The organism is Coprococcus sp. AF99-45, from assembly GCF_027663865.1.
In the GTDB taxonomy this organism is placed as follows: Bacteria; Bacillota; Clostridia; order Lachnospirales; family Lachnospiraceae; genus Allocoprococcus; species Allocoprococcus comes.
Genome location: NZ_JAQDGZ010000006.1, coordinates 77529 through 135199 on the forward strand (window position 1 = coordinate 77529; position 57671 = coordinate 135199).

The window sequence follows — 57671 nt, forward strand, 5'->3', positions numbered from 1 at the left end:
CCTTAATTGAATAAGGACTTAACCGGACAGTTAGTTGTCCGGTACGGTTATCGGAGTGTGGCTCAGTTTGGTAGAGCGCTACGTTCGGGACGTAGAGGTCGCAGGTTCAAATCCTGTCACTCCGATTTGGTTTTCTGAAAATTTATAATGTTTTGTTCATTTCGATGGACAGATATTAACAGATGATTGATGCGGATTGGTGTAATGGCAGCACAGCAGACTCTGACTCTGTTAGTAGAGGTTCGAGTCCTCTATCCGTAGTTTTTAATTGAATAAGGATTTAAGTTGGATATTCCGTTTGGAATATCCAATATATTTATTATCGGAGTGTGGCTCAGTTTGGTAGAGCGCTACGTTCGGGACGTAGAGGTCGCAGGTTCAAATCCTGTCACTCCGATTTTTGTATGTCTGAAGATAAGAATCTCTTTTGATGCAGATGTGGATTGAAGAATCCGGCTGTGTCAGAAGAGATTTTTGTTCTTTCGTAACATTGTACGAAAAGGTGATGGAATCACAGGATGAGTTGTGATAAAATCGGGATAGAGCTGCTTTTGGGGAAAAGAATATGATTCTGACAGGCAGAGGAAAAAGATTGGAAAGAAGGAAAAGATGATGGAAAAATTTTCAGAGATGAAATATGTACGTCCAGATGGGGAAGCGTATATCCGGACCATCCAGAAAGAAACAAAGAACTTTAACGAGGCTGCAGATTTTGAAGGCGCGCATCAGGCATTTGTCGCAATCCTGAATGCAAACAGCCACTTTAATACGACACGCGTCATGGCAAGTATCCGCAACAGCCAGGATACCAATGATGAATTTTATCGAAAAGAGATGGAATATATTTTCGAGATCGAGCCACAGATTGATGTCGAAATGAAAAAGTTCTATGAGAGTTATCTGAAGTCTTCTTACAGAACAGAGCTTGAAAAAGAGTTTGGAGAAGTTTATTCCAGACAGGCAGAGAACAAAGTCCGGCTTACCGATCCGTGTAATGCCGATCTGCAGATCCAGGAGAACAAACTGATCCAGAAATATTTCCAGGTCGCAGCAGCACCGGTTACAGATTTCCACGGAGAACAGCTAGGATTCTATGGTCTGTTAAAGATGATGGAAGATACCGATAGAAGCATCCGTAAAGAAGCTTTTGAAAAGTGGGCAGAGCTGTATAAAGCGATTTCGGATGAACTGGATTCCCTTTATACGGAACTGATCGGAATCCGTCAGCAGATGGCAAAGAACCTTGGATTTAATGGATATGCCGAGATGATGTATCAGAAGATGGAAAGATTTGAATACACGCCGGAAGATGTAGCAATATTCCGTAAGCAGATCCGGGAACATATCGTACCGCTTTGTCAGAAACTTTATGAGGAACAGAAAGATAGACTCGGTATCGAAGAATTAAAATATTATGACGAAAGTCTTACCTATCCGGATGGAAATGCAGTTCCGGAGGGAACGGAAGAAGAACTTCTGGAAAAGGCGAGAACCATGTATCATGAACTTTCCAAAGAGACAGGAGAATTCTTTGATTTTATGATGGAATACTGTCTGTTTGATCTGGAAGGAAGGCAGGGAAAACAGCAGGGTGGCTACTGTGACTTTATGGAAGAATATAAGGCACCGTTCATTTTTGCAAACTTTAATGGAACCAATGCAGATGTCAATGTCCTTACCCACGAAGCAGGACATGCCTTTGAAGCATACACAGCGTCACGCAATATTCCGGTATTATCGCAGACATTCAGTACCGCAGAGATTAATGAGATCCATTCAATGGCGATGGAATATTTCACACTGCCGTGGATGCATCTGTTCTTCGGAGAAAATGCAGAAAAACAGAAAAAAGCATACCTGTGGGATTCGCTGGAAGCAATGCCATACATGGCATGCGTAGATGAATTCCAGCACCGTGTATACGCTGAAAATCTGACCGATGCAATGGAAAGAAGAAAAGTATGGCACGAACTGGAAAAAATCTATCTCCCATGGAGAGATTATGATGGCAATGAATTCCTGGGACAGGGCGGATTCTGGATGCAGAAACAGCACCTATTCATGTGCCCGTTCTATTATATTGATTACGCCGTATCCCGTGTAGGAGCCCTCGAATACTACGGAAAAATGCAGGAAGACCTGGAAGGCGCATGGAAAGATTACTACGCCCTCTGCAGTCAGGGCGGAAGCAAAGGCTACCACGAACTCCTCAGAATCGGAAACTTAAGCGACCCATTCAAAGAAGGAACCATCTACAACGTTCTGAAAAAATTGAACCTGATTTAAGTGAAAGAAAACTGAAAAAACATGATATCGATTACATAATCTTATTGCATGTATTGGAGGGACAAGGTATAATTTGCTTATAAGAGTATGGGATCGAAGATTATTATCGATAACCTTGATGGACGAATTGCGCAAAAGAACTGTTTCAAATTCTAATTTTGTGCAATGGAGATGAAACTCAAAAATCGTGGAAGCCTCTGCTGAACACGATTTTCGTCCTAAGAGGTTTATCGGAATGGTTTGCACAACTGAATTTGAAACAGTTCTTTTGTGTAATTCGTCTTCGCAGCCTATAACTTTGCATCCAAGAGGATTATAAAGAGAGGAATCGAATATGGAAAAGATCTATGACGTAACCGCCTTAGGCGAACTGCTAATTGATTTTACAGAAAATGGAACAAGTGCACAGGGCAATCCGCTTCTGGAAGCCAATCCGGGAGGCGCACCATGCAACGTACTCGCCATGCTTGAAAAGCTTGGGAAAAAGACCGCATTTATCGGAAAAGTCGGAAAAGATATGTTCGGAGAACAGCTGAAAACTGCAGTCGAAGAAGTTGGAATTGATACACGGAATCTGGTAATGGATGAAGAAGTACATACCACACTTGCGTTCGTACATACTTATCCGGACGGTGACAGAGATTTCTCTTTCTACCGGAATCCGGGAGCAGATATGATGCTGAAAAAAGAAGAAGTGGACGAAGATCTGATCCGCGGGGCAAAGATTTTCCATTTCGGAACACTTTCCTCTACCCATGAAGGCGTGCGAGAAGCAACCAGATATGCGATTGATGTGGCAAAAGAAGCAGGATGTATCGTAAGTTTTGACCCGAACCTCCGCCCGCCACTCTGGAAATCACTGGATGAGGCGAAAGCCGAGATCGAATACGGACTTTCCAAATGTGACATCCTGAAAATTTCAGATAATGAAGTGGAATTTTTGTTCGGAACTACGGATTATGATGAGGGAGCAAGACTGATCCGTGAAAAATATCAGATTCCGTTGGTACTCATTACCCTCGGAAAAGACGGAAGCCGTGCATATTATAAAGATCTCCGGGTAGAAGTTCCGGGCTTTGTCCAGGAGCATACGATCGAGACAACCGGCGCCGGAGATACGTTCTGTGCCAATTCCCTGAATTATATTCTGGAGCATGGAATGGAAGAGCTGACCGAAGAAAATTTAAAAGAGCTTCTCACATTTGCAAATGCGGCAGCATCCCTGATCACAACAAGAAAAGGGGCACTTCGGGTTATGCCGACCAGAGAAGAAATCAAGAACTTTATCCAGAATGTATAAAAAAGGAATCTGTTGTAAGACAGAAGAGAAGAACCTCTGCTTGACATCTTGTCCGGCAGAGGTTCTTATGTGCATGTTATAATATTTATTTTTTCTTATTCCAGACATGGATGCCTGCAAGGATTCCACCAATATACAGGATACTGATGAGTACCGTCGGATTCTCATGCAGACTGTATACTACAGCTACAATTGCAGCAAGGATCACTGTCAGCATAAAGGCATTCATAATCCGTTTTTCGCGGATGTTGCGTTCCTGCACCTGGAGCTCATGACGCTTTTCTTCAAGCTTCAGATACTCAAGAAGCTGGTCATCCGGAATTTTTTCCAGGATATATTTTTCACGCAGATAGTTCAGTTCTTTTGCTGTATGGAAAATGTGGTGGTGGAAACTTTTCTTTTCTCCGGTAAACGGATCTTTTTCGGAATCGTCAGAAGATTTGAAATCTTCCGATGAAAAATCCGTGTAAGTATTCTTTTTTTCCTCAGATGAAATGGTTTCTGCTTCAGGGGAATCTGGTTCCGGAGCTGGAGTTTCTTTGGGTGGTACATCAGTGGCTGTATGGATGTCTCCGGATTCGGAAACCGGTTCTGTAGAAAGCTTTGGATCAGAATCGGCAGATTCTGAGAAAGCTAAAATTTCAGACATATCTTAACCTCCTTCGATCATGAAAATGATCGATTTTCTTTTCTTATAGAATACCAGTTTCGTATAAAAATTTCAATCGACAGCGAGAAAGAAATGTCTGCTGAGGATTATAAGAAAATCTCATTTGGCTTTCGTCCAGATAACAGATCTTTCATTTTCAGAGATGCGGCAGCCAAAAAGACAGGGTTTAGCTTCCGGATACCTTTTGGACAGGCGGCGATACATCCCATACAACTGATACATTTGCTGCTATCGCCGGTTCGGATATTATTTTTATTGATTGCACCTGTTGGGCAGGCATCGGCACATTTTCCACAGCCAGTGCAGGAAGCGTTTGCTTTTGGAACAACACTCAGGTTGCCAAGGCGTTTATACTCATGACTGCCAGGCACGAAATAATCAGTAGACAATTCTTTGTCAGAGGAAAGTTTTTCGAGTATTTCTTCTGCAAATTTCTTTAACTCTTTGCTATCTTCTTCGTCTGGTCGTCCACTGCTGAATTGGCGCATGATAGAATGTTCTGCAACAGCTGCAACGGAGGCGATAACATTGAAACCGCATAACTCGGCGGTATCTTTTAACTGGATCAGACCGTCATCATATGCACGGTTTCCGTAAACAGCGATAACTACGCAATTTGCATGGTTCCCTTGTATCTCTTTCATCCTTTCAATGGCGATATCAGGAATAACGCCTTCGAATACAGGAGCTGCGATGACAGCAAGTGAATCAGAAGGGACTGTTACATCTGAAAAGCTGACATCGTGCCGGATAAGATTCACGGTATTTGTAATATTTCCCAGATAGCAGCTGATCTGGTCTGCAACTTTTTTGGTCCCTCCGGTAGGACTAAATGTAATTTCTACAACTGGATATGTTTTCATTTTTTCTCCTTTGGTGTAATTTTTGAATTTACAACAAGACTATCATTTCATAGATGTAATGTCAATATTTACACCTATAGAAAAATATGATAAGCTAAAATGAAATCAAAGGAGGAAGTCAGAGTATGCAGTTATCAATAAGGGCATCGCTTGCAATCCATTGTCTGATACTGGTCAGCGAATTTGGAGAGACGGATAAGATCACAAGTGAAAAGATTGCTTTATCAACGGGAACGAATCCGGTAGCGATACGCAGTATCATGAGTGCTTTAAAAAAAGATGGAATCCTTAATGTGAAAAACGGTACCGGTGGAACGACTTTAAATATGCCGCCGGAAGAAATTACAGTATACAGAATCTGCAATGCCGTGAAACCGCAGTTCTGTAAAAATATATTTCACGTACATACCAAAGCTTCTAAATTGTGTCCAGTTGGACGTAACATCCGGGCAGTTTTGCAACACTCCTATTCTAAATTTGAATCTGCATTGGAAGACAGCCTGAAGACAGTTACGCTTGCAGATATGATCTGGGATTATCATATGCAGCTAGAAAAAGAGAAATAATCTTTGTCAGTTGGAATTGTCAAAAAAAGAAAAATTTTCTATAATAAAAAGTGGAATAAGGATGTGTATACAGCATTTTTTATTTAACAGGAAATTCTGAAGGAACTTCCTGTTAAATAATAGGCACCGTGTGCTGGGGATGCGCACTCGCGGGAAGATGAAGGATGTCGCAGGCGGTCTACGCTCCGCGTCGGTCGTTGCTTAACGAGCGCCACTGGCGCTCAGCAACGCACTCGGTGCGAGAATGTGCCAAGGTACATTCTTTTTTTAAGAAAATAAGAGTACGAGGAACAAAGGATGAATGAAAAATTAAAAGAAATGAGAGAAGCATGGAAAAATCTGTATGGTTCATTGTTCAAATGGATCGTTTTGTCCGGGGTGATCGGAAGTTTCATCGGACTGATCGCCAGCGGATTTTCCTATGCGATTGTATGGGTGACTTCGTTTAGACAGGCAAATCCGATGATCATTCTTGGGCTACCGCTAGGAGGTCTTTTGATCGTCTGGCTGTACAAAATTACCGGGCAGGAGAAGAACTCCGGAACGAACCTGGTTCTGACAGTAGTCCGGTCGGATGAGGAAGAGGTTCCGGGATGGGTGACACCACTGATCCTGATATCGACAGCGATCACACATCTGTTTGGAGGATCTTCCGGACGAGAGGGTGCAGCGCTTCAGTTTGGAGCAAGTGTAGGAAATGTATGTGCGAAATATCTGCATTTGAATGAGAGTGACAAGAAGATCATCATTCTGGCAAGTATGAGTGCCGCATTTTCAGCACTTTTCGGGACACCGATGGCGGCGGTTGTATTTCCAATGGAAGTAATCAGTGTTGGTGTGATGTATTATGCCGCGCTGGTGCCATGTGTATTTTCTGCATTTGCCGCACAAGGGATTGCGCTGCTTCTGAAAGTGAGGACCGTTACTCCGCCGTATTTGGTAGAATCGGTTCCGAATTTTTACAGTGTGGATTCGATCAAAGCGATCATTCTGGCAATTGCGTGTGCGCTTGCCGGAGCACTGTTCTGTATTGTGCTGCATAATGGGGAACATTATCTGAAGAAATGGTTTCCGAATCCGTATGTGCGTGTGGTTGCAGGAGCAGCAGGAGTGATCATTTTGTATTTTGCACTCAGAACGGATGCCTATCTGGGGCTTGGAACAGGTGTGATCCAGGCAAGCTTTAAAGAAACGGCAGGGCCACAGATGTTCCTTCTGAAAATGCTGTTTACGGCACTGACGCTCTGCGCCGGATTCAAGGGTGGGGAGATCGTACCGTCACTGTTTATCGGGGCGACACTTGGTTCTTTTATGTCTACGATCCTTGCAGCACCGACAGATATCTGTGCGGCATGTGGAATGGTTGGTGTCTTTTGTGCAGTTACAAACAGTCCAATCACATCTCTTTTGATTGCAGCAGAGTTGTTTGGATTTAACGGGATGCCGTTTTACTGTATTGTGGTTGCGGTAAGCTATCTGCTTTCCGGATATTACAGCTTATATAAGGAACAGAAAATTGTTTATTCCAAAACAGAGAATAAATACGTGGATAAACATACGAAATAATCAAAAAACAAAAAGAAACAAAGTGAATTGATGATTTTAAAGCAAAAAAGCTGACAATTAACGAGAAAAAATTAAAAAATAGAAGAAAATACTTGAAAAAGTAAAGAACGTGTGCTAGTATCTAAAAATAATTTAGTAAAGCAAAGCGATGAAAGAGACTCTTGCTTCTGGAACTTGACAGGAATACGGCGTCACCGACTGAGAGCGCTGTTTGAGGAATGAGGCGAAGGGAACACTCTGGAGCAGATTATCTGAATGGAAAGCACAGGTGCTTTAGTAGGGTAATACGGTTCATGCACGTTACGTATGTAAGAGAGGAATCCCAAAGGATTCAATGCGGGTGGTACCGCGGATCATCAGATTATCCGTCCCGGAATACGAAAAAGTATTCCGGGGCTTTTTTATTGCCATGTACATCAAAAAACAATCCGGAATACGAAGTTGACAAAAGCAAAACATATTTTAGGAGGATTGTGACATGGAATTTATGACAGGTGTAAAAGAAAAAGAAACGCTGGAACTTAGTGAATTACTGGAAGAGGGAAGACTTGGAGAAGAAGTGAAGGTAAATGGAGCCGTTCATACAATTCGTGACATGGGAACAGTCGCTTTCGTGATTCTGAGAAAACGGGAAGGTCTGGTCCAGTGTGTATACGAAGAAGGCGTTACAAAATTTAACTTGAAAGATTTAAGAGAAGCCGCTACAGTAGAAGTAACAGGAAAACTGACCGAATCAGAGAAGGCACCGAACGGAATTGAAATCCGTCTGAGTGAGATAAAAGTACTCAGTATGCCAAAAGACAGCCTTCCACTTGCTGTTTCAAAGTGGAAACTGAACACTTCCCTGGAAGCGAAGCTGAACTATCGTTCCATTTCTCTTCGGAACGTAAGGGAAAGAGCGAAGTTTAAAATTCAGGAAGGAATCGTAAGAGGATTCAGAGAGTTCCTGTATAAAGAAGGTTTTACAGAAATTCATACCCCGAAGATCGGAGCAAAAGGAGCAGAAGGAGGATCTAACCTCTTCCGACTGGATTATTTCCATCGTCCGGCAGTGCTGGAACAGAGTCCACAGCTGTACAAACAGATGATGGTTGGTGTTTTTGACAGAGTATTTGAGACAGGACCGGTATTCAGAGCAGAAAAACACAACACCAAGCGTCATCTGAACGAATATACCAGTCTGGATTTTGAAATGGGTTATATCGACAGTTTTGAAGATATCATGGCGATGGAAACGGGCTTCCTTCAGTATACGATGGAGCTTCTGAAAAAGGATTATGCGAAGGAACTTAAAATCCTGGATGTGACACTTCCGGATGTCTCTAAAATTCCGGCAATCCGTTTTGATGAGGCAAAGCAGAAGGTTTCAGAAAAGTACGGACGTAAGATCCGCAATCCATTTGATCTGGAACCAGAGGAAGAGCATCTGATCGGACAGTACGCAAAAGAGGAATGGGATTCTGATTTTGTATTTGTAACCTACTATCCGTCAAAGAAGCGTCCGTTCTATGCAATGGACGATCCACAGGATGAGAAATTCACACTCAGCTTTGACCTTTTGTTCCGTGGACTTGAGATCACGACCGGAGGACAGAGAATCCATGACTACGATATGCTGATGGAAAAGCTTGCAAAGCGGGGAATGACGGAAGAAGGACTGGAGACCTATCTGGATACATTCAAACATGGTATGCCGCCGCATGGAGGTCTTGGAATCGGAATGGAACGTCTGACAATGCAGCTTCTTGGTGAAGATAACGTCCGTGAGACAACCCTCTTCCCGAGAGATTTAAGCAGACTTACTCCGTAGAGACGAAGATCCCTGGCTGGCAGGTAAAAAAGGAAGCTGACAAGAGGCAGCGGGGGAGGTCAAAATGAGACGAAGATGTTCCTTATGTGGAGGAAAATTAAACGGAAATATCTGCACAGAGTGTGGGCTTGACAATTCAAAGAATGACGATCAGTATGTGACACTTGGAAATTCCGGTCATGAAGAATCGCTGACACATATACATACGGAAGCGGAAAAGCCGTATGAAGGAAAGACCATGACTCGGGAAAATGTGCGTAAGGCGAAGAATGCAGATAAAAATGCAAAGAAAGCAGCTGCAAAAAAGGCGTCAAAGAATGCGGCAGCAGGAAAAGTAAATCCGGCGGGGAATGGATATTCTGCAGCAAATGCGAGCTACAATACCGCAGGCACAAGCTACAGCCAGACAGGAAAACAGAGTTACAGTTATACATCATCTTCAATGCAACAAAGCAGCAGACCGGTAAAAAAGAAAAGGAAGCTTGGAAAGTTTCTGATCGGCTTTGTGATCATTGCAGCATTTGCAGGTGAGCTTGGCGGAACGATCAGCGATGAAGTTCAGCATTATTTTGATGACTATACTTATGATGACAGTGACAGCTACACCGAGGAAGATCCATATAGTGATTTGCAGGAAGTGATGCCGGAAGAAGGAGAACTTTATGAAGCAGACCTGACAGCCGGAATTTATAAAGGTGGTGTACATTTTCCGCAGGGAACCTATACACTGACCTGCAAAAGTGGAAGTGGTCAGGTAGAGCTGACAGACAGCAAAAATAATATCTGGGTGCAGTACAATTTTGGTGATGACTACGATAATACGGAAGAAGAAGTCAGTGACTTTGAAGTATTTCCGGGATGTTATGTGATAGTAGAGGATACACTGGAGCTTCACATGACAGCAGAGAATGCACAGATGAATCTGACAGCAATTGCAAATCCGCTTACAGAATCGAAAACCGTATCGGATAAATTTACAGTAGGAAAAGACGTACCTGCAGGTGTCTATGATGTGAAATGTGTGGAAGGTTTTGGGATTTTTGATTATGACGTGACAGTAAGCGCCGGATACGAAAATTATATGGGAATGCTGATCGGTAATGAAGAGTCGGGATTTCCACAGGAGCTGAAAAATATTGTCCTGATCGATGGAACAGAAGTTGATCTGGAAGGACTTACAGTAGAACTTACACCGAGTGAGTGGATTGAATCGGAGGAGTACGAAAGCTTTTACGATAATTATTATTAGAAAGGACGAGTACAATGGCAAACAAGATTTCGGATGAAACAATCGAATACGTTGGAATCCTGGCAAAGCTGGAGCTTTCTGACGAAGAAAAAGAGCAGGCAAAGAAAGATATGGAAACCATGCTTGATTATATTGATACCCTGAATGAACTGGATACAGAAGGAATTGAACCGATGTCACATGTATTTCCGGTAAATAATGTATTCCGTGAGGATGTAGTGACAAATGGAGACAATCACGAAGCAATGCTGGCAAATGCGCCGCAGCAGAAAGAACAGAGCTACAAAGTACCTAGAACATTCGCATAGGAGGAAATCGAAAGATGGATTTGAAAGGTCTTACTGCCGTTGAACTTGGAAAAAAGATTCAGGCAAAAGAAGTTACAGTAAAAGAAGCAGTGGAAGCCTGCTTCACACAGATTGATAAAGTAGAAAAAGAAGTCAACAGTTTTGTATCACTTCAAAAAGAAACCGCCTTAAAAAGAGCGGAAGAAGTGCAGAAGCTGATCGATGACGGAACACTGACCGGACCGCTTGCAGGAGTACCGGTTGCGATCAAGGATAACATGTGTACGGAAGGTGTGACGACCACCTGCAGTTCAAAAATTCTGAGTAATTTTGTACCGACATTTTCAGCAGAAGCAGTTCTGAACCTAGAAAAAGCAGGTGCAGTTGTGATCGGAAAGACTAATATGGATGAATTCGCGATGGGAAGCACGACTGAGACTTCTTATTATGGAGAGACAAAGAATCCGTGGAATCTGGAGCATGTACCGGGTGGATCTTCCGGTGGCTCCTGTGCGGCAGTTGCGGCTCTGGAAGTACCATATGCTCTTGGATCTGACACCGGCGGATCGATCCGTCAGCCAAGTTCTTACTGCGGAATCGTTGGAATCAAGCCAACCTACGGAACGGTATCCCGTTATGGACTGATCGCTTACGGATCATCTCTTGACCAGATCGGACCGGTTGCAAGGGACGTAACCGACTGTGCGACGGTTCTTGAGACTATCGCATCCCATGATGTAAAAGACAGCACTTCGGTAGAACGCCAGGACACGGATTTTACAAGTGCGTTGGTAAACGATGTAAAAGGGATGAAGATCGGTATTCCAAAAGATTATTTTGGAGAAGGTCTGGACGAAGAAGTGAAAAAACCGATTCTGGAAGCCGCAGAGGTTCTGAAAAATGCAGGAGCTGAGATTGAAGAATTTGATCTTGGACTTGTAAAATATGCGATTCCGGCTTATTATGTCATCGCATCAGCAGAGGCAAGCTCCAACCTGTCCCGATTTGACGGTGTGAAATACGGATACCGCACAAAGGATTATGAAGAGCTTCACCAGATGTACAAAAAGACCCGCTCCGAGGGCTTCGGACCGGAAGTAAAGCGCCGTATTATGCTTGGGTCTTTCGTACTCAGTTCCGGATATTATGATGCTTATTATCTGAAAGCACTTCGTACAAAAGCATTGATTAAAAAGGCATTTGACAGTGCATTTGCAAAATATGATATGATCCTGGCGCCGGCAGCACCGACGACAGCACCGAAGCTTGGAGCTTCCTTAAGTGATCCGATCAAAATGTATCTGGGCGACATTTATACGATTTCCGTCAACCTGGCAGGACTTCCGGGGATCAGTATTCCGGTTGGACGGGATGCGAAAGGACTTCCGGTTGGAATGCAGCTCATCGGAGACTGCTTCCAGGAGAAGAAGCTTTTTCAGGCAGCTTATACCTATGAGTGCCTGACAGAGAAAAAATGGGTATCTATGTACGACAAAACAGAAGCAGCCGGAAAGGGGGAAGCATAGATGTCAAAGCAGTATGAAACCGTAATCGGTCTGGAGGTTCACGTAGAACTTGCAACAAAGACAAAAATTTTCTGTGGATGCAGTACCGCATTCGGGGGCGCACCGAATACACATACTTGCCCGGTATGTACCGGTATGCCGGGCTCCCTTCCGGTATTAAATAAAAAAGTAGTAGAATATGCGATGGCAGTAGGACTTGCGACAAACTGTAAGATCACACAGGTGTGCAAATTCGATCGTAAGAATTATTTCTATCCGGATAACCCGCAGAACTATCAGATTTCACAGCTCTATCTGCCAATTGCGAGAGACGGTTATGTAGAGATTGAAGTCGGAGAACAGAAGAAAAAAGTCCGGATCCATGAGATGCATATGGAAGAGGATGCCGGAAAGCTGATCCATGATGAGTGGGAGGACTGCTCTTTAGTCGATTATAACCGAAGTGGGGTTCCGCTGATCGAGATTGTATCGGAGCCGGATATGCGTTCGGCAGATGAAGTCATTGCTTATCTGGAAAAATTGCGTATGATCTGCCAGTATCTGGGAGCATCGGACTGTAAGCTTCAGGAAGGATCCATGCGAGCAGACGTCAATCTTTCGGTTCGTGAAGTAGGTGCTTCTGAGTTTGGAACACGTACTGAGATGAAGAACCTGAACTCCTTTAAAGCGATTACACATGCGATCGAGGGAGAGAGACAGAGACAGATCGAACTCATCGAAGAAGGAAAGAAAGTTATTCAGGAAACCAGAAGATGGGATGATAATAAAGAATATTCTTATGCGATGCGTTCCAAAGAGGATGCGCAGGACTATCGCTATTTCCCGGAACCGGATCTGGTGCCGATCGTGATCAGTGATGAATGGATCCAGAAGATCAAAGACCAACAGCCGGAGCTGAGAAATGAAAAACTTGCACGTTATGAGAAAGATTATGATATTCCACGTTATGATGCGGAGCTCATTACCGGAACGAAGAAGATGGCAGATCTCTTTGAGGCGACCTGTGCAATCTGCAACAAGCCGAAAAAAGTGTCCAACTGGCTGATGGTAGAAACCATGCGTCTGTTAAATGAAAACGGACAGGAGCCGGCAGATATTAAATTTTCACCGGAGAACCTTGCAAAACTGATCGAACTTGCAGACGCGGGAACTATCAACAGTTCTGTAGCAAAAGAGGTATTTGAAAAGGTATTTGCAGAGGATGTGGATCCGGAAAAATATGTAGAGGATCACGGACTGAAGACCGTCAACGATGAAGGTGCACTCCGCACACTTGCGGAAGAAGTGATTGCAAAGAATCCAAAGGCAGTGGAAGATTTCAAGGGTGGAAAAGAAAAAGCACTTGGCGCACTGGTTGGACAGATCATGAAGGCAATGAAAGGAAAAGCAAATCCGGGTATGGTTAATGAACTGCTCAGAGAGATGCTGAAATAAAAATCAGACTGACAGAAATCCTTTGCGGAATAAATAAAAAAAACGAGTAAATGTCATGTGAAAAGACATTTGCCCGTTTTTTATTACATATACTGTATCTGCTCTTTCGCCGGTTCCGATGCCGGATTTTCAAAGAATTTCTCTTTTTCCGTCACTTCCAGTACTTCTCCATGATCCATGAAGATCACCTGATCGGCAATTCGCTTTGCCTGAGCCAGATTATGTGTGACGATGACGAAAGTATACTGGTCTTTCAACTCCAAAAGCGTTTCTTCGATTGCAATTGTATTCTTCATATCCAGTGCGGAGCACGGCTCGTCAAGGAGCAGGATCTCCGGACCGGCACAGAGGCTTCGTGCGATAGCAAGACGCTGCTTCTGACCGCCGGATAATTTGAGGGCGGATTTTTTCAGTTGATCTTTGACCTCATCGTAGAGTTTTGCTTTCTGCAGAGACTCTGTAATTTTCTCAGCAATCTCTTTCTTATTACGGACACCGTGGTATTTCAGTACATAAGACAAATTCTTTTCGATACTGTGCGGGAAAGCGATCGGCTGTTGGAAAACCATGCCAACACGCCTTCTGAGTTTTTCTTTCGGAAGAGATTTGATGTCGGTTCCTTCTAAAGTAATTGTTCCTGAGAGATAGCCGCCTTCTTCTTCTACCATCCGGTTCAGGGTTTTCAGAAAAGTTGTTTTTCCGCAGCCGGACTGACCAACGATGGCTGTAATCTGTCCTTTCGGGATCGTCAGGCTGATTCCGTGAAGAATTTCGTGTTTTCCAAATCCACATTTTAGATTTTCTATATTCAGCATATCAGTTGTCCTTTCGTAGATAGGTGATAAATTTACATATTAACTGGATGATGAGCAGGAAGAGCATCAGTACAAATGCGGTTCCATAAGCATAATCCAGAGAAAATCCGTTGTTCACAAGGATATACAGGTGATATGGAAGTGACATGAACGGATCGGAGAGAGAATGCGGAACATCTGCCTGCATGACAGCTCCGGTGTATAAAATCGGTGCAACGGCACCCATGCCGTATGCCATTCCAAGCGCAACGGTTCCGAGAAGCTCTACAGAGCAGACCGGAAGGATCACTTTCCGGAGGGCATACTCACGGGAAAGTCCGAGACTTAGGGAGTTCTTCATATATTCACGCCCCTTCTCTTCCAGAATCTTTTCTGCTCGGATTGCAACAAAAGGAATGATCATTGCTGCAACACACAGTGCCGAACAAAGAAGGCTGCGGTTAAGTCCAAAACGGTAGATCAGAAGAGTATATCCAACCAGCCCGAACAGGATCGAAGGGATTCCGGAAAGCCCGGTGATCGCCATATTTACAAGGACGGAAAATCGTTTTCCGGTGCTGTAAAATACAAGATAAATGGCAGCGCCGATACCAAGGACACCGCCGATCAGTGCGGAAAGTGCGCCAAGGTAAATGGAACCCATCAGTGCCGGATAGATACCGCCTGCAGTTCCAAGTGGAACACCGGCAGGCTTGTCAAGAAGGAAGGACAGGCTAAATACTTTTTTCCCTTTCCAGAAGACATAAAGGAAAAGGAAGAGTGTAACAACGATCACGCAAAGTCCGAGTATACTGAGAATCAGGCGTGTGAAAAATTTCTGCAGTTTAGTTCTCATGGGTGGCAAGCCTCCTTTTCAGAAGATAGCTGATACCGAGTACGATGAAAAGAATCACAAGCAGCGCAGCGTTTGCAACGTAAAGTACGGAGAGGTGAAGGCTTCCGTATTCAATACTTCCCATTTCCAGTGCGGTGAGGGCAGGAAGTGTTTGACCACGTCCAAGGAGTTTGGGATAAATCGGGGAATTACCGATTACCATCATGACTGCCATTGTCTCGCCAAGTGCGCGGCCGAATGCCATCATTGCACCTGCAATGATTCCCGGCCGGATTGCCGGAAGAATAAAATGCAGCAGGGTAAATTCTCTGGAGAATCCAAGTGTGATCGCACTGAACTCGTAAGTCTTTCGTGCAGTCTGTAAAGATTCATGACAGGTGGAAATAACGAATGGTAAAAGCATGATCCCCAGCACGATCCCGGCTGCCAGGATACATTGACCGGCTGCCATATGGAGGTGGGTGGCAAAGGCTTTTACAAGAACCGTAAGTCCGATAAATCCGAAGATGACGGACGGGATTCCTGCAACCAGATCGATGAACGCAAGGAATAAGGATGCCACCTTTTTCGGAAGGTAATAGTCCAGAAAGCAGGCACAGGCAACGCCGAAGATGAGTGCGAGGACAACTGCGATCGCTGAGACATAAAGGGTACCGGCAATCGCAGGTAAAAGTCCGTACTGCGGTTTCTGACTGACAGGGCGCCATTCGGTGGTAGGCAGGAACATTTTGATTCCAAGCTGTGAAATGGCAGGAATACTTTCCTTCACAATATGGATCATCATGACTGCCATCAGTGCCGTTACGAGAAAGGCAGCCAGATAAATGATTCCTTTGCTGAATTTATCTGAAAGTTTCTTAAACATAGTAAATCCTTTCTAGGTATGATGCAGGACAGACAGCGCTGTCCGGATACAAATCAAAATTGACCCCTGGGATTAACCAGCGACATATAGCAAGAAAAAGGGGTGTGTCTTTGCACACCCCTTCAATATCGGAAGATTATTTCATAGGAATGAATCCCATATCTTCTACAGTTTTCTGTCCTTCATCACCAAGAACGTAATCAAGGAAAGCCTGCTGTACATCTGTCGGATCACCAGAACCTACAAGAAGAAGTGGTCTCTGGATGATGTAAGATCCATCAAGAATGTTTTCTTTTGTTGCAGCAACACCGTTTACTTTCAGTGGAGTTACTTTTCCTTCATTCTGGTTAGCAACACCAAATGAAGCATATCCGATTGCGTATTGGTTATCAATGATATCCTGAACAAGTTCACCCATAGAAGAAGCCTGGATCGCATCCGCTTTTACTTCTGTGTCACCCATGATATTCTTCTGGAATACTTCGTGAGCTCCACCGTTGATATCACGTGTAATAACAACAACTTCTTCGTCAGGAAGAGATGAGTCAAGATCTTTCCATGTAGCATATTCGCCGGAGAAAAGTCCTACGATCTGTTCCGTTGTAAGGTTATCAAGAACATCATTTACCGGATTAGCCGGGTTTACTGCGATCGTCAGAGCATCGATACCAACCTGGTATTCTTTTTCATCTTTGATTGCTTCTTTTTCTTCATCCTTTACGCTTCTTGCAACCATACCAAATGTTGCAGTTCCATCGATAACGGCTTTGGTTCCCTGTCCGGATCCGCCTGCTGAAACGTAGATTGCGATATCTTCTTTTGGAAGAGATGAATCATATGCATCCCATGTTCCATAAGTATCAAAGAAAGTAGTAGCCATAGAAGTGATAACCGGTGCTAAAGTAGAAGATCCGTTAAATAAGATCTGGTTACTTTCTGTATCGGCAGAAGCTTCTGTCTTTGCACCCTCTTCTTTTTTGCTGTCAGCAGAATCTGACTTGCTGCTTCCGCATCCTACTGCCATAGATGATACCATAGCAAGTGTAAGAGCGATTGATAAAAATCTCTTTTTCATTGTATGTATTCCTCCCTGAATAAAATTTACATATCCAAAATATAAATTTAACATTCTTTTAATAAAATGTATGTTGCATGGACAACATTTTTTATAGATAATTTACATGAATGATATAGAATATATCTATACACTAAATATCTATGGAAGGAATGGGAAAGCCATGCTATACTGTACATACGAATATGTGTTTGGTTTTTATTCTACGGGAACTTCCTGTGAAATAAAAGGTATTGCGTGCCATAGGTGCACATTTTTTAAATTATGGAGGAATTCATGACGGAAGAAATTAAAAAGCTGATCATTTATACAAGAAAAATGAAGAAAAGGGAGCCGTTGTACCGGGACTACCCGGAGGAGTTCCGGGAAGAAATCCGGGGATATCTGGAAAGCAACCATATTTCCAGACTCTATGCACATCAGGTTGAGATGTTTGAGAAGGTCAGAGCCGGAGAAAATGTGGTTATTACGACTTCGACGGCAAGTGGAAAGACGCTTGCCTTTCTGCTCCCGGTATTGCAGGAAATTCTGGAAGACCCGCTGACACGTGCGATTTTTATTTACCCGACCAAGGCACTGGCAAGTGACCAGTACCGCGCGATGCAGTCGATTTTGAAATTTTTCGGAGAGGGAAGAGTTTCAGCAGGCGTGTACGATGGAGATACCAAACCTGCCGAGCGGACAAGGATCCGCAAGAGTGCAAATATTATCCTGACCAATCCGGAGATGCTGAACTCGGCATTCCTTCCGAATCACAGCAATTACGGGTTTGACGCGATTTTTGCAAATTTACGATATGTAGTGATCGATGAGCTTCATTCTTACCGCGGTGCTTTCGGAGCACATCTGGCAAATATTTTCCGGAGAATGCACCGGATTTGCCGGTATTACCATTCGAATCCGCATTTTCTGTGCAGTTCCGCGACGATCGCCAATCCGGTAGAGCTTGCCGAAAAGATCTGTGGAAGCGGATTTACGCTGATTGATCGGGATGGATCGCCGGCACCGGAGAAGGAATACTGTATTATCCAGCCGCCGGAGATCAAGGGGAATAATGACAAAGTATACGGAAGGATTGCGGCGTCAACCGTGGCAGCCGGACTGATACCGGAGCTGGTGGAAGAGGATCATCATTTTATCACCTTTGGACGATCCAGAAGAAATGTAGAAGTTATTCTAAAAGAAGCAAAGGATAAATTAGATGCTGCCGGATTTCTTGGAATGGCGCGGGTGGGCGGCAAGAATCCGGCAGATCTGATCGCAGGATACCGTGGCGGTTATACCCCGCTGGAGCGAAAAGAGATTGAGCGGAAGATGACGGAGGGAGAACTGACCGGGCTGGTATCGACGAATGCACTGGAGCTTGGAATCGACATCGGAAAGCTGGATGCAACTGTGATCGTTGGTTATCCGGGGACAAGGGCGTCCTTCTGGCAACAGAGTGGACGTGCCGGACGAAGCGGCAGTGCCTGTGTCAATTATCTGATCCTGGAAAATGAACCGTTTGACCAGTACATTGCCATCGATCCGGAATGGCTGTTCTCAAGAGAAAGTGAAAATGCGATCGTGGATCCGGACAATCTTCTGATCGAGCTTGCACATCTGCGCGCAGCGGCTGCTGAGATGCCACTTTCACTGGATGATATTGCGCTTTTTCCGGATCTTGGAGAAATGATCCCGGTGCTTTTAAGCGCCGGAGAAGTAAAAAGCCTTGCCGGAAGATTTGCCTGGGCGGGACCTGCATTTCCGGCAGGGGATTACAGCCTGCGTAATATGGACAAGACCAGGTTCAAGCTGCTCGCGCAGGAGGACGGACATGAGATCACGGAGATGGACGAATCCCAGGCATACCATGAGATCCATCCGGGTGCTGTATATATGCATGATGGTGCATCCTATGAGATCACGAAGATGGATCTGGTCAGCCGGACAGCTTACGCCATTCCGTTTACAGGGGATTATTATACGGTACCGGCAGGACAGGAAGAGACGCGTATCCTGCATGTATTTCAGGAGGACGCGTATCAGAGGACGGAAATCCGTTTTGGAGATATCAATGTAAACGAAATCATTGCTATGTACAAGAAACTGCAGTTCCATAACCATCAGAATCTGGGCTATGTGACGCTGACACAGCCGCTTCAGAAGGATTATGGCACGGAAAGCACCTGGCTTACGATGCCGGAGAATGTTGTCAGAGTCTACCGGAGTCTTCTTTTGCCAAATCGGATGGGAGAGCTGGTGCTGAACAATCATTTTGACGGAATGCAGTATGCGATCAAGAATGCGGTAATGATGGTGACGATGACGGAACGGGATGATATCGATGTGACCATGTCCAACAATGCGACCATTCCGGATGAGTTCCGGGAGGAAAAGGTGTCCCTCTTCATTTATGACAAATATGAGGGCGGACTTGGTTATTCGGAGAAGATCTATGATCTGATTCCGGAAATTCTGGAAAGTGCGATTAAAATGGTCAGCGGCTGTCCGTGTGAGGATGGCTGTCCGGCATGCGTAGGTGACTACAATCTGGATAAGAAGACGGTTCTGTGGGGACTTGATAATCTTCTGGAAGAGAGCGAACCGCCGGTTTATCTGAAGAAAAATATCAAAGAGCCACAGCCTGTGATCCGGAAAGAATTTTCTTTCTTCAATCTGCCGGATGAGTGGGAGAAGGTCTGTTATGCCGTGGTCAAAAATGGCGAGGCAGGCGGGCAGTTCCTGAAGACCATTAAAAAAGTCAGTACAGAAGGACACAAGCTGATCCTGACGATGGAAAATGAATTTTATGCAAAATGGCTGATGGAGCCGGATAACCTACAAAGTCTGACCAATACCTTGCGGTATCATGTGATCTGTCCGGCGGATATGCAGATCCGGGTACGGTATGAAGCGAAAATGGATGAGCAGGAGAAAAAAGAACGACAGAAGAAGAGAGACCGTTTGCAAAGGCGATATGATGAACAGCTTGGAAATGAATAATATAGAAGAAATAAAAACTTTAAATCCTTACCAGCAGGAGGCGGTGCTGGATGAAAGCCTGGCATGTCTGGTAAATGCAAATGTAGGGAGCGGAAAGACAACAGTGCTGATCGAGAAAGTGCGGCATCTGCATGAGAAAAAGCAGGTTTCGTATGAGAAAATGGCAGTGCTTACCTTTACCAACAAGGCGGCAGATGAGATCGCAGAACGTCTATCCAGAAAAGAAGCAGAGCTTACGGAAGAAGAACTGTGGGGATTTGGAACCTTTCACAGTGTTGCCTTAAGGATTCTGCGAAGATTTCTTCCGGAAAAGGCAGAAGACGGAACAAAATTGGAAGAATGGAACCGGAAATTTACCGTTATCACACCGGAAGATGAAATGGAAATGGTGCTTGCCATTGCAAAAGAAGGCGGTTATAAGATCAAATACCAGAACCGTCTGAAAAAGCGGATGGAAGAGGATTACGCGGCATATCGGAAAGGAAGAACACAGGGAAAATACAAAGATGATCTGTTTCAGATCTTTCCGCTTCTTGAGAAGGCAAAAAGACAGCAGAATAAAATGTCCTTTGCAGATCTTCTGGAAGAAGGAACGCAGGTGGCAAAAGAGCAGGAAGAGGTGCTGGATCTTAAGTGGATCATTGTCGATGAGGTACAGGACAGTGACGAAAAACAGCTGAAATTTCTGGAGGCGTTAAAAGGCACACAGACCCACTTTTTTGCGGTGGGGGATCCGAATCAGGTGATCTACAGCTGGAGAGGAACTGGACCGAATATGTTCTTCCTGATCAAGCACAGATTTGGCGCAAAAGAACTGACTCTGCCGGTTAACTACCGGTCCGATGAAGTGATCCTGGAAGCGGCGAACCGGTTTCTTCAGTTTGGAGGAAAGATTGAGGGAAGTGGCGAAAGAGGGGAGAAGATTCTGGTAAGGAATCATTATGATCCATTTATCGAGGCAGAGTATCTGACAGAGCGGATCCGTGAGCTTCATGAGAAGGGACTTCCTTACCGGGAGATTGCGGTTTTCTACCGGGTGCAGAAGCAGGCAGAGATTCTGGAAAAAGTATTTGAAAGAGCAGAACTTCCTTATGTTCTTCCGGCAAAACAGAAAGAGGATGAGGATCCGGTTCCGGAAAGACCTCATATGATCCGGGAGTATGTTGCAGAAGGGAAGCTGAATGCGGTTTCGGGCGAACACACGATGGAAAAAGCGGCAGATACAGAACGACAGACGGAGGAAGAAGACGCAGTTCATCTTATGACACTGCACGCCTCAAAAGGTCTGGAATTTGACTATGTATTCATCATCGGAATGAATCAAGGACTGATCCCGCTTCGCTGCAAAAGCATAGAACAGGAAGAAGAGGAGCGCCGTCTGTTCTTCGTAGGACTGACCCGTGCAAGGAAGAATCTGGAACTTTCCTATTATACAAATCCGACGATCCCGGGGACATATGAGACACCAAGCAATTATCTGCGGATGCTGCCGGAGGAGCTGCTTGACTGGGAAGAAAAGCCGGGAAGTGAGTCGCGGAAAGCGAATCTGCAGAAACTGCGGAAAGATACGCGGGAGCTGATCAGGGAGAAAAAGCAGGAGGAAGAAGAACAGAAAGAAACACGGAAGCCAGAGCGAAAAGGCAGACATCCGAAGTACGGGGAAGGGGAGATTATTTCTGAGGACGAGATGATGATCGAACTGGAATTTCCGGGATATGGAAAAAAACAATTTCTGAAAGCATTTGGCGAAGTGGAAGTTTTGAAAGGCTTATAGAAAATGGCAATACAAATTGTTTGCTGAAAGAATTTATCAATAAAATATTTTTTCATGAAAGGGCATATGGGAGTGAATTTTTTTTCACCTCTATATGCCTTTTAAAAGAAAAGTGAATATTTATTCATAGAATTATCGCGATAATTTTATTATAATTTCAATAAATTTTATGAATATTTTATTTATTTCTAAGGAGGTAGCAATATGGATGCTATGAAAATCGCCAACAGTATACCGATGTGGATCGCCTGTGGAATCCCGGTAATACTCGTTATCGCACAGGCCCTGATCTTTGCAAAAAAATCTTATTCGGCAGGAAAGAAGATCGGACTTACAGAAAAGCAGATGAAGAACGCAATCAAGAGCAGCGCGATCACTTCCATTGGACCATCTATTGTAATCTTACAGTGTACTCCTGAAAGATGAAAAAAATATCGAGCTTTTACTGCGCTTTTTGAATCTGGAAGAAAAAATTTAACGTTTCCTTGAACAAGAATTGATGATTTTCAGGGCAAAAGATGATACAATATATATTGTGTGAAAAAAAAGACAAAAAGGGAGATGCCTATGCCAAAGAAACAGAAGGCAAAGATAAAGCAGAAAAATAAATGCCCTGAAAAGCTGATCCGGACAGAGGCTGCAAAAGAGATTGCAGAGATAGACCGTTCGCTTCAGGATCAGAAGTATCAGCTCAGATGCAGAGCTGCAATCGATCTTCTTACAGCAAAGCTGAATATGATAAATGCAGATCTTTCGCGCAAGAAACGCCATGTTGTGATCAACCAGATCAGCAGCAGAGTGAAGACGGCAGAGAGTATTTATACAAAACTGATCCGGAAAGGCCTGGAGCCGGATTTTGACACGGCAAGAGCAGAACTGAAGGATTTGATCGGAATCCGCGTGGTCTGTCCATTTGAAGATGAAGTGTACGAGGTCGCAGACCGTCTGAAAGCGCAGGGAGATGTACAGATCATCCGTGAGAAAGATTATATTAAGAATCCCAAAAAGAACGGATACAAGAGTCTTCACATGATCGTGGAGGTCCCAATTTATTCATCCAAAGGACCACTGAAGGAAAAGGTGGAGATCCAACTCCGTACGGTGGCAATGGATTACTGGTCTGTGCTCGAGTACCAGATATTTTATAAGAAGACAGAGAATGAAGAGGTTGCAAAGGAATTAAAAACCTATGCAGATGAAATTTCTGAGCTGGATGCAAAAATGCTGAAACTCAGGGATAAGATTGAAAAAATGTAGTAGAAACACAGGGAAAGAATGTGCGAAGGCGCATTCTTTTTTTGATACAATCAGGAAATCAATTGCATAGGCATTCCAGTTAGGTTATAATCTAGTACAGTATGGACAGATAAATTACAGAATGGATATGAGGAAATACCATGAAAATGATCAAGACAGATAAACTTGTATTTGAATATGCAAAGCGTGACGAAGAAGGTAATATTATAGGGAAAAGCCGCGCTATTGATGAGGTATCGCTGGATATCGAGCCGGGACAGTTTATTGCGATCCTGGGGCATAATGGCTCTGGGAAGTCTACACTTGCAAAGCATATGAATGCCCTGCTGGTTCCGTCTGACGGAACCATGTGGGTAGACGGAATGGACACGAAGGAAGATGAACATCTGTGGGATGTACGTCAGAGCGCCGGAATGGTATTCCAGAATCCGGATAATCAGATCATAGGAACGGTCGTTGAGGAAGACGTGGGATTTGGTCCGGAGAACCTGGGCGTGCCGACAGAGGAGATCTGGCAGAGAGTGGAAGATAGCCTGAAAGCGGTTGGGATGATTGAATACCGTCACCATTCACCGAATAAATTGTCCGGGGGGCAAAAGCAGAGGGTTGCAATCGCCGGTGTCATGGCAATGCGTCCAAAGTGTATTGTACTGGATGAGCCAACTGCGATGCTGGATCCGAATGGAAGAAAAGAAGTACTTCGAAGTGTGATGGAGCTGAGAAAAAGAGAACACATTACAGTGATTCTGATCACCCATTATATGGAAGAGGTTGTAGATGCAGACCACGTATTCGTAATGGATCACGGTCATGTGGTAATGCAGGGAACACCGAGAGAAATCTTTTCACAGGTGGATACTTTAAAGCACTACAGACTGGATGTGCCGCAGGTGACGATCCTTGCTGATGAACTGAGAAAAAGAGGACTTGATATTCCGGCGGGAGTTTTGAAGAAGGAAGAATTGGTGGAGATATTATGTCGATTAAATTAGAACATATCAATTATGTATACAGTGAAGGAACTGCATATGAAAAGCATGCGCTGAAGGATGTATCCCTGGAAATCCCACACGGTGAATTTGTCGGGATCATTGGTCACACCGGCTCCGGTAAATCGACACTGATCCAGCACCTGAACGGACTGATCAAGGCGACAAGCGGAGCACTTTATTACAACGGAGAGAATATTTACGGAGAAAACTATAACTTACGTGAGCTGCGAAATCAGGTCGGGCTGGTCTTTCAGTATCCGGAGCATCAGCTTTTTGAGGTCAATGTACTTCAGGATGTCTGTTTTGGACCGAAGAATCAGGGACTTTCACCGGAAGAATGTGAAAAGCGGGCAAGAGAGGCGTTGCAGCTTGTTGGTCTCAAAGAAAAATATTTCGATCATTCCCCGTTTGATCTGTCAGGCGGGCAGAAAAGACGTGCAGCGATCGCAGGTGTACTGGCAATGCGTCCGAAGGTACTGGTTCTGGATGAACCGACTGCAGGACTGGATCCGAAGGGAAGAGATGAGATCTTGGATCAGATTGCCTATCTGCACGAAAAAGCAGACATGACTGTCATTTTAGTTTCCCACAGTATGGAAGATATTGCAAAATATGTGGATCGTATTATTGTGATGAATAAAGGCAGCGTCATGTTTAATGATGTGCCAAAGAAAGTGTTTGCACACTACAAAGAACTGGAGAGTGTGGGACTTGCAGCACCACAGGTAACGTACATCATGCATGCGCTGAAGGAAAAGGGAATGGATGTTCCGACAGATGCAACCACGATAGAAGAAGCAGCGGATGGCATTATGAAAGCACTGAAGAAGGAGAGGGCAGCCAAATGATTCGAGACATAACGATTGGACAATATTATCCGGCTGACAGCCGTATCCATAAGCTGGATCCGCGTGTGAAGATTGTATGCACACTGCTGTATCTGATTTCTCTTTTTACATTTAAAAGTATTTTGGGATATGTACTTGCGACTGTGTTCCTGTTTGGATGCATTAAGCTGGCGAAGGTACCGTTTAAATTCATTGTCAGAGGACTGAAGCCAATTATCATTCTGCTTCTGATCACAGTATGTTTCAACTTATTTCTGACACCGGGCGGAAAGACACTGGTCCATGTGGGCTTTATCAAGATCACGGAGTACGGCTTAAGCACAGCGGTTTATATGGCGATCCGGCTGATCTATCTGATTATGGGATCCTCACTTATGACACTGACAACTACACCGAATTCACTGACAGATGGTCTGGAGAAGCTTCTTCACCCATTGAATAAGCTCCATGTACCGGTACATGAGATTTCGATGATGATGTCGATCGCACTTCGTTTTATTCCGATCCTTCTGGAGGAAACGGATAAGATCATGAAGGCACAGATTGCCAGAGGTGCGGATATGGAAAGTGGAAATCTGATCCAGAAGGCAAAGGCAATGATTCCGATCCTGGTTCCGCTCTTTGTATCCGCATTCCGCCGTGCCAATGATCTTGCAATGGCAATGGAAGCAAGATGTTATCGCGGTGGCAATGGCAGAACCAAGATGAAACCTCTGATTTATAAGAGTGCTGACCACATGGCATACCTGATTACGATCCTGTATGTTGTGATCGCATTTGTTGTTGGAAGATATGTTCCATTCAAGCTGTGGATCTTTTAAGGAGTCATAAGATGAGAAGAATCAGATTAACAGTGGCTTATGATGGAACAAATTATTGTGGCTGGCAGATCCAGCCAAATGGAATTACGATCGAGGAAGTGCTGAATAAGGCAATCTGTAAGCTCACCGGAGAAGAGATTCAGGTGATAGGGGCGAGCCGGACGGATTCCGGGGTTCATGCAAGAGGAAATATTGCTGTGTTTGACACGGAAAGCAGGATACCGGCAGAACGTTTTTCTTATGCCCTGAATCAGCGTCTTCCGAAAGATATTGTAGTTGTAAAATCAGATGAGGTGGATCTTAACTGGCATCCACGTTATCAGGATACTCTGAAAACCTATGAATATCATATCATCAATACGAAAGTGCCGATTCCGACAGAGAGGCTTTATAATTACTTTGTAAGTTTTGACCTGGACGTGGGGCAGATGAGACGCGGAGCGGCTTATCTGGAAGGAGAACACGATTTTGCACCATTTTGCTGTATCCGTACTAATGCAAAGACAACGGTGCGGACAATCACAGATTTGCAGATTCTGCAAAGCGGAGAGCATATTACGATCCGGATTACGGGAAATGGATTTTTGTATAACATGGTGCGCATCATAGCCGGGGTACTGGTGCGTGTCGGAAGAGGATTTTACGAACCGGAAAAGGTAAAGGAACTTTTGGAAGGCGGAGAAAGAACCAGGGAAGCGGTCACGGCACCGCCGCAGGGACTCTGCCTGATGGAAATCAGCTATCAGAATGAAGAATAGTGCATGAGTCTGCTTTTTAGGCAGGCTCATTTTTTTACAGGAAATTCCGAATAGAAGGTACTACATATCGGAGAAATTTTACAATAGAAAAACTCTATAGAGAAGTCGGTCTATCCGGATAAACAATAAGTAAAACAGGCAGTTTTATTGAAGAAATATTATGAAAATGTTATCCTAATAACCAGAGGCATTTTGGAAAAACAGCATAGAAACAGGATGTCATTAAAGAGAGAAAAGGGAAGAAATATGAATTATGTAGGAATTGATATCGGATCAACAGCATCCAAGGTTGTTGTTGAAGGAGATAAGAAAGAACATTTCGTACTGCCGACAGGATGGAGCAGCAAAGAGACTTGCGAAAAGATCAAGAATAAGCTGCTTGAGATGGGGGTAGATGTTACCTCAGATGATACAAAGGTAGTTGCTACAGGATATGGAAGAATCGCAGTTGATTTTGCAGATCATGTAATTACAGAGATTACCTGCCATGCCAGAGGTGGTCGTGAACTTGCAGGGGGGGACTGTTCGATCATTGATGTGGGAGGACAGGATACGAAGGTGATCATTGTACAGAATGGAATGGTATCCGATTTCCAGATGAATGATAAATGTTCGGCGGGAACAGGAAAGTTTCTGGAGATCATGGCGAACCGCCTGGGTGTTACGATCAATGAATTATTTGATATGGCGGCAGCAGGAGAAGTTATTCCGATCAGCTCACTTTGTACGGTATTTGCCGAATCTGAGGTGATTAACTATATCGGAGAAGGAAAAAAGCGTGAAGATATTGCGGCCGGAGTTGTAGATTCTGTTGCCAATAAAGTAGTGCAGCTTGCGCAGAAAAAGGAACTTGGAGACAGAGTGATCCTGACCGGAGGACTCAGTCACAGCATTTATTTCACAGGAATCCTGTCAGACAAGCTGGATCAGAAAGTGGAATCAGAAGAGTTTGGCCGTTTTGCGGGGGCATACGGGGCAGCACTTCTTGCCAGAGAAAAAAAGGATAAAAGGAGATAATGAAAATGGAACTGATTAAAGATTTACCAGAGGTATTTGAGGAATTCGCAGAGCAGAGACAGAAATCGTTTCTGGCTGTCAAGGAGTTAAAAGAGAAAGGGGTTCCGGTTGTTGGATCGTACTGTACATACTTCCCGAAAGAGATTGCAATGGCGATGGGGGCAGGATGCGTAAGCCTTTGCTCAACTTCTGATGAGACAATTCCGGAAGCAGAGAAAGATCTTCCGAAGAACCTCTGTCCGCTGATCAAATCAAGCTATGGATTTGCAAAGACAGACAAATGTCCGTTCTTCTATTTCTCAGATGTAGTAGTTGGGGAAACAACCTGTGATGGTAAGAAGAAGATGTATGAATATATGTCAGAATTCAAAGATGTATTTATCATGGAACTTCCGAATAGCCAGAGAGAACCGGGACTTCAACTCTGGAAAGGCGAGATCATCCGTTTCAAGGAATATCTGGAACAGAAATTTGGCGTGACGATCACGGAAGAGCAGATCCGTGAAGCTGTAAAGACAGAGAATCAGGCACGTCGATCCTTAAAGAAACTTTATGAAGTAATGAAATATGATCCGGCTCCGATCAAAGGACAGGATCTGTTCAAAGTTCTGTACGGAAGCACCTTCAAATTTGACCGTTCCCTGATCCCGGGTGAAGTGGATGCTCTTACTGCGAAGATTGAAAAAGAATATGCAGAGGGCAAGAGAGAAGAGAAGAAACCACGTATCCTGATCACAGGATGCCCAATCGGAGGAGCAACTGAAAAAGTAATCCGTGCCGTAGAAGACAACGGTGGTATTGTTGTAACTTTTGAAAATTGCAGCGGTGCAAAATCCATTGACAAGCTGGTAGACGAGGACGCAGAAGATATCTACGATGCAATCGCAAGAAGATACCTCAGCATTGGATGTTCTGTTATGACGCCGAACCCGAATCGTCTGGAGCTTCTTGGAAGACTGATCGACGAATATCAGGTAGACGGTGTGGTAGATATGATCCTTCAGGCCTGTCATACCTACAATGTGGAGACTAATACCATCCGCAAGTTTGTGACAGGTGAAAAGGGAATTCCGTATATCAGTGTGGAAACCGATTACTCTCAGGCAGACATCGGACAGCTGAACACCAGACTTGCTGCGTTTGTTGAGATGCTGTAAATGGAGAGTATGATGAAGAGAAATGCGTTTCAGTTCCGCAGGGCGAATGAGGAGGATCTTCCTGAAATTTGTCGTATAGTAAAGCTTGCCGGAGAAATTGTTCCCGTGAAAGAATGGTTTGAGGCAGAGGATGAAGAATTTCTTGCAAAGCATATCCGTGAGGAAGGATTTACCCTTTTGGCAAAGAAAAATGGACAGACTGCAGCAATCATGATTGTCCGTATTCCCGGACTGGCAGAGGACAACCTGGGAGAATATCTGAAGATTTCCAGGGAAGAAATGAAGCGGGTTGCGCATCTGGAGATTGCTGTTGTAGTACCGGAGTATCAGGGATACGGACTGCAATATGAGCTTTTCTGTCAGTCAGAAGCAATCGTAAAAAATAAGCAGATGAGGTATCTGATGGCAACAGTTCATCCGGATAATATATACAGTTTTCGCAATATGGAAAAGCTTGGAATGAAGGCAGTTCTCGAGACAAAGAAGTATGGCGGGAAACGAAGATATGTTATGAGTAAAACATTAGAATCTTAGAAAGAAACGAAAGAGCTTATGGAAAATGTAATGGCACATTTTCCATAAGCTCTTTTTGAATACAAGTATGAATTGTAAAATGAGAAAGTTTCTTAACTAACAACTTCAATGTTGACATACTAACTTCGGGTAATATAAACTATTCTAAGTTAGAAAATGCAAACAAGAGGAAACAGAATGAAATTCAAAAATAAAATCATTGTGGTCTGTCTGTGCGCATCTGTATTCGCGGGTGGATGCGGTCAAGATGGTCAGAATACAACAAAGAGTAAAAATAGTGAAGGAACAGCCAGTTCGAAGGAAAGTACAGAACGAATCTCTCAGGATAATGAGGCATCAAAAGACATTTTTGCAATGGATACCTATATGACAGTGACAGCATATGGAGAAAAAGCACAGGATGCGGTGGATGCCGCTGAAGCAGAGATTGAAAGATTAGATACACTTTTATCAACGGGAAATGCAGACAGTGAGATTGTAAAACTGAATGAACAGAAAAGTGCAACACTTTCAGAAGATGGCGGATATCTTGTGAAGCGCGCACTGGAACTGAATAAGGAAACGGATGGGGCATTTGATATCGCAATTTATCCGGTTATGGAGGCGTGGGGATTTCCGATACAGGATTTCCGTGTCCCATCAGCTGACGAACTGACAGGGCTTCTGAAGCATGTGGATGCAGCGAAGATCTCATACGATAAGGATACGAGAGAAATCTCTTTTGAAGATGACCAGATGAAAATCGACCTTGGAGGAATTGCAAAAGGCTATACTTCTTCGCGGATTATGGATATTTTCAAAGAAAACGGGATTACAAGTGGTCTGGTAAATCTGGGTGGAAATGTACAGGCACTCGGAACCAAGACAGACGGAAGCAACTGGCGGGTTGCGGTACAGAGTCCGGACGACACAGAGGATTATCTGGGAGTTTTATCCATTCAGGATAAAGCGGTGATCACATCTGGAGGATATGAACGTTATTTTGAACAGGATGGTGTGACCTATCATCACATTATTGATCCAAAGACCGGATATCCGGCAGAGAACGGACTGGTATCTGTCACGATCGTAAGCTCGGACGGAACCCTTGCAGATGGGCTTTCCACCTCCCTTTTTATCATGGGAGAAGAAAAAGCGGCAGAGTTCTGGAAGGCGCACAGTAATGAGTTTGAGGCGATCTTTGCGACAGATGATGGGACGATTTATGTGACAGAAGGTCTGAAAGACAGCTTTACAACGGATCTTGACATGAAGGTTATTACGAAATAATTTGCGTGAAATGAGAGGATAATGAGAGATGGACATCAAAGAAACCGGTAAAAAATTAAAACCGTTTGCACCCGTTCTTTCAGTTGCACTGGTTACGGCGTGCGTGGCAGGCTCTTTAAGTGGATATGAGGCTCCGGTCTATGCAGCGACACAGGAAGAAACACCGGTAAAAAAAGAAGAAACAAAAGAGAAGAAAGAAGAAAAAAAGACAGTAGCCAAAGGAACATTTGACTTGGAGGATGGTGTGTATAAGGGAACCGGAACAGGGTATGCAGGAGACATCACCGTATCGGTACTGATCAAGGACAAGCAGATCGTTTCGATTGATATTCTGAGCTGTTCCGATGATGCGGCGTTTTTCACGCGTGCGAAAGCGGTGATCGACAAGATCATCGAAGGACAGACGCTGGATGTGGATACCGTATCGGGAGCAACGTTCAGTTCCAGAGGAATCATCAGCGCGGTAAAAAATGCGCTGACCGGGGAAAAGGATACCAGTGAGACAGGACAGGCGCAGTCCGGTCAGACAGGGGCGGCGGCAGGAAGCTCAACTAGTGTGGCACAGGTAGAAGATGCGGCAGCGTATAAGGACGGAACTTATTACGGTTCGGGAACCGGATTTGGCGGTCCGCTGAAGGTTATGGTAGAAATCAGCGGAGGGAAGATCGCATCCATCCAGATTGTGGAGAACAGTGACGGAAGCGATTATATTTCCAAAGCAGCTTCTCTGATCGATTCTATTATTACGACACAGAGTACTAATGTGGATACGGTGTCAGGGGCAACCTACAGCTCTGTCGGAATTATCCAGGCAGTCCGGGATGCACTGGGTCAGGCGGCGGTAAATGGTACATCGGACAGCACGCAAAATAACAATAGCAACAGTAATAACAATAGTTCGTCAGATGACGATAGTTCTACTGTAACCGGAACTGTTCCGTACAAGGAAGGGATCTATTACGGAACAGCAGAGGGTTACAGCGGAGATGTATCCGTTGCAGTCGTGATCCAGGAAAAGACGATCAAAGCAATCCTGATCACAGAAAGCTCAGATGATGAAGCATTCTTTAATCGTGCAATGGATGTTGTGAAAAAGGTGATAAGGACACAGAAGACAGACGATGTAGATACTGTGTCAGGAGCAACCTACAGTTCCAAAGGACTGTTAAATGCGATCAAGAATGCACTGAAACAGGCAGAGAAAGTGACAAATGGAGAATCCATTGATGAGAAGCCGGATTTGACAGAATTAAAAGAACTAATCGAGAAAGCTGAGAAGCTGGAAGAGGATACATACACAGAAACGAGCTGGACAGTTCTGCAGACCAGACTTGCGGACGCAAAAGATGCACTTGAGGAAACGAAACAGACTGCGGTTGATAAAGCGGTGGAAAAGCTGAAAACAGCAATTGCTCAGCTGGAATCAAAAGACGGAAAAGATGAGGAAAATACAAAGTATATCAGTGGAATCTATGAGGTGACCGTTCCTTGTAAGCCGGATGATGACGAAGATTTTGAAGAATATAATCTGACGATGACGGTGACAATCCGCGACGACAAGATTATGGCAATCACGGATATCACGGGTGATGGGGACAGCGGTAATGACAGATATATCACGAAAGCTGCAAATGGTACTTCAAATATAAAGGGTGTGGTATCCCAAATCATAGATAAAGGAATGCCGGAGGATATTGATACTGTTTCCCGTGCAACCTGCTCTTCCAATGCAATCCTGGAAGGATGCAAAAAAGTACTGGAAGCAGCAGAAAGACCGACAGATATGGAGGCTGAATAACAATGAGAGAATTCTGGGTAAGACTGGTAAGTATGCTCGCGATCGTGGGAGTTCTGCTGGGATACAATTCAGTGCTGGATGTGCGTGCGAAAGAAGATGAGATCGCCCGGCTTTCCGCACAGGTTGCCGGAAACGGACAATCAGACAGTGAAAATGGAGGTTCCACAAACTACAAGGACGGAACCTATACCGGGGAAGCTGATGGATTTGGCGGAACGATCCAGGTAGAAGTGAAGATTGAGAAAAGCAAGATTGCAGAGATCAATGTGATATCGGCAGAGAAAGAAGACGGAGCATACCTTTCCATGGCAAAGGATATGATTCCAAAGATCATCGATGCACAGAGCGCAGATATAGATACGATCAGTGGTGCGACATTCAGCTCGACCGGAATCAAAAATGCATCGGAACAGGCTCTGGAAAAGGCGGTAAAGTAACGTGAAAAAGATGGATATTCATAATTTAACGGCGAAAGATATAAAAAAATTACATATATGGCTGAGAGCATTGATCCAGGTACTTTATTTTCTGTTTATCCCATCTGTGTATACAGCGGCATTTGCCGGAGTGAAATACATCTTTACACAGATCGGTGCAGGCGAAAAGGTTGCCGTGACCTCTTTCGTGACAGTACTGGTTGTGATCTGCATTTACACCATTCTGTTCGGAAGATTCTTTTGCGGATTCGCTTGTGCGTTCGGTACACTGGGAGATGGTGTGCATGCACTCTATGGGTGGATCTGTAAAAAGAGGAAAAAGAAACCTCTTCAGATTGCGGATGCATGGACAGAAAAGCTCTGTTATCTGAAATATATTGTACTGGCACTGATTTCAATCTTGTGCTTTGCAGGCATCTATGGAAAGGGAAAAGGAACCAGCCCGTGGGATGTATTTTCCATGCTCCATGCAGGCAACTTTAAGCTTGGCGGATATCTGGTGGGACTCGTTCTTATGGTTCTGATCCTTGTGGGAATGTGTTTTGAAGAACGGTTTTTCTGCAGAAATTTCTGTCCGATGGGAGCTGTGTTTTCCCTGCTTCCGGTCCTTCCGTTTTTCGCACTTCACAGAGAACGGGAAAACTGCATCAAAGGATGCAAGGCATGTACAAAGAAATGTCCTTCTAACATCGGACTTCCGGAAGATGGATCTCCGAAGGTAGAAGGGGACTGTTTCCAGTGTCAGAAATGTATCGATACCTGTCCGAAAGGAAATATTCATACCGGAGTAAAAGGACTTCGTGGAAATGAATTCTGGTTTACGATTTTGCGGGCAGTAATCTTACTGATTCTTCTGCTCTGGCTGGGTGTATAGAAGATGAAGAAGAAAGATCTGATACTTGGAGCAGGAATTATTGTGATTGCGCTTGCGATGCTGCTTGTGATGCAGCTGACGAGAGGGGAAGAAGGAAATCAGATCCGGGTTACGCTGGATGGGAAAATCTATGGAACGTATTCCTTGTCGAAGGATCAGACCATCGAAGTAAAGGATGGCGATTTTTATAACCGGATCCGGATCGAAGACGGAAAGGCGTATATGGAAGAGGCAAACTGCCCGGATGGATACTGTGAAGAGCAGGGAAAGATCAGCGGGCATACACAGACGATCGTCTGTCTGCCACATAAGCTCGTAGTAGAGGTTCTGGAAAATGAGAATGACCAGAGCTTTGGAACTTCAGATCCGGAAGATGTAGCTCCGGATACGATCGCAAAATGATAAAGGAAAAACAGATGAATAAAAACAAAAAACTTGCCAATATGGCAATGCTGGTTGCGCTGGCGATGATATTCAGTTATGTGGAAAGCTTAATACCGATCAATTTCGGGATACCGGGAATGAAGCTCGGAGTTGCCAATCTGGTGACAGTGACTGGGATGTACTTTCTGGAATTTCCGGAAGTATTTCTGGTGGTAGTTATGCGAATCCTGCTGACCGGCTTTTTATTTGGAAATGGAATGTCGATCGTTTACAGCCTGGCAGGAGGAATCTTAAGCTTTCTGGTCATGGCGCTGATGAAGAGGCTGAAAGGATTTTCCGTAGCCGGAGTCAGTATCGCCGGAGGCGTGTCACACAATATCGGTCAGATCATTGTGGCATCAGTTGTGATAGAGAATCTGAAACTGATTTATTATCTTCCGGCACTTCTGATCGCTGGTACAGTGACCGGATTTGTGATGGGAATGATAAGTAAAAAGTTGCTTCCGATCGTAAAAAGAGAATCGGAGAGAGAGGCGCAGATAGGTTAATTTTTTTTAATTATGGGTTAGCAGAAACTAACTTAATAATAAATTTTATCAACAACAAGGAGGTAATTATGGGAAAGGGAACAATTAAGACAAAAGCTATGACGATGGCTGTGGCGATGTCAATGGTAGCTGGACTTTGTCCGTCGACGGTGTTTGCGGCAAACAGTGAGGTTGTAGCGAAGGTTCAGGATGGAACATATACAGGGACTGCAGAGTGTACACCGGATGGAGATGGAGAGTTTACAAAATATAATTTATCTTTATCAGTGACTGTAGAAGATGGAAAGATAAAGTCAATTGATAATGTTCTGGGTGATGGTGACAGAAAAAATAAGAGTTATATTGGGGATGCGACTGACGGATATGACGATTATATAGGTGTTGTAAAGCAGATTGTAGATGCTAACGGAACAGATGAAATCAACGCAGTATCTGGAGCGACATGTTCATCGAATGCAATTGTGAATGCAGTAAATGATGCATTGGAAAAAGCAACTAAGAAAGATGAAAATACTGTAAAGACAGATGGTTTACAGACTGCAATTACAAAAGCAGAAAGTTTAACTGAAAATGATTATGGAGCTGATTCATGGAAATCAATGCAGGACGCACTGACAGCAGCGAAAGATGCTCTTGAGAAAAAAGAATCCCAGACAGCAGTAGATACAGCAACAACAGAGTTAACAAAAGCAATTGATGCACTTGTGCCGAAAACACCAGATGCACAGAAAGAAGTCTATGTATTAATGAACATTCCATATGCTGATTTCTACAAAGCAGATGGAGTGACAGGTGCGGATACTGTTTCATCAGCAACAAAACAGAAGACCAGAGCTTCACTGGCATCGGGTTCTTATCATGTGAACAGCGATGGTTCTGATATTACCGGCGTAACATTTCCGGTTAAGATCAGTGATGGATCTGTATTAGAAAAATATACACAGGTTACTGATGAAAGTGAAGTTACGATTACAACAAATATTAAAGGAAAAGAAAATACTGTTACATATAAAGGACAAGATGCATTATTTGAAAGCGCAAGCTATTCTTATTACACATTAAGTGATACACCGTCATACTATAAAGAGGCAACTGTAAATGCGGATGGAAGTCTTAGCTTTAGCGAAGTAAAAGGAACAGAACCGACAACTTTGACAAATGCGACAACTGAATTTTCTACGTCATCAAGATATGGTGATTACCAGTTAGATATTACGAGTGAGGATCTGAAAAATGTGAATACTGTATATGGTGTAGTGGTCAGCACAAAAGAAGGAAGCAGTTATGGACTTCGCCATGTGGAAAATATCTGGAAGAAAACAAAACTTGCATGGAGTACTGGATTTGTAACAGAATCCCATGGGAACACACTGGATTCCAAAGATTATGCTGCCATGATGGGACAGACGATCAATAAAGTAACTTACTACACAGATCAGGGTATTTATGAAATCCCGATGGATCAGCAAGTTGCAAAGAAATTTGACGGAGAAGTATCAGTAGCAGATGTATCTGTGAAATCAGAAAAAACAGCTATAACGGTAAGTGGACTTCCAAATGATTTTGAAGAAGAATATAAAATTGATGGAATCGATGAAGATGCATATTCTGTTGAGATCAAATCAGATGGCAAGACAACTACAAGAACAATTAATTTTAAGAAAGCACTTGCAAAAGGTAGATATACAGTTACGCTTAGCGATAAGAATGGAAATTATGCACCGATTTCAACGATTTTTAATGTTTACACAGAGACAATGCCGGTAAAATATAATGAGGATGATAAAAATCCGGCTGTGGTAAAGAATGATAATGTTGAGGAAGAAGAATTTCAGACGTATTTAAAAAATATTACTTCTGTTACAGTCAATGGAAAAGAATATGCAGCATCTGGAAAGAAAGCAGTAAAACTGATTAAAGAAGATGGCAAACTTGATCTTGAACAAGATGTATTCAAAGATGCAAAAGCAGGAGATGCATTTGCTGTAACAATTGCAGAAGATGGATATCAGCCGTATACATTTACTTATAAAGTGCCTGGAGAAGACAGTGAATATTCTTATGTTTATGTTGGAATGAGCTGGGCTGAGTATTGGGCAAATGAAGGGGTGTATAATGCAGGAAGCATAGAAGCGTCAGATGTTAAGGATTCACGTGATGAATATGATAAAGGTGCGTTTGACACTGTTACAAGAGCTACAACAAACCATGGACTTCACAGAGGAAGTTTTCAGTGTACTGCAGTGATTGAAGACACTGAGGGTAAAAAACATTATTTGTCACATTGGGAAGGTAAAGATCAGGCAGTGATGACAGATGGTACGACTTATACTTATGCAAAAGGTGTATTTACAGCAAAAAATGGAAGTTCATTTACGCAGAAAGATTATGAAGTAACCGGGCTGAAATATGTGCCGGTTAAGATAAGAACAGCAGATCTGAATTCATTGAAAGAAAAATATACAGTCGTAGAAAATGGCGGTGAACTGATTGGTGGATACGGTGAAAACCAGCTCAAGTCATACAAAACGATTGCAGATGTAACAGCGAATACAAATGGTCTTAAGACAGCAGAAAAGCAGGAAGATGGTTCTTTCGCATTTTCAGCAAGAACAACAGGATCTTATTCTGGATTAAAGGATACACAGCTTGCAACTGCTGATGTTACTCCGGATGTCAAAGCAGGAGATAAAGTTGGAAGCTATGGAGAATTCATCCGTGTAGATTTTAATGGAAATTATGGCGGACTTGGTTCTGCGATGCAGGCTGTTGAATGGACGTACTATGGAAATGATGATACTTATACAAATCCGGTAAGAGTATTTGGAACAAAATTTGCATCAGATAACTGGATGCATAAATCAATGGGGATCCAGCTTGGACTTACTGATTCTTTAAGATGCCAGCTGCCGGAAAATACGAATGGAACCGGTTACTGGAAGATTACTATCTATGGACTTGGTTATGCTGATTACAGCTATAATTTTGAGGTTGGAACAGAGAATATTGCCACATTAAAAACAGCAAGTGCAGAAGAAATAGCGGCATTGCAGGCAAAGATCGATGAAGCAAAAGCCTTGAATCGATTTGCGTATACTACTGATAGCTGGAAAAAGATGCAGGATGAACTGGAAGAATCAGAAGTTCTCCTTAAGTCAGAAAATCCATTGAAGTCAGAAGTAAACGAACAGGTTAAACATCTGACAGATGCAATTGACTCTCTTGTGACAGTGCAATATGTTCTCATGAACATCCCATACGCAGAATTCTACAAAGCTGAAACAACAGGTAATGATATTGCGGTAGATGCATTTACTTCTGCGACAAAGAACAAGACCAGAACCAAAGGACTTGCGGGAGGATCATATCATGAAAATGCAGATGGATCCAAGATTGATGGTATCACTTATGCTGTAAAAGTAGACCCTTCGGTAGATCTTTCAAAATACAAAGAAGTGAAAGACGGTGATTCCGTAGAAATTACAGTTACAAACAGAGGACAGACAACTACCACAACACTGACTGGAAAAGACACATTATTTGAAAATGCATCTTATGCATACTATCCACTTACAGAAGCACCGGAAAACTATAAAGAAGTTTCTGTCGATGCAGATGGAAATCTTGTGTTCAGTGAAGTAAAAGGTCAGGAAGCAACGAAAGTAGAAGGAGTTACAGCTGAACTTTCAACCGAAACATCTTATGGAGATTATGAGCTTAATCTTGATGGACTTCCAGAAGAAATCAAATCAGATAATGTAAATGCAGTTGTAGTAAAGACAACAGACGGAACCGCTTATGGTATGCGTCATCTGGAAAATATCTGGAGAGGTAATGAAATCGCATGGAGTACCGGATTTACAAGTGAAGTACATGGTTGCCCGACATCATCTGAACATTACAAATCTATGATGGGCAAGACCATTGACAGCATTGAGTATTATACAACAAATGGGGTGTATACAATGGATATCGCAGATATCTATGTTCCTGTAAAATCAGAAACTACAAAAGCAGAAGTTGCAGATGCAGACATTACAACAGGCAAGACTACAATCAGTGTACAGCTTCCAGATGAATTTGATCCGGAATACAGTGTGGATGGACTGGATGTGTCGGTAGAAGGTAATGTACTGACTTTTAAAGCAGCGACAGAGAGCAGAGCAGCAGCTTCTGTAAAACCTGGAAAATATACCCTCACAATTAAAGATAAGAACAAGAAATATGCAGATGTTGTTACAACGTTTACATTGACAACAAAAGATATGCCTGCAGCATATGATGAAGAGAATAAGAAACTTGTAGAGGCAGAAGGATTTGACATAGATGCGCTTAAAGCTTATCTTGGAAATATTACTTCTGTAAATGTAAATGGTAAAGATTATGCAGCAAGTGGAAGAGGCTCCGTAGTTATTATCAATAAGGATGGTACGATCAAGACAGATGCAGATCCGTTTAAGGATGCGGTAGCTGGAACGGAATTCCAGATTACAGTAGCTTCAACAGGTTATACAACTCCTCTTACATTTACTTACAAGATAGCAGAGACTCCGGCACCGGCAGAGGTTGATACAACAGCACTGGAAGCTGCAATTGCAGAAGCTGATAACCTTAAAGAAGCAGACTACACAGCAGACAGTTGGGCTGCATACCAGGCAGCACTTCAGAATGCACGCACTGTATTGGAAGCAAAGGAAAGTCAGGAAGCAGTCAATCAGGCACTTTCTGCTTTGAATGCAGCAAAAGATGCACTGGTTAAAGCTGAAGAAGAACCGGTTGCAATCAATACTGCTTCTCTTGAAAAAGCAATTGCAGATGCAAAAGCGCTTAAAGAAGCAGACTACACAGCAGAAAGCTGGAAAGCACTGCAGAGCGCACTTTCAGATGCCCGGAAAGCACTGGAAGCGAAAGAAAGCCAGGAAGCAGTAGATAATGCAACAAATAGCCTGAACAAAGCGATCAAAGCACTTGTAAAGAAAGGCAGCTCATCTGTAAAGAAGACAGATGGTACAACCAATGGATCCAAGACAAGCGGAAGCGATTCTGTAAAAACAGGAGATCCGGCAAGTGTACTTGGCTGGCTTGGACTTGCAGTTTCTTCGCTCGGAGCAGGTATGGGCGGCTTTGCCTGGAAACGCAGAAAAAAAATAAGACTACACGATAATTTGTAAAAAAGAATCAAATTAGAATAAGAATCAGAAAGCTGACAGACAGATGAGAAAAATACATTTGTCTGCCAGCTTTTTTTTATAGGAGATTCCGAAGGAACTGCAGATTATGTAATTTCTATTACAGAAAGCTGGATGACACCGACGATCCTTATGACATTGACTTTTGTAGTATCTGCTTTTATTGCATTCTTTACAGGAACTTCATGGGGAACCTATGCGATTGTTACACCAATCTGTGTACAGATGGCTCTGAATATATCTGGTGGAGCTTTAACACCGGTCGTATATGCTGCAATAGCAGCTGTAATGGGTGGAGGATGCTTTGGAGATCATTGTTCACCGCTTTCTGATACCACGATTTTATCATCACTTGCAACCGGATCTGATCATATCGATCATGTAACGGCTTTTTTTAATTTCTTGCTATTTTTTTCCCCGAAATGTATAATTTTTGGTAAAAGTATGATTTTTTGCATCAAAAGTATAGTTTTTGATAAATTCTTTATCATGTCTTATCTAAAATAAGAAGTAGGAAGATTATCAGGAATGGGGAAAATGGTATGAAATTATTAAAACTTGTGATTGTAGATGACGAACCAATCCTTCTGCAGGGACTGGTTAAGACGTACAACTGGAATGAGATGGGATTTGAAGTTGCCGGTCAGGCACAGAGTGGGGAGCAGGCAATCGAAGTGATCAAAAAAGTGAAGCCCCATGTCGTACTGACGGATATCCGGATGAAACAGGTTTCCGGTCTGATGGTGATGGAAGAGATCCAGAAGACAGAGCTGGATCCGGTTTTTATTGTGCTCAGTGCGTACCGTGATTTTAATTATGCACAGCAGGCGTGTGATCTTGGTGCATATGCATATCTGCTGAAACCAATCGAGGAAGATAAACTGCAGGAGACCATGCAGGGCGCATACCAGACCTGTATGGAGAAACTGGAGAGCGAAGAACGTTATGAAAGCTGGGAAAATATGATCCGAAAAGATTCCACCAGTTTTCTCCAGGTTGTTGTACAGAAATATTTACAGAATAAAATTTCCTATGAAAAGGTGCAGGAAGTATTTGCGATCTTGAAAGATGTGATCGAAGAGGGCGACCGTTTTATTGCAATGTGTGTGGATCTTGATCTTACATATAAGATTACGGATGCACTGAATTACGAAGCAGCCAGGCTGGAATTGATACAATCTCTGGAAGAAATGTTTTCAGAGCGGTATTTTTTCTGGCATTTTGAAAAGGCAGAAGGTTGTCATGTATTTCTGATCAAGACAAAGGAAAATGCGACAGTGCGCGAGATTGCGCAGATTCTGGAACAGGTTAAAGGGGAACAGAAAAGTCCGGTTACTGCATCGATTTCCAAACCGTATAAAGGACTGGATGGAATCCGCCGAAGTTACGAAGAGGCGCAGGGACTTTTCGAGCCAATCTGCAGCAATGCCACAAATGAGAATACTTTTCCCATACCTGTGAAAAAGGAAGAAAAAGCGGCAAAAAGTGATTGTGAAGAGGCAGGACTTACGATCGTCAATGCTGTTCGGAAGAATACGTTTAAAGAGTTAAAACAGGCTTTTATTGTGTTGATCTACGCACTTCCACATGAGGAAGAGTTACAGATCCGTTATATACATAAGGTTATGCTGCAAGCGGAGATGATGCTGAACGATACTTACGGAATGACGGAAAAACTGCAGAAACAGTTCCGAAATTATTATTCGAATATGGAGAGTCTGACAGCAGCACAGGCGGTAGATGTCAGTTATAGGATCCTCGGAGAAGCAATTGAGGAACGGGAAAAATATGCAGAAAGCGGAGAAAATAAATGTGCAAAGGAATATATGACAGTGGCACTTTCTTATATCGGTGAGCATTTGCAGGAGGAAGAACTTTCTATTGTTCAGGTGGCAACGCAGATTTATCTGAATCCGGTATATTTCGGGCGTGTATTTAAAAATACATTTCATATGACCTTTAAAAAGTATCTCTTACAGCAGAGAATGGAGAAAGCAAAGAGGCTGATCCAGGATGGATGTGAGAGTATAGGAACGGTATGTGAGCAGGTGGGAATCAGCAATGCATCCTATTTTTCACATTTATTTAAAGAATATACAGGAAAATTACCGAGTGAATACAAAAAGGATTACGAAGAATGAAGAAATGGGTGATTAAATCCGGAATACAGAGAAAATACCTTCGATATATAATGGGGCTGTTGTTGCTGGCAATTTTGCTGTCAAGCATCGGTGTTTGGATTTATGTAAGGCAGAGTTTGACCACAGAGGTTACAGATAAATATGAATTTTTAAATGAGAAGATGGGGCTGGCTCTGGATACACTGTCAAAAGAGGCGGATGAAGGGACAGCAGAATGTATTACTTACGATCAGGTTCAGGAAAGTCTGAAAAAAGCTTCATTTGCAGATGTGGAAAAGAACTCTCTTCAGAAATATTTTGCCTATATGAATCTGGATCATGTGGCAGAATACTGCTATGTGGATAATAAAAATAATGTTTATGCCAGATCCTACTCGCATATTGATTATGAAGATTTTTCAGACAGCCATCTGGAAGATTACATGGGAGATTCTTATGCGAAAACACAATGGTTCTGGGCGAAGGATACTCTGTTTGGGACGGAGAAAGAAGCATTGTTTATCGGAAGATATGTACACAGCATGGAATACGCCAGCAAACCAGGACTGCTGCTCATCAAGATGAATGACGGCTTTCTGGAAACGATACTTGGAAAGGATCGGAGTATGACAGATGAAGTGCAGATCGGAATTCTGGATAAGAAGGGAAATTTATGCGCTGCCTGGTGCCCGAAAGGGACGAAGATTTCGGATGCGGTAAAACAGGAAGTCTATAAGATCAGCGCACAGGAAACGAGTGGTATTCTTGCAAAAAGCCGGAGAGTGAGCGGTGGTGTCTGCTCCATTTACAAAGAAAGCAGCTCTGAAATGACGGTGTTCACAGTCGTTCCGTCGAGTGTAATGACGCAGGGAACGATGAGGGTACTTACGGTGCTGATCGGGATTTATCTGTTTGTGGCAGTGGTAGCGGTTGTGATCAGTATCTATTTTTCCAAGCGGTTCACCAGTCCGATCCGGGAGATCAGTGAAGAGATGACACAGTTTGACGGAAATGATTTCAGTCGCCTGATTGAACTGAATACCAATACAGAATTGGATCAGATCGGACATTCCTACAATAAGATGCTAAAAAATATTGAGAATCTTCTGGCAGAGATCAAAGAACAGGAAGGGGTGCTCAGACGGACGGAGTTGAACATGCTTCTGGCACAGATCAACCCACATTTCCTTTATAATACGCTGGATACAATTTACATGCTTGCGCGGATAAACGGAGAAGAGACAACCATGAAGATGATTCAGGCACTTTCCAAATATCTGCGTCTGTCACTCAGCAAGGGCAGTGATATCGCGACGGTGGAGGACGAACTGGAAAATGTAAAGAGTTATATGGAAATCCAACAGATCCGGAATGCAAATCTGTTCCGGTATGAGATTGAGTGTAAGGTGGAAGAGAAGAGTACGTGGATGCTGAAGCTGATCTTGCAGCCACTTGTCGAGAACGCGATCAAGCACGGATTCTGCGAAATTTATGAGAATGGTCTGATCCGGATTGAGATTGCGAGGGAGGATAGCCAGCTGAAAATCGTGGTATTCAATAATGGGAAGCCGATTGACCGGGAAATGATGGAAAAGATCAATGCCTTAAACGGGCATCCGATTCTGGAGGCGAAAAAATGCTTCCAGGATAAGGAACACGGATATGGAGTGGTGAATGTACTGACCAGACTGCGGCTGAAATATGGAGAGGATGTGCTGTTTTACTATGAGGCAGAAGAAAATGGAACTCGGTGTACAATCCAAATTCCGGATGACGGAAAGGAGAAACGTGATTTATAGAAAATATTTGCAATCGGTGTTTTGTATCGCACTGGTTCTGACAGTGCTGACCGGATGTGGTAAAAATACGGGGCAGACAAGCCGGAGCACAGAAAAAAAAGAGATTGATATTCCGATCATTCTGACGGTAGATCCGACTTCCGGCAAGAAAACGGAACAGGATGTCGTTGATGCGTTTAATGAAGAATATGCCGGTACGTATCATATGCAAGTGGAATGGATCATGGAGACGGAAGAGGAATACCGAAAAAATCTGAAACGGTTAAATGTCACAGACGAGCTTCCGGCTGTGATCTATGATGTGCGCACCCTGCCGTCCTTTTATCAGATGATGGTTGCGGATGGACGGATCGAGAATCTGAGTCCGTATCTGGAAGAGGATGAAGAGTGGAGGAATATGATCGAACCGGCGGTGATGGAAGGCTGTACGGATGAGGATGGCAATATCTATCTTGGACCGATCAGTACGGCGGCATTTGCGTGCGCCGGCATGTTTTGGAATCCGGAGCTTTTTGCGGAAGCAGGGATTGAGAAATTCCCGGAGACATGGGAAGAATTCTGGGACTGCTGTGACCGGCTGCAGGCAAACGGAATCACACCGCTTGGACTTCACACTGAAGGAACCGGCTGGGCGCCGATGCTGATTGCAACAGCAGAGGCAGCACACACGGAAGAAGGCTATGCATTTATGAAAGAGCTTCTCCCAGAAAGCTATTCCAATGATACCGGTCTTGAAATTGCAGAAACCTTGCAGAAATTGTTTCGGTATACAACAGAAGATGCAATTCATGCTGACTACGATGTGGCATACAATAATTTTGTCGCAGGAAAGGTGGCAATGATCCCGAACGGATACTGGATGATCGACCAGTTGCCGGAAGAATGGAAAGAAAAGGTAAGATTTTCCGCATTTCCGGGAAATAAACTGATTGCCTCACCGGAAACCTTTGGCTGGGCGGTGGTTTCCACTTACAGCGAGGAGGTCAAAGAAGGAGCGGTTGAATTTTTGAAATTTCGCACGAAATTCAATCTGGAAGAGAAGAAAGAGCTGATGGACAAGAACGGACGCACTGAAATCAGCCAGCTCCTTCAGGATTATGTAAATGCCTACAATAACAATCCGCAGATCGTTCCGAACTATCAGGTGAAATGGAACTCCATCCTTCAGGAAGAGACGATCGGGGAGTGTCTGCCACAGCTTGCCGCCGGGAAAATGACGCCTGCGCAGATGGTGGAGACTGCCGATGAAAGTATCCGGGAGTATGAGAAAGAGAGATGATGGGAGGAGAAGGCTGTTGGTGTCATTTTATCAATAACAAATTTTTTACATTTCGAAAAGTATATTTTTTGTTAAAGGAGGTTTGCGATTTGTTACAGTCTTTGATTGGATTCTTGCTATTATTTAAGCATAGAAAAGAAATCCAGACGAGGAGGAACGGAAATTATGAAAAACAAAAAAAGATGGCTGGCACTGGGGCTGGTAGGAATCATGACACTTGGATGCTTTGCAGGATGTGGAAGCAAGAGCGATGGCAAGAGTGCAGACGGTAAAGGGGACAGCAGCAAAGGATCTGTATATTATCTGAACTTCAAACCGGAGCAGGATGAGCAGTGGCAGCAGCTGGCAAAGGATTACACAAAAGAGACAGGTGTAGATGTAACGGTTGTTACAGCAGCTTCCGGAAACTATGAAACCACTCTGATGAGTGAAATGGGAAAGAGCGGAGCACCAACATTATTCCAGGTAAACGGACCTGTAGGACTTGCAAACTGGAAAGATTATTGCTACGACTTATCAGATTCTGATATTTACAAAGAACTCACAAGTGATGATTATGCACTGAAAGACGGAGATTCTGTAGCGGGTATCGGATATGTTATTGAAACATACGGAATTATCACAAATAAGACATTATTAAAAGAAGCAGGATATACACCGGATGACATCAAATCTTTTGCAGATCTGAAAAAAGTAGCAGAAGACATTACAAATAGAACTTCTGAACTTGGATTTTCTGCATTTACTTCAGCAGGTATGGACGGATCTTCTGACTGGAGATTCAAGACACACCTTGCAAACCTTCCGATCTACTTTGAATATCAGGATGAAGGAATTAACACAACAGATGCAATCAAAGGCACATATCTTGACAATTATCGCGATATGTGGGATCTGTACATCAACAACAGCACATGCGATCCAAAGGATCTTGCTGCAAAGACAGGTGACGATGCAAGAAATGAATTCCTGAATAAAAAAGCTGTATTCTATCAGAATGGTACATGGGAATATACACAGCTGATCGATGGCGGTCTGACAGATGATGACATGACCATGCTTCCGGTTTACTTTGGTGTAGGCGATGAAGCAAACCAGGGACTCTGCACAGGTACAGAAAATTACTGGTGCGTAAATAAAGACGCAGACGAAGCTGATATTCAGGCTACATTAGATTTTATGGACTGGTGTGTAACTTCAGATGAAGGAACAAAATGTATGGCAGACGATATGGGATTCAACATTCCGTTTAAGAAAGCTCAGGAATCTAAGAATCTCTTTATCAAAGAAGACAAACAGATGACCGAAGACGGAAAGACTCCGGTAGCATGGAACTTCTCAACAATGCCTTCAGAAGAGTGGAAAAATGGTGTTGGATCTGCACTGACAGCTTATGCGGCAGATCAGACAGATGCTAACTGGGATGCAGTAGTAAGTGCATTCGTAGATGGATGGGCATCTGAATACAAGCTTGCAAATGAATAAATAAGTTGCATAAAAAGAACTGACCTAGGGGCAGGCGGCTTGCCTGCCCCTTTTAAGTGAGAGGAGAGCCTGTACGAAGCGGGTTTTCTGGATATGGGAACCTACGTTTTTCCATATAAAAATAAAAAGTGAAATGAGAGCCACCTGGTAGGAAGATCCTTCCGGGCAAAAGGAAAAGAGGAGGATTTCTATGGAGAAGGCACTGAAAAAACATGCACCAATATTTGTTCTCCCAACATTTCTTGCATTTGTGATCGGATTTATTATTCCGTTTGCACAGGGATTTTATCTTTCTTTTTGTAAGTTTACAACAGTAGGAAATGCAACATTTGTTGGAATATCAAATTATACCGCAGCAATCAAGGATACATCATTTACAAGTTCATTTAAATTTACAGTATTATTTGCGATTGTATCGATCTTACTGATCAACGTACTGGCATTTGGTCTGGCACTGCTTCTGACACAGAAGTTAAAGGGAACCAATATTTTCAGAACTATTTTCTTTATGCCGAACCTGATCGGTGGAATCGTACTTGGATATATCTGGCAGATCCTGATCAACTGTCTGCTTACGATCATCGGACAGCCGCTTCTGGCACTGAATTCTTCAGCCGGTTACTGGGGACTTATCATTTTGATGTGCTGGCAGCAGATCGGATATATGATGATCATTTACATCGCAGGTCTTCAGAATGTACCGGATGATCTGATCGAAGCAGCAGAGATTGACGGAGCAGCAAAGTGGGATATCCTCTGGAAAATCAGAGTTCCGATGGTAATGTCTTCCATCACGATCTGCGTCTTCCTGACACTTACCAATTCATTTAAATTGTTTGACCAGAACCTGGCTCTTACAGGTGGAGATCCGAACCATGCGACAGAAATGCTGGCACTGAATATTTACCAGACATTCTACGCACGTGCCGGAATGCAGTGGAAAGGTTATGGACAGGCAAAAGCAGTGATCTTCTGTGTTCTGGTTATCATTATTTCACTGGTACAGCTGAAAGCAACAAGATCTAAGGAGGTGCAGCAGTAATGAAAAAGAAGAAAAGTATTGCAAATACAATATGGATAGTTATATTAACAATTGCGGCACTCGCCTGGATTTATCCGATCATTATGATCCTGATGAACTCTTTGAAAAAAGAATCAGCGATCAGTACAGGAACTGCATTTAAACTTCCGACTGCAGATGCATTTGCAGGAATCGCAAACTATGTAGATGCCGTTGCTTCAAAAGGATTTTTGAGCAGTCTTGGATACAGTACATTTATTACGATTACTTCTGTAGTTGCTATTCTTGTATGTTGCTCCATGTGTGCATGGTATATAACCCGTGTAAATAGTCCGATTTCAAAGATTTTATATTATCTGTTTGTATTTTCCATGGTTGTTCCTTTCCAGATGGTTATGTTCACCTTGTCACAGACAGCAGATACCTTACATCTGAATATGCCATGGAATATCTGGGTGATCTATCTCGGATTTGGCGCAGGTCTTGCGGTATTTATGTTCTGCGGATTTGTAAAATCGATTCCTGTAGAAATCGAAGAAGCTGCCATGATCGACGGATGTAATCCGCTGCAGACCTTCTTTTTGATCGATATCCATATCCTGAAGCCTACCATGATATCCGTAGGTATTCTGGAAGCAATGTGGGTATGGAATGATTACCTGCTTCCAACTCTTGTACTTGATATTAAGAAGTATAAAACAATCCCAATGCTGATCCAGTATTTCCGCGGAAGTTACGGAAGAGTTGAAATGGGACCGATGATGGCAAGCATTATGCTTACAGTAATCCCAATCATCATTGTATATCTGGCAGGACAGAAGTACATCATCAAGGGTGTTGCTGCCGGAGCTGTAAAGGGATAGAAAAATATAGTATAAATTTGGCGGACAGGCGTTGCTTGTCCGCTTTTAAATAGAAAAAGCTTGCAAATTTTGAGAGTTTCCGTTAAGATATAGCGAAAATGGTAGAAAACACTGAGAAAGGAAAGAAGGTATGTTTCAGACGATTATTGGGGCGGTCAGTTCATTTATGTACAGCAAACTTCTGGTGATTATTCTGATCGGTGCAGGTTTATATTTTACAATCCGGACAAGATTTCCACAGGTGCGTTTATTTGAGAGAGCTTGTGAGTCCGTGATGGAGAAGCCGGACGACAAAGAGGCAATCTCATCATTCCAGGCGCTTATGGTTTCAACGGCATCGAGAGTAGGAACGGGAAATATTGTCGGGGTGTCATCGGCAATTTGTATTGGGGGATTTGGTTCTGTATTCTGGATGTGGGTGATTGCGATCATTGGAAGTGCGTCTGCACTGATTGAAAGTACGCTGGCACAGATTTACAAGAAAAAGGGAGAGGATGGGAAATGCTATGGTGGTCCGGCTTATTATATCGAGGCGGCGCTGCATTGCAGACCACTGGCGATCGTGTTTTGTATTGCCATGATCCTGACTTATGCATTTGGATTCAATATGCTGGCATCCTACAATCTGCAGTCTACATTTTCCGGATTTTCTTTTTATGATCCGAAGGTAAGCCCATGGATCATTGGTGGGATTCTGGCAGTTCTGACCGGATGGTGTCTGCTTGGCGGTGGAAGCCGTATTGTAAAGGTGACATCGACGCTTGTGCCGGTGATGGGACTTGCATATATCGGTATGGCGCTGATTGTGGTTATCATCAATATCCGCAATGTGCCGGAAATGTTCCTGCGTATTTTTGAGGAAGCGTTTGATTTCAAGGCGATTTTCGGAGCGTTTGCGGGTTCTGCTATGATGCAGGGTATCCGCCGTGGGCTTTATTCCAACGAAGCCGGAATCGGTTCGGCACCGAATGCATCTGCTTCTGCAAATGTCAGCCATCCGGTCAAACAGGGACTGGTTCAGATGCTGTCTGTCTTTATCGACACACTTCTTCTTTGCACGGCAACGGCGATGATGTGTATGTCGTCTGGCATTGATCCAACCAGGGAGATGCAGGGGGCACCGTGGGTTCAGGCATCTCTTCAGGAATCCCTGGGAGCATTTGGTCCGGTATTTATAACGGTGGCTATGGTATTTTTTGCGTTTACAACATTGCTTGGAAATTGTTTCTATTGCGATAATCTTCTGACCTATATCCATAAAAAGGAACCGGGGAAAAAATTTATGCGCGGATTCCGCCTGGTATCGGCATTTGTTGTATTTCTAGGGGCAGGTATGGAAATGTCGCTTTTGTGGGATCTTTCCGATGTACTGATGGGCGTGATGGCACTGATCAATATTCCGGTGATCCTGATTTTGTCCGGGACGGCATTTAAGGCAATCCGGGATTATGAGGATCAGTTGAAGCGGGGAGTTAATCCGGTGTTTAAAAGTGCAGATATTGAGCTGGAGCAGAAGACGGATTTCTGGAATTAGGGAATCTGCGAGAGTGGTTCGGAAAATGATGGAAGGCTGTGAAGTGGATTTGACAAAAGTTGTTTTGTGATAATTTGGCGTGAAATCCGGCTTGACAAATTTTGAAGGATACGGTAGTATGACAAAAGAAAAGAAAATTATAGGCTATGAAGAGAACAAGTAGCAGATGACAAGGCTCAGACAGAAAGTAACCGGTTGATGAGAGGTGCACGAAGAGTCAGATGTGAATACATCTTGGAGCTTCACACCGAACGCGCGGAAGCGCAAGTAAGCTGTGACGGAGTGGCGGACGTTATACTTGCTACGGTAATGTTAGTTACTGACTGAGGCATTCGGTGCGAGCCGGATGTGAATTAAGGTGGTACCACGAGAGAATATACCTCGTCCTTAAAGGCTGATTGTCCGGAGGACGAGGTTTTTTTATTGGAAAAATTGAAGGGGTTCAGGACGGACGCTATCCGGAATCTATTTCTATTTGTCTGCGGGTTCGGCGGTTGATACTTCTAAGGTTTTGTAAATTTGTTAAGGGCATGATTGAAAATCCATAACTCGCTGCGCTCAGACAGATGGATTTTCAATTATAACACAAATTCCCAAAACCTAAGAAGTATGAGCATCCGCCTGCACATGCAGTCAAATAGAAATGGTTTCCGGATGGCTGACATCCTTGAAGACTTCAAAGAGTTCCAGACGGGACGCCTCCTTCTCCGGGGGAGAAGATTGGCTGTGACTAAGATATAGGTTTTGAAAAAGAAAGGAAATTAGGAAAATGGGTATTTATGAAGAGCTTAAGGCCAGAGGATTGATTGCGCAGGTTACGGATGAGCCGCTTATCCGGGATCTGGTGAATAACGGGAAGGCTACGTTTTATATTGGGTTTGATCCGACGGCGGATAGTCTGCATGTTGGACATTTTATGGCACTGTGCCTGATGAAGAGACTGCAGGAGGCTGGCAATAAGCCGATCGCTTTGATCGGGGGCGGTACTGCTATGATCGGGGATCCGTCCGGTAGAACAGATATGCGTCAGATGATGACACCGGAGACAATCCAGCACAACTGTGACTGCTTTAAGAAGCAGATGAGCCGTTTTATTGATTTTTCAGACGGGAAAGCACTGATGGTTAATAATGCGGACTGGCTGATGGATCTGAATTATGTGGAAGTACTTCGTGAAGTCGGAGCACATTTCTCCGTAAATCGTATGCTGACTGCAGAATGCTACAAACAGCGTATGGAAAAGGGACTGAGCTTCCTTGAGTTCAATTACATGATCATGCAGAGCTATGATTTCTATATGTTATACCAGAAATACGGCTGTAATCTTCAGTTTGGCGGAGATGATCAGTGGAGCAACATGCTTGGTGGTACAGAGCTGATCCGTCGTAAGCTTGGTAAGGATGCAAGTGCGATGACAATCACACTGCTTCTGAATTCAGAAGGAAAGAAGATGGGTAAGACACAGTCTGGAGCTGTATGGCTTGATCCGGAAAAAACTTCTCCGTTTGAATTCTACCAGTATTGGAGAAATGTGGCAGATGCAGATGTTCTTAAATGTTTACGTATGCTGACATTCCTTCCGCTTGAGCAGATTGATGAGATGGACAAATGGGAAGGCGCACAGCTTAACACAGCAAAAGAAATCCTTGCGTTCGAACTGACAAAACTGGTTCACGGCGAAGAAGAAGCTACAAAGGCACAGGAAGGCGCACGTGCACTGTTCAGCTCAGGAAATGCAGCAGATATGCCGACAGCAGAGCTTTCTGATGAAGATTTTGCAGACGGGTCTGTCGATATCCTGACACTGCTTCACAAGAGTGGACTGGTTGCTTCCAAGTCAGAAGCACGCCGTGCCGTACAGCAGGGTGGAGTTGCCGTTGACGGAGAAAAGGTTTCCGATATTGCGACAACATTTGCAAAAGCAGACTTTGAAGGTGAAGGAAAAGTTGTAAGAAAAGGAAAGAAGAATTTCCGTAAAGTAATCGCAAAATAAGAGGACAGAAAAATGAGTTTTACAGAAATAAAAGCAGAAGGATTAAAGGATAATCCATTTGACCTGATCGGAAAACAGTGGATGCTGATCACAGCAGGAAATGAAGAAAAATGTAACACCATGACAGCAAGCTGGGGTGGTGTTGGAATTATGTGGGGCAAGCCGACTGCGACAGCTTATATCCGTGATTCCCGTTATACCAAAGAATTTGTGGACAGAGAAGATTATTTTACACTGGCATTCTTTGGAGAAGAGCATAGAGAAGCGTTAAATCTCTGTGGAAGAGTCTCCGGAAGGGACGAAGATAAGATCAAAGAAGCCGGTCTGACACCATATTATGTAGATGGAACAGTTGCGTTTGAAGAAGCAAAAATGATCTTTGTATGCAAGAAGGTTTATGTACAGCGTATGGGAGAAGAAAATTTTGTTGAGAAAGCAAATCTTGACAAATGGTATGCTGACAAAGATATGCATAACATGTATATGGGAGAAATTAAGAAGATTCTTGTGAAAGAGGATTAAGCTATGTGTAGTAGAATACAGAAGCTGACTGTAGTTCTGGCCTCTGCATCACCGCGCAGGACAGAACTGCTGGAACAGGGAAATATAAAGCATGTAGTCATGCCGTCACACAGTGAGGAAGTAATTACATCCCAGGTTCCAAGCCAGGTTGTGGAAGAACTTTCTGCGCAGAAAGCAGAAGATGTCTACCAGCAGTATGAAAAGAAAAATGCAGGGGATTTTCTGGTGATCGGTTCGGATACGGTGGTTGCAGCAGATGGAAAGATTCTCGGAAAGCCAAAGGATAAAGAGGAGGCATATCAGATGATTTCCATGCTTCAGGGAAAAGCGCATCAGGTTTACACCGGTGTTACGCTTCTGATAAAGAAGGATGGGAAAAAGATCCGGAAGACATTTCATGAATGCAGTGATGTGCATGTATATCCGATGTGCAAGGAAGAAATCCGGGAATATATTGCAACAGGAGAGCCGATGGACAAAGCAGGAGCCTACGGGATCCAGGGTGCATTTGGCATGTATATTCGTGGGATTGAAGGCGATTATAATACGATCGTGGGTCTTCCTCTTGCGAGAGTTTATCAGGAAATGAAGGAATATATTTATTAAAAAAGAAACTGGGAGAGATGACTTGTTGGAAAAGTCATCTCTCCCGGTTTTTTAGGAAGAAAAAGTTTTATTTCAGATACTGCACACTGTATGGTGGTATTTCGAGCTGGCCGTTCATCTGGATTTCATTTCCGGTGAGCAGATCAGTCATAGTTCCCCCGAGTTCGACGTTGTGTGCGGTAAACGGTGCATCCGATGCGTTAATTGCAACCAGCATCCGTTCATCATCTGTTTTGCGCTCAAAGATGAGCTGATGATTAGTAAGGACAACATTGCGATAACTTCCATGGCAAAGAGCATTGCTTCCGGTTCTGACATGGATCATTTTTTTGATCTGTTCAGTCAGTGCATTCGGTTTTGGCGCATCGAAGCATGGGCGGAGAGCATAGTCATTGTCCGGAGCTTTTACTCCTTCCTCACCCCATTCACTTCCATAATAAATGCAAGGAACACCCGGCATACCAAGAAGAAGACCGTAAGTCAGCGGCAGGTGGTTCTTGTTGGTCAGGATACTTGCAATTCGGGTCACATCGTGGTTGTCAACAAAAGACATCAGATGTTTTCCACGGTAAATGCACCACTGTTCCGGTCCGTACTGACGGTTCAGAGAGTGCGCGATCTCAAACATGTTCATGCTGTTGAAGCTGGAGTAAATGCCTTTATAGCATTCGTAGTTGGTGCAGCTGTGCAGCATTTCGTCATTGACGATCTGATTATAGTCTCCGAAGAGAACCTCTCCGATCAGGGCAAAGTCAGGTTTTAATTCCTGGCAGAAACTGCGTAGACGTTTCATGAAATTGCGGTCCAGGCAGTATGCAACGTCAAGCCGGAGACCGTCGATATCAAATTCATCGATCCAGCCCTTTACACATTCCAGAAGATAATCTACAACAGCAGGATTGGCAAGGTTCAGTTTGACCAGTTCAAAATGTCCTTCCCATCCCTCATACCAGAAGCCGTCATTGTAGCAGGAATTACCGTCAAAATTGATACAGAACCAGTCTTTGTATGGAGAATCCCATTTCTTTTCCAGTACATCTTTAAATGCCCAGAAGCCACGTCCTACGTGATTAAACACACCGTCAAGGACAATTTTTACATTGTGTGCATGGAGATCTTTGCATACTTCTGCGAAATCTTTATTGGTTCCGAGACGGCAGTCAATTTTTTTATAATCCCTGGTGTCATAACCATGATTATCTGATTCGAAAATTGGATTTAATAATATAGAAGAGATACCTAAGGATTCCAGATAACTGCTCCAGTCCTTTAATTTTAAAATTCGAGATACGGTTTTTCCGTCATTTGCGGTCGGAGCGCCACAGAATCCAATTGGATAGATCTGATAAAAAATTCCTTCATAAGCCCACATATTCTAGTACCTGCCTTTTAGTCAAAATTTGGATAAAAATCCCATACATCTATTGTATCAGATAGAGTCAAATGATGGTATACTATTTAAAGCAAAAAGTGGAATTTGTAAAAAATGTAATGATATAGTAATGTTTTTGAAAAAAAGGAAAGGGAAGCCATTTTTTTTGTTGCAATTTATAGTAACCTTTATTATAATTTATGGTGCGTGAAAAGGTATTTGTGCATAATAATGCACAAATTATGGAGAGAAAAATGTGGCAGTTTATACTAGGAAGTACAGGATTTATTCTGTATTTTATTTATGATATTAACAGTGTTCGGATGAAGAATGCAGTATTACAAAAATTTTTTGCAGCTGGGAGTATTCTCGTTGTAGTATCGCTGATTGCAGAACTTTATGCAGCATGGGGGAGTTGCCATCGGAAGATCGGAACAATGACCGGATTTGGATTAGGAGGATTCCTTTTCTTTTGTCTGCTCATTTATACGTTGTTTTTTGCGCTTCCCTTTGAAGAAACCTATTGTGAAGAAAATAAACTGCGTGCGGCTTATACAGAAGGTATGTATGGATTGTGCCGCCATCCGGGTGTTTTATGGTTTGCAGGAGCGTATTTGTGCATGTGGGGAATGGTCGGTGGATGGAAACAAGGGATTTATTTTTTCCTTATGATTTTCTGGAATTATCTGTATATTATTTTTCAGGATCTGTGGACATTTCCACGGACATTTTTTAACTATAAAGAATATCAGCAAAGTACGCCATTTCTGATACCGAACAGAAAAAGTATACTGGTATGCCTGCGTACTATCAGAAAAAATGATTGATCTGGAGCGGACAGTCTATGAATTTAAAAGAAAAATTAAAAAAACAACAGTATAATGAAATATGGCAGCAGTACTGTGGATTTCTGGATCTGTCGATGGACGGTTACATGAAAATCCAGCAACGGCTGATGGAAGAACAGATCCAGCTGTGGAGTAACTGTGGACTTGGGCAGTCGATTTTGAAAGGAAAACATCCCCGAAATCTGGATGAATTCCGTAAAATGGTACCACTGACGGAGTATGAAGATTATGCAGATATTCTTTTGACCAAGCAGCCTGATATGCTTCCGGGGAATCCGGTGATCTGGATTCAGACAACCTGGGAAGGCGGGAAACATCCGATTAAGGTTGCGCCGTATACAAGAAGTATGCTGGATACCTACCGGAATAATGTGACAGCATGTCTGATTTTATCGACCAGCAGGAAAAAGGGATCTTTTGATGTTGCATCTACGGATAAATTCCTGTATGCGCTGGCACCGCTTCCATATGCTACAGGACTTTTTCCACTGGCACTCGGAGAAGAAATCGATATCGAGTTCCTTCCGGCAGTAAAAGATGCTGTGAATATGAGTTTCAGCGAACGAAACAAGCTGGGATTTAAAATGGCGATGAAAAAAGATCTGGGATTTTTCTTTGGACTTGGAAGTGTGGCTTATGCGGTAAGTCTGAGCCTGTCTTCGCTGACTGGTGGCAGAGGCATCCAACTATCAAGTCTTCTGAAATGCAGACCGCATATGATCTTCCGCCTGATACAGGCAAAGTGCCGCTGTAAAAAAGAGAACCGGCAATTACTTCCAAAGGATTTATTCCATTTAAAAGGGTTCATGGTAGCAGGTACGGATAATCAGTGCTATAAAGATGATCTGGAAGAGCTCTGGGGAATCCGGCCGATGGAATTGTTTGCCGGTACGGAGCCATCTATAATGGGGACAGAGACCTGGACGAGAAAAGGAATGTATTTCTTCCCGGATACGGCATTTTATGAATTTATCACAGAGAAGGATATGTTGAAAAATCATGAGGATCCGTCTTATGTTCCACCGACATATCTGATGGATGAAGTCCGACCGGGAGAAAAATATGAGCTCGTATTTACGATTTTGAAAGGCGGTGCATTCGCGAGATATCGTTGTGGTGATATGTACCGGTGCGTTGGACTGGAAAACAAGGAAGATGAAACACAGATCCCACGTTTTGAATATGTGGACAGGGTACCATGGATCATTGACATAGCAGGATTTACAAGGATTTCAGAAAATGGGATCCGAAATGTTATTCGTCTGTCAAAGCTCCCGATCACAAACTGGGTTGCGGCAAAAGAATATAATGAAAAGAACCGCCCATATCTGCATATGTATGTAGAACTGGAACGGGAATCCTTGCTGAACAGTGCCATGAGCGCCGATATTTTAAAAGAGTTACTGAGTACATATTTTAAATATATTGATCAGGATTACCGTGACTTGAAGAAAATATTGGGAATGGATCCTTTGCAGGTTACAATTTTTACGTGCGGAACATTTGAAACTTATGAAAAACAGACTGGAAAAAAACTGCATCAGATGAATCCTTCTTATTATGATTTGAAGGCGTTGCTGGAAGTGCAGGAATGTTTGAACAAAGTGAGATAAGAGGGAATTATGGGAACCTATGGATATATTTCAATCATAGCAATGGTGTGCTATGGATTTATGCTGCTGATGTTTCTGACAGCGAAGCGAAATAAAATTGTAAATAGCTTTCTGGTAGTGTTGGTTGGACTGCTTTTCTGGGCTGGAGGATCGGCATTTATGCGTGTCCATCTGTGGCCAAGTTATGAATTCTGGTATCAGGTTTCCCTGCTTGGAATTTTACTACTGCCGTATGCATATTATTGTTTTATTCTGGCATTTGGCGGGGTGAAAAAAAGTCTGCCAGGGAAAATATATCTGGCTGTTATGCTGATCTGTTTTGTGGTAAATATCCGGCATGGGGTATTCCTGGGATGCCCGAATGTGGTGGAAAAGAATGGGCTGCCTACTTTTGTGTATGAGATTAAACCTACTATATTAGTACTCTTTTTCCCGGCTGGGATTTTTTTGATTTATCTTTTCCTTATCCTTGTGCGGATCTGCAAAGCAAATCCCAATATGAAAGTACAGTATGAACCGGTCATGGCAGGAGTCCTGGTGTTGTTTGCAGGGAATATGTTGCTTGGAATACCATTTTTCAGTGGGTTTCCGATTGATATTTTAAGTGGTGTTGTAAATGTATTTTTCCTGTTTTATGCACTGATCCGCAGACGTCTGTTCCGGCTGCAGATGCTGGCATCGCCCAGTCTGTGTTACGGTGTGGGATTTTTGTTTTCTGTTATTGTATTTTTGAATGTAATTCCATATCTGCAGAAAATCTTCCATATACAGATGAATAAGAATACAACGCTTTATGCCCTTGCTTTTGCAATTGTGTTTCTGGTGAT

The 57671-nt window shown here is 43.3% G+C and carries 48 protein-coding genes and 3 tRNA genes (1 of these 51 only partly in view); 44 read left to right on the top strand and 7 right to left on the bottom strand.

Going from position 1 to position 57671, the window contains the following annotated elements; genetic code table 11:
- Positions 1-51 precede the first annotated feature (51 nt).
- From PGR14_RS06855 to PGR14_RS06875, 5 genes are all read left to right on the top strand, one after another.
- A tRNA-Pro gene (locus tag PGR14_RS06855) sits at positions 52-125 on the top strand.
- A 65-nt stretch (positions 126-190) separates the two neighbouring features.
- Positions 191-261: transfer RNA gene (locus PGR14_RS06860), tRNA-Gln, on the top strand.
- Between the two features lie 62 nt (positions 262-323).
- A tRNA-Pro gene (locus PGR14_RS06865) sits at positions 324-397 on the top strand.
- 212 nt (positions 398-609) lie between these two features.
- Positions 610-2286, top strand: a complete 1677-nt coding sequence (locus PGR14_RS06870; protein ID WP_070098904.1) for a M3 family oligoendopeptidase — start codon at positions 610-612, stop codon at positions 2284-2286.
- 334 nt (positions 2287-2620) lie between these two features.
- Positions 2621-3586, top strand: a complete 966-nt coding sequence (locus PGR14_RS06875; RefSeq protein WP_055247651.1) for a carbohydrate kinase family protein — start codon at positions 2621-2623, stop codon at positions 3584-3586.
- An 85-nt stretch (positions 3587-3671) separates the two neighbouring features.
- Here PGR14_RS06875 and PGR14_RS06880 read toward each other — a convergent pair whose 3' ends face one another.
- A complete protein-coding gene (locus PGR14_RS06880) occupies positions 3672-4235 on the bottom strand; it encodes a hypothetical protein (RefSeq protein ID WP_055247653.1) in 564 nt (187 codons plus the stop codon).
- 107 nt (positions 4236-4342) lie between these two features.
- A complete protein-coding gene (locus tag PGR14_RS06885) occupies positions 4343-5119 on the bottom strand; it encodes a 4Fe-4S binding protein (RefSeq protein WP_055247655.1) in 777 nt (258 codons plus the stop codon).
- Positions 5120-5244: 125 nt separating this feature from the next.
- Between PGR14_RS06885 and PGR14_RS06890 the strand changes: the two genes are divergently transcribed.
- The 7 genes from PGR14_RS06890 (at position 5245) to gatB (ending at position 13557) form a co-directional block, all read left to right on the top strand.
- Positions 5245-5685: an Rrf2 family transcriptional regulator gene (locus PGR14_RS06890; RefSeq protein ID WP_055247657.1), complete on the top strand. Its 441-nt coding sequence runs from the start codon at positions 5245-5247 to the stop codon at positions 5683-5685.
- Positions 5686-5982: 297 nt separating this feature from the next.
- A complete protein-coding gene (locus PGR14_RS06895; protein WP_055260803.1) occupies positions 5983-7251 on the top strand; it encodes a chloride channel protein in 1269 nt (422 codons plus the stop codon).
- A gap of 478 nt (positions 7252-7729) precedes the next feature.
- The gene (gene aspS, locus PGR14_RS06900) at positions 7730-9061 is read left to right on the top strand and encodes an aspartate--tRNA(Asn) ligase (protein ID WP_022220804.1); all 1332 of its coding nucleotides are present in this window, start codon (positions 7730-7732) and stop codon (positions 9059-9061) included.
- A gap of 64 nt (positions 9062-9125) precedes the next feature.
- Positions 9126-10310, top strand: a complete 1185-nt coding sequence (locus PGR14_RS06905) for a hypothetical protein (protein ID WP_270223169.1) — start codon at positions 9126-9128, stop codon at positions 10308-10310.
- Between the two features lie 14 nt (positions 10311-10324).
- The gene (gene gatC / locus PGR14_RS06910; RefSeq protein WP_008373126.1) at positions 10325-10618 is read left to right on the top strand and encodes an Asp-tRNA(Asn)/Glu-tRNA(Gln) amidotransferase subunit GatC; all 294 of its coding nucleotides are present in this window, start codon (positions 10325-10327) and stop codon (positions 10616-10618) included.
- Positions 10619-10632: 14 nt separating this feature from the next.
- On the top strand, positions 10633-12123 hold the full coding sequence (gene gatA, locus PGR14_RS06915; RefSeq protein ID WP_270223170.1) for an Asp-tRNA(Asn)/Glu-tRNA(Gln) amidotransferase subunit GatA: 1491 nt from the start codon (positions 10633-10635) through the stop codon (positions 12121-12123).
- Positions 12124-13557, top strand: a complete 1434-nt coding sequence (gene gatB, locus PGR14_RS06920) for an Asp-tRNA(Asn)/Glu-tRNA(Gln) amidotransferase subunit GatB (protein WP_117557128.1) — start codon at positions 12124-12126, stop codon at positions 13555-13557.
- Between the two features lie 83 nt (positions 13558-13640).
- Here the strand turns inward: gatB and PGR14_RS06925 are convergent, their stop codons facing one another.
- From PGR14_RS06925 to PGR14_RS06940, 4 genes are all read right to left on the bottom strand, one after another.
- Entirely contained in the window at positions 13641-14372 is a 732-nt protein-coding gene (locus tag PGR14_RS06925) for a phosphate ABC transporter ATP-binding protein (RefSeq protein ID WP_055247668.1), read from the bottom strand.
- A gap of 1 nt (position 14373) precedes the next feature.
- The gene (locus PGR14_RS06930; RefSeq protein WP_270223172.1) at positions 14374-15207 is read right to left on the bottom strand and encodes a PstA family ABC transporter permease; all 834 of its coding nucleotides are present in this window, start codon (positions 15205-15207) and stop codon (positions 14374-14376) included.
- Positions 15197-16072, bottom strand: coding sequence for a phosphate ABC transporter permease subunit PstC (gene pstC, locus PGR14_RS06935; RefSeq protein WP_270223173.1), 876 nt, complete (start codon positions 16070-16072; stop codon positions 15197-15199). The genes PGR14_RS06930 and pstC overlap by 11 nt, the downstream gene beginning before the upstream one ends.
- A gap of 136 nt (positions 16073-16208) precedes the next feature.
- On the bottom strand, positions 16209-17147 hold the full coding sequence (locus PGR14_RS06940; protein ID WP_022220803.1) for a phosphate ABC transporter substrate-binding protein: 939 nt from the start codon (positions 17145-17147) through the stop codon (positions 16209-16211).
- Between the two features lie 276 nt (positions 17148-17423).
- On the opposite strand from PGR14_RS06940, the gene PGR14_RS06945 reads away from it, so the two are divergent.
- The 29 genes from PGR14_RS06945 to PGR14_RS07085 all read left to right on the top strand — a co-directional run bounded on the left by PGR14_RS06945 (position 17424) and on the right by PGR14_RS07085 (position 53011).
- Positions 17424-20132, top strand: coding sequence for a DEAD/DEAH box helicase (locus tag PGR14_RS06945; RefSeq protein ID WP_243002792.1), 2709 nt, complete (start codon positions 17424-17426; stop codon positions 20130-20132).
- Complete coding sequence (locus PGR14_RS06950; protein ID WP_242856245.1) at positions 20053-21906, top strand: ATP-dependent helicase; 1854 nt, start codon at positions 20053-20055, stop codon at positions 21904-21906. The genes PGR14_RS06945 and PGR14_RS06950 overlap by 80 nt, the downstream gene beginning before the upstream one ends.
- A 204-nt stretch (positions 21907-22110) precedes the next feature.
- A complete protein-coding gene (locus PGR14_RS06955; RefSeq protein ID WP_055247674.1) occupies positions 22111-22332 on the top strand; it encodes a DUF5058 family protein in 222 nt (73 codons plus the stop codon).
- A gap of 141 nt (positions 22333-22473) precedes the next feature.
- On the top strand, positions 22474-23163 hold the full coding sequence (locus PGR14_RS06960) for a GTP pyrophosphokinase (RefSeq protein WP_022220798.1): 690 nt from the start codon (positions 22474-22476) through the stop codon (positions 23161-23163).
- Between the two features lie 140 nt (positions 23164-23303).
- Entirely contained in the window at positions 23304-24155 is an 852-nt protein-coding gene (locus tag PGR14_RS06965) for an energy-coupling factor transporter ATPase (RefSeq protein ID WP_008373161.1), read from the top strand.
- The gene (locus tag PGR14_RS06970; RefSeq protein ID WP_022220797.1) at positions 24140-25003 is read left to right on the top strand and encodes an energy-coupling factor transporter ATPase; all 864 of its coding nucleotides are present in this window, start codon (positions 24140-24142) and stop codon (positions 25001-25003) included. The genes PGR14_RS06965 and PGR14_RS06970 overlap by 16 nt, the downstream gene beginning before the upstream one ends.
- Positions 25000-25824 carry an energy-coupling factor transporter transmembrane component T family protein gene (locus tag PGR14_RS06975; RefSeq protein WP_055156067.1) on the top strand — a complete coding sequence of 275 codons (825 nt, stop codon included), beginning with the start codon at positions 25000-25002 and terminating at the stop codon, positions 25822-25824. Before PGR14_RS06970 ends, PGR14_RS06975 begins: the two co-directional genes overlap by 4 nt.
- An 11-nt stretch (positions 25825-25835) precedes the next feature.
- The gene (gene truA, locus PGR14_RS06980; protein ID WP_055247676.1) at positions 25836-26582 is read left to right on the top strand and encodes a tRNA pseudouridine(38-40) synthase TruA; all 747 of its coding nucleotides are present in this window, start codon (positions 25836-25838) and stop codon (positions 26580-26582) included.
- 246 nt (positions 26583-26828) lie between these two features.
- The gene (locus PGR14_RS06985) at positions 26829-27599 is read left to right on the top strand and encodes an acyl-CoA dehydratase activase (RefSeq protein WP_022220795.1); all 771 of its coding nucleotides are present in this window, start codon (positions 26829-26831) and stop codon (positions 27597-27599) included.
- 5 nt (positions 27600-27604) lie between these two features.
- Positions 27605-28756, top strand: coding sequence for a double-cubane-cluster-containing anaerobic reductase (locus PGR14_RS06990; RefSeq protein WP_022220794.1), 1152 nt, complete (start codon positions 27605-27607; stop codon positions 28754-28756).
- Complete coding sequence (locus tag PGR14_RS06995) at positions 28757-29290, top strand: GNAT family N-acetyltransferase (RefSeq protein WP_055247678.1); 534 nt, start codon at positions 28757-28759, stop codon at positions 29288-29290.
- Between the two features lie 177 nt (positions 29291-29467).
- The gene (locus PGR14_RS07000; RefSeq protein ID WP_055247680.1) at positions 29468-30559 is read left to right on the top strand and encodes an FAD:protein FMN transferase; all 1092 of its coding nucleotides are present in this window, start codon (positions 29468-29470) and stop codon (positions 30557-30559) included.
- Positions 30560-30587: 28 nt separating this feature from the next.
- A complete protein-coding gene (locus PGR14_RS07005; RefSeq protein WP_055247681.1) occupies positions 30588-32357 on the top strand; it encodes an FMN-binding protein in 1770 nt (589 codons plus the stop codon).
- Between the two features lie 2 nt (positions 32358-32359).
- A complete protein-coding gene (locus PGR14_RS07010) occupies positions 32360-32794 on the top strand; it encodes an FMN-binding protein (RefSeq protein WP_055156073.1) in 435 nt (144 codons plus the stop codon).
- Between the two features lie 10 nt (positions 32795-32804).
- Positions 32805-33668, top strand: coding sequence for a 4Fe-4S binding protein (locus tag PGR14_RS07015; RefSeq protein ID WP_055247738.1), 864 nt, complete (start codon positions 32805-32807; stop codon positions 33666-33668).
- A 3-nt stretch (positions 33669-33671) separates the two neighbouring features.
- On the top strand, positions 33672-34070 hold the full coding sequence (locus PGR14_RS07020) for a NusG domain II-containing protein (RefSeq protein ID WP_055247684.1): 399 nt from the start codon (positions 33672-33674) through the stop codon (positions 34068-34070).
- A gap of 14 nt (positions 34071-34084) precedes the next feature.
- A complete protein-coding gene (locus PGR14_RS07025; RefSeq protein ID WP_055156111.1) occupies positions 34085-34600 on the top strand; it encodes a Gx transporter family protein in 516 nt (171 codons plus the stop codon).
- A gap of 68 nt (positions 34601-34668) precedes the next feature.
- Entirely contained in the window at positions 34669-39771 is a 5103-nt protein-coding gene (locus tag PGR14_RS07030; RefSeq protein ID WP_055260812.1) for a penicillin-binding Tp47 domain C-containing protein, read from the top strand.
- Between the two features lie 78 nt (positions 39772-39849).
- Positions 39850-40296: a Na+/H+ antiporter NhaC family protein gene (locus tag PGR14_RS07035; RefSeq protein WP_082424180.1), complete on the top strand. Its 447-nt coding sequence runs from the start codon at positions 39850-39852 to the stop codon at positions 40294-40296.
- 35 nt (positions 40297-40331) lie between these two features.
- A complete protein-coding gene (locus PGR14_RS07040) occupies positions 40332-41930 on the top strand; it encodes a response regulator (RefSeq protein ID WP_055156077.1) in 1599 nt (532 codons plus the stop codon).
- The gene (locus tag PGR14_RS07045) at positions 41927-43708 is read left to right on the top strand and encodes a sensor histidine kinase (protein ID WP_055247690.1); all 1782 of its coding nucleotides are present in this window, start codon (positions 41927-41929) and stop codon (positions 43706-43708) included. Before PGR14_RS07040 ends, PGR14_RS07045 begins: the two co-directional genes overlap by 4 nt.
- Positions 43698-44987: an ABC transporter substrate-binding protein gene (locus PGR14_RS07050; protein WP_227120472.1), complete on the top strand. Its 1290-nt coding sequence runs from the start codon at positions 43698-43700 to the stop codon at positions 44985-44987. Before PGR14_RS07045 ends, PGR14_RS07050 begins: the two co-directional genes overlap by 11 nt.
- A gap of 165 nt (positions 44988-45152) precedes the next feature.
- A complete protein-coding gene (locus PGR14_RS07055) occupies positions 45153-46472 on the top strand; it encodes an ABC transporter substrate-binding protein (protein ID WP_055156079.1) in 1320 nt (439 codons plus the stop codon).
- Positions 46473-46662: 190 nt separating this feature from the next.
- Entirely contained in the window at positions 46663-47514 is an 852-nt protein-coding gene (locus PGR14_RS07060) for a carbohydrate ABC transporter permease (RefSeq protein WP_055156080.1), read from the top strand.
- Positions 47514-48356, top strand: coding sequence for a carbohydrate ABC transporter permease (locus PGR14_RS07065; protein ID WP_022220784.1), 843 nt, complete (start codon positions 47514-47516; stop codon positions 48354-48356). Before PGR14_RS07060 ends, PGR14_RS07065 begins: the two co-directional genes overlap by 1 nt.
- A gap of 130 nt (positions 48357-48486) precedes the next feature.
- On the top strand, positions 48487-49890 hold the full coding sequence (locus PGR14_RS07070; protein ID WP_008373201.1) for an alanine/glycine:cation symporter family protein: 1404 nt from the start codon (positions 48487-48489) through the stop codon (positions 49888-49890).
- Positions 49891-50659: 769 nt separating this feature from the next.
- Complete coding sequence (gene tyrS, locus PGR14_RS07075; RefSeq protein WP_008373203.1) at positions 50660-51883, top strand: tyrosine--tRNA ligase; 1224 nt, start codon at positions 50660-50662, stop codon at positions 51881-51883.
- Between the two features lie 12 nt (positions 51884-51895).
- Positions 51896-52405 carry a flavin reductase family protein gene (locus PGR14_RS07080; protein WP_055260815.1) on the top strand — a complete coding sequence of 170 codons (510 nt, stop codon included), beginning with the start codon at positions 51896-51898 and terminating at the stop codon, positions 52403-52405.
- Positions 52406-52408: 3 nt separating this feature from the next.
- Complete coding sequence (locus tag PGR14_RS07085; protein WP_055260817.1) at positions 52409-53011, top strand: Maf family protein; 603 nt, start codon at positions 52409-52411, stop codon at positions 53009-53011.
- A 67-nt stretch (positions 53012-53078) separates the two neighbouring features.
- Here PGR14_RS07085 and PGR14_RS07090 read toward each other — a convergent pair whose 3' ends face one another.
- Complete coding sequence (locus PGR14_RS07090) at positions 53079-54383, bottom strand: alpha-amylase family glycosyl hydrolase (RefSeq protein ID WP_270223175.1); 1305 nt, start codon at positions 54381-54383, stop codon at positions 53079-53081.
- A gap of 254 nt (positions 54384-54637) precedes the next feature.
- Here PGR14_RS07090 and PGR14_RS07095 point away from each other — a divergent pair, with 254 nt between their 5' ends.
- The 3 genes in view from PGR14_RS07095 to PGR14_RS07105 are tightly spaced (at most 17 nt apart) and all read left to right on the top strand, a layout consistent with a single transcriptional unit that may run on beyond the window.
- Entirely contained in the window at positions 54638-55210 is a 573-nt protein-coding gene (locus tag PGR14_RS07095) for a hypothetical protein (protein ID WP_022220781.1), read from the top strand.
- 17 nt (positions 55211-55227) lie between these two features.
- Positions 55228-56844, top strand: a complete 1617-nt coding sequence (locus PGR14_RS07100) for a GH3 family domain-containing protein (protein WP_227120475.1) — start codon at positions 55228-55230, stop codon at positions 56842-56844.
- Between the two features lie 9 nt (positions 56845-56853).
- Positions 56854-57671, top strand: the start of a protein-coding gene (locus tag PGR14_RS07105; protein ID WP_055297193.1) for an HD domain-containing phosphohydrolase. It continues 1726 nt past the right edge of the window; 818 of the gene's 2544 nt are visible here — the first part of the coding sequence; it begins with the start codon at positions 56854-56856; its stop codon lies beyond the right edge, outside the window.

Coding starts and splice junctions, on each gene's coding strand:
- PGR14_RS07020 (WP_055247684.1), top strand. CDS start 33,672: ATGAAGAAGAAAGATCTGATACTTGGAGCAGGAATTATTGTGATTGCG.
- gatB (WP_117557128.1), top strand. CDS start 12,124: ATGTCAAAGCAGTATGAAACCGTAATCGGTCTGGAGGTTCACGTAGAA.
- PGR14_RS07090 (WP_270223175.1), bottom strand. CDS start 54,383: ATGTGGGCTTATGAAGGAATTTTTTATCAGATCTATCCAATTGGATTC.
- gatA (WP_270223170.1), top strand. CDS start 10,633: ATGGATTTGAAAGGTCTTACTGCCGTTGAACTTGGAAAAAAGATTCAG.
- PGR14_RS06955 (WP_055247674.1), top strand. CDS start 22,111: ATGGATGCTATGAAAATCGCCAACAGTATACCGATGTGGATCGCCTGT.
- PGR14_RS07100 (WP_227120475.1), top strand. CDS start 55,228: ATGAATTTAAAAGAAAAATTAAAAAAACAACAGTATAATGAAATATGG.
- PGR14_RS07045 (WP_055247690.1), top strand. CDS start 41,927: ATGAAGAAATGGGTGATTAAATCCGGAATACAGAGAAAATACCTTCGA.
- PGR14_RS07080 (WP_055260815.1), top strand. CDS start 51,896: ATGAGTTTTACAGAAATAAAAGCAGAAGGATTAAAGGATAATCCATTT.
- PGR14_RS07005 (WP_055247681.1), top strand. CDS start 30,588: ATGGACATCAAAGAAACCGGTAAAAAATTAAAACCGTTTGCACCCGTT.
- PGR14_RS06990 (WP_022220794.1), top strand. CDS start 27,605: ATGGAACTGATTAAAGATTTACCAGAGGTATTTGAGGAATTCGCAGAG.
- PGR14_RS07030 (WP_055260812.1), top strand. CDS start 34,669: ATGGGAAAGGGAACAATTAAGACAAAAGCTATGACGATGGCTGTGGCG.
- PGR14_RS07065 (WP_022220784.1), top strand. CDS start 47,514: ATGAAAAAGAAGAAAAGTATTGCAAATACAATATGGATAGTTATATTA.
- PGR14_RS06940 (WP_022220803.1), bottom strand. CDS start 17,147: ATGAAAAAGAGATTTTTATCAATCGCTCTTACACTTGCTATGGTATCA.
- PGR14_RS07025 (WP_055156111.1), top strand. CDS start 34,085: ATGAATAAAAACAAAAAACTTGCCAATATGGCAATGCTGGTTGCGCTG.
- PGR14_RS07095 (WP_022220781.1), top strand. CDS start 54,638: ATGTGGCAGTTTATACTAGGAAGTACAGGATTTATTCTGTATTTTATT.
- PGR14_RS06890 (WP_055247657.1), top strand. CDS start 5,245: ATGCAGTTATCAATAAGGGCATCGCTTGCAATCCATTGTCTGATACTG.
- tyrS (WP_008373203.1), top strand. CDS start 50,660: ATGGGTATTTATGAAGAGCTTAAGGCCAGAGGATTGATTGCGCAGGTT.
- PGR14_RS06895 (WP_055260803.1), top strand. CDS start 5,983: ATGAATGAAAAATTAAAAGAAATGAGAGAAGCATGGAAAAATCTGTAT.
- PGR14_RS06960 (WP_022220798.1), top strand. CDS start 22,474: ATGCCAAAGAAACAGAAGGCAAAGATAAAGCAGAAAAATAAATGCCCT.
- PGR14_RS06875 (WP_055247651.1), top strand. CDS start 2,621: ATGGAAAAGATCTATGACGTAACCGCCTTAGGCGAACTGCTAATTGAT.
- PGR14_RS07010 (WP_055156073.1), top strand. CDS start 32,360: ATGAGAGAATTCTGGGTAAGACTGGTAAGTATGCTCGCGATCGTGGGA.
- PGR14_RS07040 (WP_055156077.1), top strand. CDS start 40,332: ATGAAATTATTAAAACTTGTGATTGTAGATGACGAACCAATCCTTCTG.
- PGR14_RS07085 (WP_055260817.1), top strand. CDS start 52,409: ATGTGTAGTAGAATACAGAAGCTGACTGTAGTTCTGGCCTCTGCATCA.
- PGR14_RS07070 (WP_008373201.1), top strand. CDS start 48,487: ATGTTTCAGACGATTATTGGGGCGGTCAGTTCATTTATGTACAGCAAA.
- pstC (WP_270223173.1), bottom strand. CDS start 16,072: ATGTTTAAGAAACTTTCAGATAAATTCAGCAAAGGAATCATTTATCTG.
- PGR14_RS06930 (WP_270223172.1), bottom strand. CDS start 15,207: ATGAGAACTAAACTGCAGAAATTTTTCACACGCCTGATTCTCAGTATA.
- PGR14_RS07060 (WP_055156080.1), top strand. CDS start 46,663: ATGGAGAAGGCACTGAAAAAACATGCACCAATATTTGTTCTCCCAACA.
- PGR14_RS06905 (WP_270223169.1), top strand. CDS start 9,126: ATGAGACGAAGATGTTCCTTATGTGGAGGAAAATTAAACGGAAATATC.
- PGR14_RS06925 (WP_055247668.1), bottom strand. CDS start 14,372: ATGCTGAATATAGAAAATCTAAAATGTGGATTTGGAAAACACGAAATT.
- PGR14_RS06995 (WP_055247678.1), top strand. CDS start 28,757: ATGGAGAGTATGATGAAGAGAAATGCGTTTCAGTTCCGCAGGGCGAAT.
- PGR14_RS06985 (WP_022220795.1), top strand. CDS start 26,829: ATGAATTATGTAGGAATTGATATCGGATCAACAGCATCCAAGGTTGTT.
- PGR14_RS06970 (WP_022220797.1), top strand. CDS start 24,140: ATGTCGATTAAATTAGAACATATCAATTATGTATACAGTGAAGGAACT.
- aspS (WP_022220804.1), top strand. CDS start 7,730: ATGGAATTTATGACAGGTGTAAAAGAAAAAGAAACGCTGGAACTTAGT.
- gatC (WP_008373126.1), top strand. CDS start 10,325: ATGGCAAACAAGATTTCGGATGAAACAATCGAATACGTTGGAATCCTG.
- PGR14_RS07055 (WP_055156079.1), top strand. CDS start 45,153: ATGAAAAACAAAAAAAGATGGCTGGCACTGGGGCTGGTAGGAATCATG.
- PGR14_RS06945 (WP_243002792.1), top strand. CDS start 17,424: ATGACGGAAGAAATTAAAAAGCTGATCATTTATACAAGAAAAATGAAG.
- PGR14_RS06870 (WP_070098904.1), top strand. CDS start 610: ATGATGGAAAAATTTTCAGAGATGAAATATGTACGTCCAGATGGGGAA.
- PGR14_RS06880 (WP_055247653.1), bottom strand. CDS start 4,235: ATGTCTGAAATTTTAGCTTTCTCAGAATCTGCCGATTCTGATCCAAAG.
- PGR14_RS06885 (WP_055247655.1), bottom strand. CDS start 5,119: ATGAAAACATATCCAGTTGTAGAAATTACATTTAGTCCTACCGGAGGG.
- truA (WP_055247676.1), top strand. CDS start 25,836: ATGAGAAGAATCAGATTAACAGTGGCTTATGATGGAACAAATTATTGT.
- PGR14_RS06950 (WP_242856245.1), top strand. CDS start 20,053: ATGAGCAGGAGAAAAAAGAACGACAGAAGAAGAGAGACCGTTTGCAAA.
- PGR14_RS07015 (WP_055247738.1), top strand. CDS start 32,805: ATGGATATTCATAATTTAACGGCGAAAGATATAAAAAAATTACATATA.
- PGR14_RS06975 (WP_055156067.1), top strand. CDS start 25,000: ATGATTCGAGACATAACGATTGGACAATATTATCCGGCTGACAGCCGT.
- PGR14_RS06965 (WP_008373161.1), top strand. CDS start 23,304: ATGAAAATGATCAAGACAGATAAACTTGTATTTGAATATGCAAAGCGT.
- PGR14_RS07000 (WP_055247680.1), top strand. CDS start 29,468: ATGAAATTCAAAAATAAAATCATTGTGGTCTGTCTGTGCGCATCTGTA.